This is a genomic window from Nonomuraea sp. NPDC004702 (assembly GCF_053601695.1).
Genome location: NZ_JBSGCE010000017.1, coordinates 110,177 through 167,099, shown reverse-complemented (window position 1 = coordinate 167,099; position 56,923 = coordinate 110,177). Strand labels below are relative to the sequence as shown.

Below are 56,923 nucleotides of genomic sequence, written 5' to 3'. Positions count from 1 at the left end.
GCTCGCGCGGCTCCCATCCGGGCTGCGCGCGGCGCACGTCCTCGTGGTGGACGAAGAACTCCAGCGTGTTGACCGCCTTGTCCAGGAAGGGCAGCAGCCCGTAGACGCCGCCCGGCCGGCGCGCGATGCCCACCAGCTCGGGGTAGGGGTGCCTGGCCTTCAGGCCGTTCTGGACCGAGGCGGTGTAGCCCGCCAGCGCGCTGATCCCGATGCCGCCCATGGCGTCCGGCCGGCGCTCGCGCAGCACGAGGTGGGCGGCCAGGTCGTAGGTGGTCCACCCCTCGCACAACGTGGGCGCGTCGGGGCCGAGCCGGTCGAACAGGTCGCAGAGCGCGGTGCGTTCGCCACGAGCGTGAGTCACCTGATCAAGCCTACCTGTGGGAATAAGGAGACGACCGGCCGTGATAGGGACATAGATAGAAATATCGACGTTTGAAGGGAAAAATACCGAGTGGCGAGCAAGGTCACCTCGGCCGTCATGCGTCAAGGACTGCGGGTCCTTGGGGTGGCCATTCGCACGGAGAGAGCCGTGTTCGCGATGGCCGCGCTGGCCAGCGCGGTCTACGGCGGCATGACCGTCGCCTCGGCCTGGGCACTGGGCTGGGCGACGCAGAACGTGGTGCTGCCCGCCTTCGACCAGGGCCGGACCTCCGCCGGCGCCATGTGGACCGGCGCGCTGCTGATCATCGGCACCGCGCTGCTCAAGGCGATCGGCGTGGCGGGGCGGCGCATCCTGGCCGGCGTCGTGCAGTACCGCATGCAGGCCAGGTCACGCAGGGACGTGACCAAGCAGTACCTGCGGCTGCCGCTGTCCTGGCACCACCGGCACCCGACCGGGCAACTGCTGTCCAACGCCAGCGCCGACGCCGAGGCCGCCTGGGCGCCGCTCGCGCCGCTGCCGATGGCCGTCGGCGTGCTGGTCATGCTGTTCACCGCGGCCGTCGCCATGCTGTTCACCGACCTCGTGCTCGCGCTGGTGGGCTTCCTGATCTTCCCGGCCATCGCCGTGCTGAACCTGGTCTACCAGCGCCGGCTCAGCCCCCTGGCCACCCGCGCCCAGCAGCTGCGCGCCGAGGTGAGCGAGATCGCGCACGAGAGCTTCGACGGCGCGCTGGTCATCAAGACCCTCGGCCGCGAGGAGCTGGAGACCGACCGGTTCCGCCGCCGCGCCCACGAGCTGCGCGACGCCAACATCGCCGTCGGCCGGGTGCGCGGGCTGTTCGACCCCATGCTGGAGGCGCTGCCCACGATCGGCGTGCTCGCCGTGCTGGGGGTCGGCGCGCTGCGTCTGTCCACCGGCTCGATCGACTCCGGCGACCTGGTGCAGGTCGCCTACCTGTTCACGCTGCTGGCCTTCCCGATCAGGGCGCTGGGCTGGGTGCTGGCCGAGCTGCCGCGCAGCGTCGTCGGCTGGCAGCGGGTGCAGGCCGTGCTCGACGCCGAGGGCTCCATGGACTACGGCGACACGCCCGTGGCCTCGTCCGGGCCCGCCGAGCTGAAGGTGGCCGGCGTGTCCTACGCCTACGACCAGGCCGAGGTGCTGCACGACGTCACCTTCGACGTGCCGCCCGGCCGTACCGTGGCCCTGGTGGGGCCGACCGGGTCGGGCAAGTCGACCCTGGTCCAGCTGCTGGTCCGGCTCGTCGACCCCGGCTCCGGGCAGGTGATGCTCGACGGCGTCGACGTGCGCGACCTGCCCTACGGCGCCATCGCCGGCTCGGCCGCGCTGGTGCCGCAGCAGACGTTCCTGTTCGACGACACCGTACGCGGCAACGTCGCGCTCGGCCTGGACGCCGGCGACGAGGACGTGTGGGCCGCGCTGCGCCTGGCCCAGGCCGACGGCTTCGTCGGCCGCCTGGGCGACGGGCTCGACACCCGCGTCGGCGAGCGCGGCGCGTCGCTGTCCGGCGGCCAGCGCCAGCGCATCGCGCTGGCCCGCGCGGTGGTCCGCCGCCCGCGCCTGCTCATCCTCGACGACGCCACCTCCAGCGTGGACCCCCAGGTCGAGGCCAAGATCCTGCACGGGCTGCGGGACACCGCGGAGGCCACGACCGTCGTGGTCGTCGCCTACCGGATGGCCACCATCGCCCTGGCCGACGAGGTGGTCTACCTCGACCACGGCCGGGTCGAGGACCGCGGGACCCACGAGGAGCTGCTCGTGCGCTGCCCCGGATACCGCAACCTGGTGACCGCCTACGAACGCGAGGAGGCCGAACGGGCCGCCATCGACCTGTCGCCGGCCCCGGACGCCGAAGAGGAAGAGGAAGAGGTCAGCGCATGAGCGAGGCGCTCCAGGGCAACGTCGAGCGGTCGGCGCTGGCCACCATCTGGCACGGCCTGTCGCTCACCCCCGAGTTCCGCAAGGGGCTGGCCGGCACGCTCGGGCTGGCCGTCGTGGCGACCATCGGCAAGATCATCGTACCGATCGCGGTGCAGCAGACGATCGACACCGGCATCAAGAGCGGCACGCCGGACCTGCCGTACATCACCCGGGCCGTCCTGGTGTGCGCCGCGGCCGTGCTGCTGACCGCGCTGGCCGGCTACATCATGAACGTGCGCCTGTACAAGGCCACCGAGTCCTCGCTGGCCAGCCTGCGCGTGCGCGGCTTCCGGCACGTGCACGACCTGTCGGTGCTCACCCAGAACAGCGAGCGGCGCGGCGCGCTGGTCTCGCGGGTCACCAACGACATCGACCAGATCAGCACGTTCATGCAGTGGGGCGGGCTGATGATCATCGTGGCGTTCGGCCAGCTCTTCGTGGCCAGCGTGCTCATGCTGGTCTACTCCTGGCAGCTCACGCTGCTGGTGTGGGTGTGCTTCGTGCCGCTGATGATCGCGCTGCCGCGGTTCCAGCGGCTGTTGTCGCGGGCGTACACGACCGTGCGCGAGCGGACCGGCGACATGCTCGCCGCGGTCAGCGAGTCCGTCGTCGGCGCCGCCGTCATCAGGGCCTACGCCTCCGAGCGGCGTACCGCGGACCGCATCGACAAGGCCGTGGACGCCAACAGGGCCGCGCAGATCAAGGCGCAGACCATCGTCGGCTTCGTCTTCCCGCTGACCGAGATCGTCGCCGCGCTGGCCATCGCCGGGATCGTGCTGCTCGGCGTCCGGCTCGGCGTGTCCGGCGACATCACCGCGGGCAAGCTGGTGGCCTTCCTCTTCCTGGTCACGCTGTTCGTCTCGCCGCTGCAGACCGCCACCGAGGTGCTGAACGAGGCCCAGAACGCGGTGGCCGGGTACCGCCGCATCCTGGGCGTCCTGGACACCCCGCCGGACGTCGCCGACCCCGGCGAGAAGGGCGTGCGGCTGCCCAGGGGCCCGATCTCGGTGGCCTTCGAGAACGTGCACTTCTCCTACCCGGGCGGCCCTCCCGTGCTGCGCGAGGTCTCGCTGGAGATCCCGCCGCGCTCGCGCGTCGCCGTCGTCGGCGAGACCGGGTCGGGCAAGACCACGTTCGCCAAGCTGCTGACCCGGCTCATGGACCCGGTCGGCGGCCGTGTCACGGTGGACGGCCACGACCTGCGCGACGTGCGCTTCTCCTCCCTGCGCGAACGCATCGTCATGGTCCCCCAGGACGGCTTCCTGTTCGACGGCACCCTGGAGGACAACGTCCGGTACGGCAGGCCGCCGGCCACCCGCGAGGAGATCCAGCTCGCGATGACCGAGCTGGGCCTGGCCGACTGGGTCGAGGGCCTGCCGGCGGGCCTGGACACGCCCGTCGGCCAGCGCGGGGAGTCGCTGTCGGCGGGCGAGCGCCAGCTCGTCGCCCTGGCCCGCGCCTACCTCGCCGACCCCGACCTGCTGCTGCTGGACGAGGCCACCTCGGCCGTCGACCCGGCCACCGAGGTGCGTCTGGCCCGCGCGCTGGAGGGCGTCACCAGGGGCCGCACGGCCGTCTCGATCGCCCACCGGCTCTCGACGGCGGAGAACGCCGACGAGGTGCTGGTGTTCGACGCCGGCCGCCTGGTGCAGCGCGGCCCGCACGCCGAGCTGGTCACCCAGCCCGGCGTCTACGCCGATCTGCACGCCTCCTGGGTCTCGGCGGCGCACTCCTGAGCGCGCGTCCCTAGTCGAGGGCGGCGGCGAACGTCACGCTCGTGCCCGCGGGGCCGGACACGATCGTGATGTGGTCGCACAACATCCGGGTCAGCCACAGCCCCCGCCCGCGGAACTCCAGCCCCGCGGGCGGGCGCGCCTCGCTCATCCAGCCGGGCGGCAGCCCCGGGCCCTGGTCGGTGACCTCGCACCACAGCCGTCCCTCGCCCGACCACAACCGCAGTCGCCCCTGGCCGCCGCCGTGCAGGACCGCGTTGGTGGTGATCTCGTTGACCGCCAGCACGAAGTCCTCCAGCCGCCGGCCGCTCAGCCCCTCGTAGGCGGCCTGCTCGGCCACGGCCCTGCGCAGGAACGTGATGCGCCCGCGGGCGAAGGTCGCGCGCAGCACCTGCCTACCCATCGCCCACCCGGCGGACGACGACGTGCGTGTCGGCCCTGACCAGCCGGAGCACCCGGGCCACCCGCTCGGCGCAGACGACCACGGTCGAGCCGTACGGCCTGGCCGCGGCCGTGACGGTCAGCAGCCGGGCCGATCCGGCGTCGATGAAGTCGAGGTGGGAGGCGTCGATCACGACCTGCCCCGGCTCCTTCTGCAGCGGCGACAACACCGAGCCGAACGCCGGCCTGTTGGTCAGGTCGACGTCGCCCCATACCCGCAGACCCGGCGGCGAGGAGGTGCTGGCGAAGCGCAGCAGGGCCTGCTCGGGCGCGATGGGGTGCACCGCGGTGGCCCGCTCGATGGCGTCGAGGGGGAACAGCTCGCGGTCGTACTGGCACACCGCGGCCAGCCAGCGCTCGCCGAACAGCTCGTTGGCGGTGGCCTCGAACGCCGCCTGGGCCTGCGCGTCGCGCGCTCCCCAGGAGGCGTCGATCAGCGCGTAGACGCCGTGCTGGCCGTGCCTGCGCGCCCGGTGGTGGGCGTCGGCCAGGGAGTGCAGCAGGCGGTCGGGGTCGAGGCGGCCGTCGGTGAAGTGCGTGTCGGCGCAGGAGAGGATCTCCACCTGCCCGGCCGCCTCGGCGTCGTCGAACCCCGGGACGAGCGGCGCCAGCCAGCCCCGGGTGCGCTCAGGGGTCTCCGCATGGGTGATGATCACCACCTTGGTCCGGCGGCGCAGCCCGTTGAGTGTGAACTGCCTGGTCGTCGTCATGCGCTCCCGCTCGCCCTCGAACGGCAGGCAGACGTGGTCCCCCAGATCCGGGTCGAGGACCGAACCCGCGACGTGCACCACGATGTGTCCTCCCTAGCACGCGTCGCCTAGAAATTACCGTGATGCCCGCGATCACGTAGCGCGTTCTCGGCAAAACACACCGTCACCCGTTCCCGCCGGTGTACGTTTTCGGCGGGGCCGCCCAGGAAGGGTCATGAAAGGCATGGGCGTGGACGTACTGGAGACGACGCACAGCAGGCACGGGGACATCGTGGTGGTCGCCCTCGCGGGCGAGGTCGACGTGGACAACGTCGCCCGGGTCAGGAGGTGCCTCGACGAGGCGATGGCGGCCGACGGCACGCGGCTGGTGGTCGACCTGACCGGGCTGACCTTCATCGACACCACCGGGCTCGGGGTCCTGGTGCGCCAGCTCGCCGCGTTGCGCGACAGGGACGGCACCATGGCGCTGGTGGCCTCCGACGGCCAGGTGCTGCGGCGGCTGCGCAGGACGAACCTGGCTTCCCTGTTCCCCATCCATGACACCTTGTCGCAGGCGCTGGCCCAGCCGGAGGCGGGAGCACGGGGGAGGGCTGGTTGAATGGCACCATGTCCCTCGACCCCGAGATCGCCGCACGGCTGAAGCGCAACGCGGACGGTCTCGTGCCCGCCATCGCCCAGCAGCACGACACCGGCGAAGTGCTCATGATGGCCTGGATGAACGACGAGGCGCTGCACCTCACGCTCACCACCGGCCGGGCCACCTACTGGTCGCGCAGCCGCGACCGGCTGTGGGTCAAGGGCGACACCTCCGGGCACGTCCAGCACGTCAAGAGCGTGGCCCTCGACTGCGACGGCGACACCATCCTGCTCAAGGTCGACCAGGTCGGCGCCGCGTGCCACACCGGCGACCGCACCTGCTTCGACGCCGGTCTGCTCGGTTAGCGGCTCCCGGCATGACGTCTGGTGAGGTTTCCGGCAAGGGCTCCGGGAACGGGCGGCGCGAGTTGTGGGCGTGGCTGGCGCTGACCGTCCTGGGGAGCTGCCTGGTGCTGCTGGCGGCCGGTCAGGTCTGGGTGCGGGTGCTCGGCGCGCAGGCCGCCGACGCGGTCGCGCCGACCGGCGGCGACCTGAGCCCCGTGCTCTCGCCGCTGGCGCTGGCGGGGCTGGCGGGCGTGGTGGCCGTGCTGGCGACCAAGGGCGCCGGGCGCCGGGTCGTCGGCGCGCTGGTCGCGCTCTGCGGCGCGGGCGCGGCGGCGGGCACGTGGGCGGGGCTGGCCTCGGCCACCGTGACCGGCTGGCTGCGCGAGCACAACGCGGTCCGCGCGGTGGCCGGCCTGCCCTGGGAGCCGGTGCCGGGCTGGCCGGTCGTGGCCGGGCTCGGCGCGTTGCTGCTCCTGGCCGGCGGCGTGCTGGCCGCGGTGCGCGGCGGCAGGTGGGCGGGCATGTCGTCGCGCTACGACAGGGCCGCTGACGCGACGGACGAGCGGGCGGGCGACAGGCCGGGCGCGGTCGCGGCCACGGCCCGCAGGGGTCATGAGGACCGCGAGTTGTGGGACGCCCTCGACCGCGGCGACGACCCCACGGAGTCCCCGGAACCCCGCTGAGGTCGGTAGTTACGAAATCTCCACGGTTCTGAACCTCTGTCTGCTTGGCAAACGTTTTCTCAATAAGCTGCCGTTGCAACTCGCCAAAAGACAAGAGGAGCCAGCTCATGAGCTACGGGGACCAGGGCGGCAGCGGGGGTCACGGCGCGCAGCCCCCCGGCGGAGGTTACGGCCAGCAGCCGCCCACCGGCGGCGGCTACGGCCAGGGCCCGGCCTACGGCCAGCAGCCCCAGAGCGGCGGCTACGGCCAGCAGCCCCAGCACGGCGGGGGTTACGGCCAGCAGCCGCAGAGCGGTGGCGGTTACGGCCAGCAGCCGCAGAGTGGCGGCGGCTACAACCAGCAGCCGCCCAGCGGCGGCGGTTACGGCTACAACCAGCAGCCGCCGAGCTACCCCCAGGAGCCTTTGGGTTACGGCCAGCAGCCGCAGCCCCCGAGCGGCGGCTACGCCCAGCCGGGCTACGGCCAGCAGAATTACGGGCAGCAGGGCTACGGCCAGCCCGGCTACGGCCAGTACGGCGCCCCGCAGCAGCCCCGCTCCACCAACGGCATGGCGGTGGCCTCGCTCATCCTGGGCATCGTCGGCCTGGTCACCTGCGGCGCGACCAGCATCGTCGGCGTCGTCCTCGGCCACATCGCGCTCAACCGCATCAAGCGCACGGGGGAGGAGGGCCAGGGCATGGCGATGGGCGGCCTGGTGACCTCCTACATCATGGTCGTGCTGTTCGTGCTGTTCTGGATCTTCTTCGGCGGGTTCTGGCTGACCCTGATCGGCATCGGCTCGGCGGCCTCCGTCAGCGACTACTCGTGAACGGGCGGGGCGCAGCGTGACGCCCCGCTTGCGGTGTGATTACGAATTGTCCGCAACGTGGGCGTTAGTCCACGTAGGGAATGCTTTATCGCTAGGCTGCCGCGCGCAACTCGCTTCACGCTGACGACATGAGGAGTCACGAGCATGAGTTACGGAAACCAGGGCGACGGCGGTTACGGCGCCCAGCCGCCCGGCGGCGGTTACGGGCAGCAGCCGCCGAGCGGTGGTGGCGGCTACGGCCAGCAGCCGCCCAGCGGCGGCGGTTACGGCGGCGGCTACGGCCAGCAGCCCCCGAGTGGCGGCGGCTATGGTGAGCAGCCCCCCGGTGGCGGCTACGGCCAGCAGCCCCCGAGCGGTGGCGGCTACGGCCAGCCCCCTGGCGGCGGTTACGGGCAGCCGCCCGGTGGCTACCCCGGTGGCGGTTACGGCCCCGGCGGCGGCGGCACCCCGCCGGACAACCAGCTGGTCCCGGCGATCCTCACCACCCTGTTCTGCTGCCTGCCCCTCGGCATCGTGGCGATCGTGAAGTCGTCGCAGGTCAACTCCAAGTGGCAGGTCGGCGACATCCAGGGCGCCATGCAGGCGGCCGAGGAGGCCAAGACCTGGTGGAAGCGCAGCCTGATCTTCGGCGCCATCGCCATCGTCCTGCTCATCATCTTCTACGTGGTGGTGTTCGTGCTGCTCGCCGCCTCGACGAGCAGCTACGGCTCGTACTGACGGACTGGGATACTGACGGCATGGACATCGCAACAACCGGGCGGCGGGGGACGGGGCGGCTGAAGGGCCTGCTCGCGCCGCTCGGTGTTGCGGCCGCGGCGGGGGCCGTGTTCGGCGTGGTCGGCGTGGTCGACCCCAACCAGCCCGGCCACTACCCGACCTGCCCGTTCCTGTGGGTCACCGGCCTCTACTGCCCGGGCTGCGGCACGCTGCGCACGATCCACGCGCTGGCCCACCTCGACCCGCTGGCCGCCCTGGGGCTCAATCCGCTGGCCGTCGCCATGATCCCGTTCCTGCTGTTCTGGTGGGGCCGGTGGGTCGTACGGGCGTGGCAGGGCAGGCCGCGGCGCACCACTTTGGCCCATCCGGCGTGGCTGTGGGCCTTCCTCGGGGTCGTGATGGTCTACTGGGTCGTCCGAAACCTCCCCTTCGGGGCGTTCCTCGCGCCGTAGTACGGGCCCTGTGGCGAGGTGACCCCGGTGGGGCCGATACCATCGCAGGACAAGGCCGAGAGCGGACGCGAGGCGAACTCTCTGCCACCCCCACTGTCAACCGGAGGGACCCCAAGCGCGTGAGTGAGCGGACGGAAGGACCGAGTGTCCTCGACGACATCCTCGAAGGGGTGCGCGCCGATCTCGCCGCACGTCAGCAGGCCGTGTCGATCGACGAGCTCAAGCGGCGAGCCGAGCGGGCCCAGGGGCCCAGAGACGCGATGGCCGCCCTCGGGGGTGACAGGATCTCGGTGATCGCCGAGGTCAAGCGGTCGAGCCCGTCCAAGGGCGCGCTCGCCGCCATCGCCGACCCCGCCGCGCTCGCGGCCGACTACGAGGCCGGCGGCGCCCACGTGATCAGCGTGCTGACCGAGCGGCGCAAGTTCGGCGGCAGCCTGGAGGACCTGGCGGCCGTCCGCGCCCGCGTCGACATCCCCATCCTGCGTAAAGATTTCATCCTCACCTCCTACCAGCTCTGGGAGGCCCGGGCCCACGGCGCCGACCTGGCGCTGCTGATGGTCGTCTGCCTGGAGCAGGAGGCGCTGGTGTCGCTGATCGAGCGGGCCGAGTCCATCGGGCTCACCCCGCTGGTCGAGGTGCACACCGAGGAGGAGCTGGAGCGGGCGGTCGCCGCCGGGGCGCGGGTCATCGGGGTCAACGCGCGTAATTTGAAGACTCTTGAGGTCGACCGCGACGTCTTCGCGAAGCTGGCGCCGAAGATCCCGGATAATGTGATCAAGATCGCCGAGTCGGGCGTGCGCGGCCCGCACGACCTGCTCGCCTACGCCAGGGGTGGCGCCGACGCCGTCCTGGTGGGGGAGAGCCTGGTCACCGGCAAGGATCCGCGCAAGGCCGTGGAGGCGCTGGTGACCGCCGGCGCTCACCCGTCGACGCGCCCCGACCACTCAGCAGAGGGATAGCAGTGGCTAACGAAGGCTCCATCCTCAGCGCCGCCGACCTGGCCGGCGGCGCGGCGTACGGCAACGACCCCGACCTGCACGGCAAGTTCGGCATCTTCGGCGGCCGCTACGTGCCCGAGGCGCTGATCCCCGCGCTCGACGAGGTGGCCGCCGTCTACGACAAGGCCAAGACCGACCCCGAGTTCCTGCGCGAGTTCGACCACCTGCTGCGCACCTACGCCGGCCGGCCGACCACGCTGACCGACGTCGCGCGCTTCAGCCAGGAGGCCGGCGGCGCGCGCATCGTGCTCAAGCGGGAAGACCTCACCCACACCGGCGCCCACAAGATCAACAACGTGCTCGGCCAGGCGCTGCTGACCAGGCGCCTGGGCAAGAAGCGGGTGATCGCCGAGACCGGCGCAGGCCAGCACGGCGTGGCCACGGCCACCGCGGCCGCCCTGCTCGGCCTGGAGTGCGTCATCTACATGGGCGCGGTCGACTGCGAGCGCCAGGCGCTCAACGTGGCCCGGATGAAGCTGCTCGGCGCCACCGTGGTGCCCGTCCACAACGGCTCCAAGACGCTGAAGGACGCCATCAACGAGGCGTTCCGCGACTGGGTGACCAACGTCGACACCACCCACTACCTGTTCGGCACCGTCGCCGGGCCCCACCCGTTCCCCGAGATCGTGCGCGACTTCGCCCGCATCATCGGCGTCGAGGCCCGTCGCCAGATGCTGGAGCTGACCGACGGGCTGCCCGACGCGGTGTGCGCGGCGGTCGGCGGCGGCAGCAACGCCATCGGCATCTTCCACGCCTTCATCGGCGACGAGGGCGTGGCCCTGCACGGCTACGAGGCGGCCGGCCACGGCCTGGAGAGCGGCGAGCACGCGCTCACCCTCACCGCCGGCTCGGTGGGCGTGCTCCACGGCTCGCGCACGTACGTGCTCCAGGACGACGAGGGCCAGACGATCGAGTCCCACTCGATCTCGGCCGGCCTCGACTACCCGGGCGTCGGCCCCGAGCACGCCTGGCTGAAGGACTCCGGCCGCGCCACCTACCACGGCGTCACCGACGACGAGGCCATGGCGGCGTTCTCGCTGCTGGCCAGGACCGAGGGCATCATCCCGGCCATCGAGTCCTCCCACGCGCTGGCGGGCGCGCTGAAGCTGGGCCGCGAGCTCGGCCCCGACTCGACGATCCTGGTCAACCTGTCCGGGCGCGGCGACAAGGACATGGGCACCGCCATGAAGTACTTCAACCTCTGACGCCCCCGGCAGCGCGGCGCGGGTGACCGGACGACGGCCTGCGGCAGGGCATCATGGTGGGACTCGACCTTCGAAACGGACAGACATGACGACTCTTCAGACGGTTTTCGCCAAGGCGAAGGCGGACAACCGGGCCGCGCTCGTCGGCTACCTGCCTGCCGGCTTCCCGTCCAAGGACGGCGCGATCGCCGCCGCCGCGGCCCTGGTCGAGGCGGGCTGCGACGTCATCGAGATCGGCCTGCCCTACTCCGACCCGCTCATGGACGGGCCGACGATCCAGGACGCGGTGCACCGCTCGCTGCTCAACGGCACCCGCATCGCCGACGTGATGCGCACCGTCGAGGGGGTCGCCGCCACGGGGGCCGCCACGCTCGTCATGACGTACTGGAACCCGATCGACCGCTACGGCGCCGACCGGTTCGCCCGTGACCTGGCCAACGCGGGCGGCGTGGGCACGATCACGCCCGACCTGACGCCGGAGGAGTCCGAGCCGTGGCGCACCGCCTCGGCCGACGCGGGCATCGACACGGTGTTCCTGGTGGCGCCCAGCTCCACGGAGGAGCGCATCAAGGCCGTGGTCGACTGCTGCACCGGCTTCGTCTACGCCGCCTCGCTGATGGGCGTCACAGGCGCCAGGGAGAGCGTGAACTCGGCGGCCGAGGGCCTGGTCAAGCGCACCCGCGCGCACACCGACCTGCCCGTCTGCGTGGGCCTGGGCGTCGGCACGGGCGCGCAGGCGGCCGAGGTGGCCCGCTACGCCGACGGCGTGATCGTGGGGTCGGCGTTCATCCGCCGCATCCTCGACGCGCCCGACGAGGCCGCCGGGCGCGAGTCGATCATGGCGCTGGCCGGCGACATGGCCCGCGGCGTGCGCCGCTGAGCCCTCTGCGGGCTGTCCCGATCATCACGAAGGCGCGTCCCCCGAGCGGGGGCGCGCCTTTCGTCATGTCGTGCCGCGGGGGTCAGCCCAGGTCGGGCTCCGCGCGCAGTTCCAGGGCCGGGCCCACCTGGTCCAGCTCCAGGACGACGATCTCGTTCGTCCCGGCGCTCAGCAGCGGGGCCGGGACGTAGAGGGTGCGCTGCGGGCCGCGGTCCCAGTAGCGGCCCAGGCAGAAGCCGTTCACCCAGACATACCCCTTGCCCCAGCCGGGCAGCGCGAGGAACGTGTCGGCGGGCTCGTCCACCTCCAGGATGAACCGGAAGAACGACCTGGGCCCGGCCTGCGAGCCGTCGGCGAACGGCACCGCGGAGACGTCCTGCAGCGGGATCGGCCGCGCGCTCCACCCGTTCAGGTACTGCTGGTGGTGCAGGACGCCGCCGGTCAGGCCCTTGCTCTCGCCGGTCAGCGGCCCGTAGTTCGTCCGTCCCATCGACTCCACCAGCAGCTCCACCGTGGCGGGGCCGGACACCGTCACCTCCGGCTCCTCGGCGTCGCGCTCGAACACCCCGGCGAGCCGGCCGTCCACGAACACGTGCGCCCGGTCGCGCAGCCCGGGCAGCCGCAGCCGGTACGCGCCGCGCGGCCCCGGCACCTCCGTCCGGTACAGCACCAGCCCGTGCTCCAGCCCCAGCTCCTCGAACGACGGCGGCACCGGCGCGCTCGTCCCCGGCCCCGCCACCGCCTCCAGCGCGTCGCCCAGCGACACCGACTGGACCGGCCGCAACGTCGCCGGCGGCAGCACGGCCGGGACCGGCGGCACCGCAGGCGGCTCGCCCGCGTACCGCGACAACACCTCGCGGAAGCGCCAGAACTTCTCGGTGGGCGCCCCGCGCTCGTCGATCGGCGCGTCGTAGTCGTAGGAGGTGACGGTCGGCCGCCAGTCGCCCATCGCCCGCTCGCCGGCCTGGTTGGCGCCCGCCCAGGTGCCGAAGTTGGTGCCGCCGTGCGCCATGTACAGGTTCACCGACGCGCCAAGCTCAAGGATGCGCTCCAGGACGGCGGCCGCGTCACCGGCGTCCCTGGTCATGTGCTTGTGGCCCCAGTGGTCGAACCAGCCGCACCAGAACTCCATGCAGAACGGCGGGTCGTCCGGCCGGTGCTCGCGCAGCGCGGCGAACGCCCGGTCGGGGTCGGAGCCGAAGTTCACCGTGGCCAGCACGCCCGGCAGGGTGCCGCCGGTCAGGTACCAGTCGGCCGGGCCGTCGGAGGTGAACAGGGGCACCTCGACGCCCCTGGCCGTCAGGCCGTCGGCCAGGTGGCGCAGGTAGGCCAGGTCGCTGCCGTAGGAGCCGTACTCGTTCTCCACCTGGACCATGATCACGTTGCCGCCGCGGGTCACCTGCCGCTCGACGACCTGCGGGAGCAGCCGGTCGAAGTAGCGGTCCACGTGGCCCAGGTACTCGGGGTCGCAGGTCCTGATCCGGCCGGTGAGCCAGGCGGGCAGGCCGCCGTTGTCCCATTCGGCGCAGATGTAGGGGCCCGGCCGGACGATCGCCAGCAGCCCCTCCTCGGCCGCCGCGTCCAGGAACGCGCCCAGCTCCTCCATCCGGCGGAACTCGCCCATGCGCGGTTCGTGCAGGTTCCACGGCACGTACGTCTCGACGGTGTTCAGCCCCATCGCCCGCAGCATCGCCAGCCGGTGCCGCCACTGCCCGGGATGCACCCGGAAGTAGTGCATGGCGCCCGACAACACCCTGAACTCGGCACCGTCGAGCCGGAACACTCCGTTCTCGACCGAGAAAATACCCATAACTGTTCCTCCGATAGGATTTCGCGCCCCGCAACCCTGCCAAGACCGCAGGTCAACGGCCATGGACAAACCCAGACAACCTGTTGGACTCACCCGCGGAGACCGGATGACCCCGCCCTACGACAAGTGGATGCAGTACCTGACCCCCGGGCCCGCCCATCGCGGGCTCGGTCTGGTGTGCCTCGGCGTCGGGCGGCAGGAGGGGCGGCTGCCCACGGTCGGGCCGCGCACCCTGCAGCACCACGTGGCCGTCCTGGTGACCGCGGGCCGCGGCTGGTTCTCCCAGGGGGAGGGGCCCGTCGTCGACGTCGTCGCGCCCGCCGTCATCTGGCTCCTGCCCGGCGTACGCCACCACTACGCGCCCGACGAGGCCGGCTGGGACGAGTGGTTCGTCGACTTCACCGGCCCCGCCGCCACCGCCTACCAGGACCTCGGCTTCGTGGACGCCGGCAACCCGGTCACCCCGCTCACCACGGCGGAACCGGCCGCCCACGCCATCGGCCGCATCGCCCAGGCGTGCCGCAGGGGCGGCCCGTACCTGGAGGTGGAGACCTCGGCCATCGTGCACGAGGTCCTGGTCGCCCTCAGGCGCAGCCGCGCCGACGAGGACCCCTACGGCGACCCGGTGCTGGCCGGGCTGGCCAGGGACGCGTGCCTGCCGGTGCCGGTCGCCGAGCACGCCAGGCGCCTCGGCATGCCGCTGACCGAGCTGCGCCGCGCGGTGCGCCGGCTGGCCGGGTGCAGCCCCAAGGACTACGTGCTGTCCATCAGGCTCAACCGGGCCAAGGACCTGCTGGCCACGACGGACCTGCCGGTCGCCGCCGTGGCCCGGCGCGTCGGCTACGACGACCCGGCCTATTTCACCAGGTTGTTCACCCGCCGCGCCGGTCTGCCGCCGAGCGAATTCCGGGCGCAGCAGTATCGTGGACTTCCTACCATTTCATGAACGGGACTCTGCCTTAGCCGACGCTTATCCCGAGCGTGATCAGATGATGTCCCGGTACTGTGCGCATTCCCGGCGCAGAGAAAGAGGAGATCACCCGTGGCCGCGTCACAACCGTCACACAACGGCAGATCGGCGATACCCTGGGTGACGACCGTCGCCCGGCTGATCCTGGGGGGCGTGCTGATCGCGGCGGGGGCGCTGAAGATCGGCAATCCGTCCGACTCCGTGGTCGCGGTCAAGGCGTACCAGCTGCTGCCCGAGTCGATCGCCGAGATGGTGGGCTATGTCCTGCCGATCCTGGAGATCGTCGTCGGCGTGCTGCTGGTCGTCGGTCTGCTGACCAGGGTGGCAGCGGTGATCGCCGCGCTGCTCATGTTCGCCTTCGTGTTCGGCATCGCCTGGGCCTGGGCGCACGGCCTGCGGATCGACTGCGGCTGCTTCGGCGGTGGCGGCCAGCTGGAGACAGGACAGGAGCCGGCCTACCTGCTCGACATCCTGCGCGACTTCGGCCTGGTGCTGCTCGGCGCATGGACGGCCCGCTTCCCGCCGGGACGGTTCGCCCTCGACGGGGCGCTCGGACTGGCGGGTGCCGTGGAGGACACAGGTGACGAAGAGGAGATCGAGGATGAGCAAAGCGCAGCGCACCAAGTCTGACGGGAACATGTCGGCGCGCGAGAAGATCCGGGAGCAGCAGGCGGCGGCCCGCGCCCAGGAGAAGCGCAAGAAGCTGGTGACCTACACCACGGCGGCCGTGGTCGCGGTGGCCGCGGTCGGCCTCGGCGCGTGGTGGTCGATCAGCTCCTCCAAGTCGGAGCAGGCCGGGGCCGACCTCGCGCCGATCACCCTGCAGCCCGACGGCAGCGCCGTGATGGCCAAGGCGGGCGTGACGCAGCCGGTGGTCGACATCTACGAGGACTTCCAGTGCCCGGTCTGCAAGGAGCTGGAGCGGGTCAGCGGTTCGACCTTCAAGAACCTGGCCGCCGAGGGCAAGGCCAAGGTCGTCTTCCACCCGATCACGATCTTCTCCAGGGAGCCGACGAAGGGCAACTCCGTACGCGCGGCGGCGGCCGCCCGCTGCGTCGCCGACGGCAAGCAGTGGATGGCCTTCCACGACCTGATCTACAAGAACCAGCCGGCCGAGACCGTCGAGGGGTTCAAGACCGACCAGCTCGTCGAGTGGGGCAAGGAGGCCGGGGTCACCTCGCCCGATTTCGAGAGTTGCGTCACGTCCCAGAAGCACGCTCCCGCCGTGCTGACCGACAGTTCGAAGATCATGTCGGCGCAGTCGATCGAGGGCACGCCCACCGTGAAGCTCAACGGCACCAGCATCGGCGAGGCGGCGTTCTCGCCGCAGCAACTTCGCGATGCGGTCACGAAGGCCGCCAAGTAGCCGCAGGCTGCGCTACCCTCACCTGACATGCCCCTAGCCTCGATTCCCAGCCCTTCCCAGGGGGTCTGGTATCTCGGAATCATCCCGATCCGGGCCTATGCCCTGTGCATCGTGCTCGGCGTCGTCGTCGCCGTCTGGCTGAGCGAGCGGCGCTGGGTCGCCCGCGGCGGCCAGAAGGGGACGATCATCGACATCGCCGTCCCCGCGGTGATCTTCGGTCTGATCGGCGGCCGGCTCTACCACGTCATCACCGACTGGCAGACCTACTTCGGCAGCCGTGCGATCAAGGAGCCGTACCAGGCCCTGTTCATCTGGGAGGGCGGGCTCGGCATCTGGGGCGCGATCGCGCTCGGCGGCGTCGGCGTGTGGTGGGCCGTGCGCAAGCGCGGCATCTCCATGAGCGCCGTCGCCGACACGGTCGCGCCGGGCATCGCCTTCGCACAGGCCATCGGCCGCTGGGGCAACTGGTTCAACCAGGAGCTCTACGGCGGCCCGACCACGCTGCCGTGGGGCCTGGAGATCGACGTCGACCACGGCGGCGAGCCGGGCGTGCTGTACCACCCGACCTTCCTGTACGAGTCACTGTGGGACGTCGCGCTCGGCTTCCTGCTCATCCTGGCGGGCAAGCGGTTCGCGCTGCGGCACGGGCGGCTGTTCGCCCTCTACGTCGCCGGGTACACGCTGGGCCGCTTCTGGATCGAGGGCCTGCGCATCGACCCGGTCGGCGGGGTCGACCACGCGGTGACCTTCCTCAGCCTGCGGCTCAACCAGTGGACGTCCATCGTGCTGTTCGTCGGCGCGCTGGTCTACCTCTGGCTGACCAGGAACAAGGACACCGAGGAGCGGGTCGTGCCGCTCGACCTGGCGGTCGATCCGGCGCACGAGAGCGGCCAGGCCGATCCCGGCTCGTCCGACGCGCCGGCCGCCGTGGCCGCCGAGCCCGTCGAGCCCGGCGAACCGGCTGAGCCCGCCGAACCCTCCGACACCGACGCGGACGACGATGCCGCGACGAAGGAGAAGAACCCGCGATGACCGGCGGCGCGGAGATCCACCATCGCCATCGCGACGTCAGCGGGGGCTGGTTGCGGCCCTCGGTGTTCGGCGCGATGGACGGCCTGGTGTCGAACTTCGCGCTCATCGCCGGTGTCGCGGGCGGCACCGCCACCACCAAGGTCGTCGCCCTCAGCGGCGTGGCCGGGCTGGCCGCCGGGGCCCTGTCCATGGCGGGCGGCGAGTACGTCTCCGTGGCCAGCCAGCGCGAACTGGCCCAGGCCGAGATCGCCGTGGAGCAGCGGGAGCTCGCCGGCAACCCGGAGGCGGAGCTGGCCGAGCTGGCTCAGTCGTTCGTGGACAAGGGGGTGGAGCCCGACCTCGCCGCGGCGGTGGCCGGGCAGATCTCCCGCAATCCCGAGCGGGCCCTTGAGATCCACACCCAGAACGAGCTGGGTGTCGTACCCGGCGCGCTGCCCTCGCCGAAGGTGGCGGCGGTGTCGTCGTTCCTGTCGTTCAGTGTGGGGGCGGTGCTGCCGCTCCTGCCGTACCTGTTCGGAGTCGAGGGGCTTACCTTGTCGGCCGTGGTGTCGTGCGCGGCGTTGTTCGGGGCGGGCGCGCTGGTGTCCGCCGTGACGGCGCGCAGCTGGTGGTACTCGGGGTTGCGTCAGCTCGTGGTGGGCGCGGTGGCCGCGGGGATCACGTACGGGCTGGGCAACCTGATCGGGGCGTCAGGACTGTGAGATCGGGACGACGCTCCGGCGACTCCGCCGACCCCTCCGGCACCGGCCCCAACACTCCGGGCACCGACGGCGCTTCCGGCGGGTATGGCGGTTCTCCTGGCACCTATGACGCTTCCGGCCGTTCCGGTGGTGGTCCTGGGGCTTATGACGGTTCCGGTCGTTCCGGTGGTGGTCCTGGGGCCTATGACGCTTCCGGTCGTTCCGGCGGTGCTCCTGGCGCGCCCGGCGCTGCTGGCGGGGCCGGGGGCGGCGGGCGAGCCGGTGGTTCGCGTGGCGGGCGTGGCGCGGGGTCCGGGAGGGCTCGTCGCCGTTCCGCTGCTCGCGCCGCTGAGGCCGCGGCCCCCGAGCAGCCGGCGACCGGTGGCGACGGCGGACAGGACCTCTGGGCGGCCCGCCGCGCCGCCCGCCCCCCACAGCCCGCCGACGCGGGCTGGGCCGCCCGCCCACCCGTCCCCCAGGGGCCCGACGCTTCCTGGCCCTCTCAACCCGCCCCTCAGAACTCCGACGCACAGTGGGCGGCTCGTTCCGGGTCACCGGGCTCGAACGCGCAGTGGCCCGCTGGTCACGCCGCCTCTCAGGGCTCGAACGCGCAGTGGCCTGCTGGTTCCGGCTCCCAGGGGTCCGACGCGCAGTGGCCTGCTGGTTCCGCCGCCTCACAGGGCTCGAACGCCCAGTGGCCTGCTGGTTCCGGCTCGCAGGGCACGGACGCGCAGTGGCCCGCCGGCTCCGGCGCGCAGGGGTCGGACGCGCAGTGGGCGGCTCGTGGTGATGTGCAGGGGTCCGACGCTCAGTGGGCGGCTCGTGGTGAGCGGAGTGACGGTCATCGGCCCGCGTCCCCGGCTTCCGATGCCGGATGGGCCGCGCAGCCCGCCGCGCCGGAGGCGTCCACGCCCGCCGACGACGCCGACGCACCGCGCGGCAGACGTTCCCAGCGGGGCAGACGTTCCCAGGCAGCCGCGGAGTCCGGCCGGGGCAGGCGTGCCCAGGAGGGCGGAGAGGCGTCCCGGGGGAGACGCGCCCACGACGGTGGGGAGACGGCTCGCGGGAGGAGGCGGGCGCCGGACAACGACGACTCCGTCTGGGCCGCGAGCATGGACGACCTGGCGGAGGCCGCCCGTACGGGCCGTCGCAGCACGGCCACCGACGGCGGCGAGCAGTCCCGTCCGGGACGCCGGAGCGCCCCCGCGGACGGTGGCGGGCCCGACGACGCAGCCGAGGGCTTCGCCGCGTTCGGGGCGTCGGGATCGTCCGCGGAGTCCGGAAGGACCGGGGAGTCCGCCGAGTTCCCGACCGGCTCCGGGTCACGCAAACGGCGCCGCACACCGCGCTCCGACTGGCAGTTCCCGGTGCTCACCGAATGGGGCCTGCGTCCGGAGCAGCAGCGGCTGATCGTCATCATCGCCACGGTCATCGGCGTCGTCGCGGGCGCGACGGGGCTGGTGGCGGTCGTCGGCTCGCTCGGCGACTACGCCCCCGAGCGGGAGGCCAGCGCCGCCGTCCTCGGCCCGGACGCCGCCATGCCCATGTCCTACCAGGGCTGGAGCTCGCCCAAGCTGTTCGCGGCCCTGGCCGACCGGGCCAAGGACAGCCGGGAGCTCACCGACAAGGAGGTGTTCGGGCAGAGCGAGCTCGCGGTCTCCAAGAAGCTCACGCTCAAGCTCGCCGCCAAGCGCATCGACGCCGACTGCTCGGCCGCCCTGTGGGGCACGGCCCTGCTGGAGAAGGTGGCCGACGCCGACTGCCTCCAGGCGGCCCGCGGCCTGTACGTCAGCTCCGACGGTCGCTACGTCGGCCAGTACACGTTGCTCAACCTCAAGGACGGCCAGTCGGCCGGCGACCTGGTCGAATCCCTCAAGACGCTCTACCGGGGCGGCTGGGCACGGCCGTTGACCTCGTCGAAGGCGGCCTTCCCGGCGGGCGGCTACTCCGAGGGCGGCGGCTACGCGCTCGGCCACTACGTCGGCCTCGTCTGGCTCGGCAAGACCGACGGCCTCGACCCCACCGCCCGGGACGACTTCGTCTCCGTCACCCTGGCCCTGCGCGGCGCCGAGAAGTCCGTCTACCGCCGCGTCGTCGCGATCACAGGCCCGGCCTCGTGACGTCGCCTCGGGCGGCCGCGATCAAGGGAGCGGCCCTGATGACCCACGTCGGAGGTGCGGTCGTGCTGTCCCGCGTCGGGGGTGCCGCTCTGCTGTCCCGCGTCGGGGTGGGGTTCGCGGAGGCGGGTGCGTGATGTCCCGTCGTGTGGTCGTGGTGGCGGGGGTGGCCGTGGGGGTGCTGGCGGTCGCCGTGGCCGGGTGGTTGTGGCTGCGTTCGGGGGAGCCGCGGCCGGCCGCCTTCCGGGGCGAGCCCACCTCGGCCTTCTACGCGGCCGTCGACTCCCGTCAGGCCGACGCCGCGCCGCTGACCGCGCAGGAGGTCTTCACCGCTGAGACGCAGACGCTCGGCGCGCTGCGGCGGGTCTCCACGCAGGAGCACGACGACTGCGACGAGGTGTTGTGGGGAGCGTCGGCGTCCGGGTGCACGCAGGTGCTGGCGGCGGCGTACGAGGGCGACGGGCTGGCCGGGCAGTTCGCCATCTTCAACCTGCCCGACGGGCGCGCGGCCGACGCCCTGGTGGCGGCCCTGGGCAAGGACGGCTTCGTCCGGCAGGACGCCGCGTTCGACGCCGCCCGCAGCCGTGCGCAGGCGCGGGCCATGGGCCACTACGTGACGGTCAGCTGGGCGGGTGGCACGGTCTCCGCCGACGGCCTGGTCACGGCCCTGGTCGCCCTCGACGGCCTCGGCCGCGTGGTCCAGAACCGCATCCTCGCCGCCACCTGACCACCCACCTCCCACCCGGCCACCTGCCCGCTCGAAGGGGGCCGCGGTCGCCTGCCCGCTCGAAGGGGGGTGCGGTCGCTCGCTGCTCCGACAGTTGCCGCGGGTTCCCGGCTGGTCGCTTGCTGCTCGGAGGGTTGCGGTCGTCTGGCGGTTCGGCCGTCCTGCCGCCGCCTACTCACAACGCCGCTCCCGTCAGACGCCTTGCGCGGAGTCAGGGGTTGTGGTGGTGAGGGCGGTGACGGTGGTGGCGACGGCGGCGGGGAGATCGGCCAGGCGGTGGAGGGGGGCTTCCAGCGGGGTCAGCTCGTCGGACCAGGGAGCCGTCTGGCGGATGAGGGTGCGGGCCTCGTTCTTGGTGAGCGCCGTGCCCTGGTCGCGGGCCACCGCGATGAGGGCCTCCCGCCAGGTGTTGGCGAGTTTGGCGTGGCCGTTGTCGAGGATCCTGCGCAGCACCGCGTCGGCCGATCCGGCGGGTTGCGGGCGGCGTACGGCGTCGAGCGCCCCGCCCGTCCGGCGGAACTCGTAGACGCCGGACAGCGCCTCGGGCAGCGACGGCAGGTCGGCCCCCCACACGCGCACGTGCCCGGCGCGGGTGGCGAGCAGCACGCGGGGAAGCGCCGCCGCCAGCCCCGGCGGCAGCGCGACGGCCACCCGCTCGACGGCCGCCGCGTACGGCTTGGCCAGCCAGGTCGCCAGCCGCACCCGGGGCTGGGGCAGCTCCTTGGGCCACTCGCCCACCAGCAGGTCAGCCTCGAACCCGGCCAGATCGGACGCCGGGGCCGCCGCCGGGACCGACTCGACCGACTGGGGGCCCTGGGTGTAGATGGCCGTGGCCTGGCGGCCCAGCCGGGCGTTGACCGCCGGGCGGGTCTTGGTCGTGGGACGCAGCAGGTAGAGGTCGGCCGCCGAGCCGATCGCCTCCGCCCCGAAATAGCGATTGAAATCCGGATAGATCGCCTCGTAGGCGAGGTTGAGCTCCGACAACGCCTGCTGGACCTTGAAGGCCAGCATCGGCGTACGCTCGCTGGCCCCGTACGCCACCAGCACCCGCCCGTCGTCCTTCAGCCCCTCCACGGCGCGCGCCGCGAACAGCCCGATCCCCTCCGGCGTGTACGGCGGGTCGGTGAACGCCAGGTCGTGCTCCCGCGCCGAGGCCGGCAGCCCGAGCCGCAGGTCGGCCCAGCGCGTGCGGACCCCGAGCCCCTGCTCGTCGATGTAGGCCAGGATGCGCTCGTCGACGTCGACCACCGTGACGTCGGTCTCGGGATGGACCAGCTTGACGGCCAGCGAGGTCAGGTCGTGGTCGCCGACGCACAGCAGCCGCGCCCCGGGCAGCCAGAACCGCGCCCCGAGCAGCAGCGCGCGCCGCAGGGCCGTCTCGGGGGTCGCCGAGACGTGGTCGAGCACGTGACGGGCCCGCGGCGCGCCCGCGACCAGCGCGGTCAGGCGTTCGAGCACGCCGGGGTAGTGGGGGAGCAGGTGGGCCACCGGGTCTTCGGGCGGCGGCGCCATGGCCAGCAGGTCCTGGTAGGCGGGCGTGTCGCCGGGCGGCACCCGGAACGTCTCGCCCGAGCGCTCCAGGCGCACCTCGCGCAGCAGGGCCTCGACGGTCCGCCTGGAGGTGGCGGTCTCCCTCACCAGGCCGGCCAGGGACCACCACTGGCCGTCGCACAGGAGGGTGAGGGCGTGCCGCAGCCGCCTGCCGTCGACGCCCGCCTCGGCGAGCAGGCGCTCCACGCCGTCACGATCCATGCGCCAACCCTATCGAGGGGCGGGCCCGGCTCCGGCCGCCCGCCGGGGAGGGCCGGGCTCGTCCGCAAGGAGCTTTCCGGGGCTCGTGAGGGCCATGGGACAACAGGGGCGTGACCTGGGAATTCTGATGGCCGGGTCCGGGGTTTGGGATGGGGAGTTCGGATGCTGGAACCGTGCGCAATGTTCGCAATGCGGACGTGGCGGGCACCATTCCGGCATCGTGCGGTAATCTCTACCCACGATATGCAGCAGGGCCAACGTCGTCCCCGCCTGTAGAGCAGTTCTTGACAGACGAAGACGACGGGAGGGATTCAATGCCTGCTGCCCACCTCGGATTCCCCGAGCCTCAGGGCCTCTACCACCCCGCCAACGAGCATGATGCCTGCGGTGTCGCCATGGTCGCCGACGTCGCCGGACGCCGTGGGCACTCGATCGTGGTCAAGGCGTTGACGGCGCTGTGCAATCTCGACCACAGGGGAGCCAAGGGTAGCGAGCCGGACACCGGCGACGGAGCCGGGATCCTGACGCAGATCCCCGATGGGTTCTACCGCGCGAGCGTGCCGTTCGCGCTGCCCGAGGCCGGCGCGTACGCGACCGGCATCGCCTTCCTGCCGGCCGACGAGCAGGCCAGGGCCGTCGCCGTCGGCCTGATCGAGGAGATCGCGGCCGAGGAGGGCCTCACGGTGCTGGGCTGGCGGGACGTCCCCGTCGACCGCGCCCTGCCGGGCCCGAGCGCCCGCGCCGTCATGCCGCACTTCGCCCAGCTCTTCGTGTCGAGCCCCGGCGGCGAGCAGGGCCTCGACCTCGACCGGCTGGCCTTCTGCCTGCGCAAGCGGTCCGAGCACGAGGCGGACGTCTACTTCCCCTCGCTGTCGGCCCGCACGGTGGTCTACAAGGGGATGCTCACGCCCGACCAGGTGGAGCCGTTCTTCCCCGACCTGAGCGACGAGCGTTACGAGAGCGCGATCGCGCTGGTGCACTCGCGCTTCTCCACCAACACCTTCCCGAGCTGGCCGCTGGCCCACCCCTACCGGTACGTGGCGCACAACGGCGAGATCAACACGGTCAAGGGCAACCGCAACTGGATGCGGGCCCGCGAGGCGATGCTGGCATCGGCCCACATCCCGGGCGACATCTCGCGGCTCTTCCCGATCTGCGACCCCGACGGCAGCGACACCGCCAGCTTCGACGAGGCCCTGGAGCTGCTGCACATCGGCGGCCGGAGCCTGCCGCACGCGGTGCTGATGATGATCCCCGAGGCGTGGGAGAACCACACCGAGATGGATCCGGCGCGCCGCGCCTTCTACGAGTTCCACTCCTCCCTGATGGAGGCGTGGGACGGCCCGGCCTCGATCACGTTCACCGACGGCACCCTGGCCGGGGCCGTGCTGGACCGCAACGGGCTGCGTCCCGGGCGGTTCTGGGTGACCGCCGACGGGCTGGTCGTGCTGGCCTCGGAGGCCGGCGTGCTGGACTTCAAGCCCGAGGACGTCGTCCGCAAGGGCCGCCTGCAGCCGGGCCGCATGTTCCTCATCGACACCGCCCGCGGCAAGATCATCGAGGACGACGAGATCAAGGCCGAGCTGGCCGCCGCGCACCCGTACGAGGAGTGGCTGCACGCCGGGCTGGTCAGGTTCGAGGAGCTGCCCGCGCGGCAGCGGGAGATCCCCACGCACGAGGCGCTGGTCAAGCGGCAGCAGACCTTCGGCTACACCGAGGAAGAACTGCGCATCATCCTGTCGCCGATGGCCAGGTCCGGTGCCGAGCCGATCGGCTCGATGGGCACCGACACGCCGGTCGCGGTGCTGAGCGAGAAGCCGCGGCTGCTGTTCGACTACTTCACGCAGCTGTTCGCCCAGGTCACCAACCCGCCCCTGGACGCCATCCGGGAGGAGCTGGTCACCTCGCTGGCCAGCGTGCTCGGCCCCGAGGGCAACCTGCTCGACCCGGGCCCCACCTCCTGCCGCCAGCTCGTGCTGCCGTACCCGGTGATCGACAACGACGAGCTCGCCAAGATCATCCACATCAACGACGAGCACGACCTGCCGGGCTTCCACCCGCACGTCATCAGCGGCCTGTACGAGGTCGCCGGCGGCGGCCAGGCGCTGCTCGGCCGCCTTGAGGAGATCAGGGCCGAGGCGTCCAGGGCCATCGCCAACGGCGCGCGCATCATCGTGCTGTCCGACCGCGGCTCCTCCGACACGCTCGCCCCGATCCCGTCGTTGCTGCTCACCGGCGCGGTGCACCACCACCTGATCCAGGAGAAGACCCGGACCAAGATCGGTCTCGTCATCGAGACCGGCGAGGCCCGCGAGTGCCACCACATGGCGCTGCTCATCGGCTACGGCGCCGGCGCGGTCAACCCGTACCTGGCGATCGAGACCGTCGAGGACCTGGTCGACACCGGTGTGCTGCAGATCGGCAAGCACAAGGCGGTGCGCAACCTGATCAAGGCGTACGGCAAGGGCGTCATCAAGGTCATGTCCAAGATGGGCGTGTCCACGGTGGCCTCCTACACCGGCGCGCAGATCTTCGAGGCGCTCGGCCTGAGCCAGGAGGTCATCGACGCCTGCTTCACCGGCACGACGTCCCGCCTGGGCGGCGTCGGCTTCGACGTGCTGGCCGAGGAGACCGCCCAGCGCCACCGCCACGCCTACCCGCGGGCGGAGAACGCCCACCGCAGGCTCCAGGTCGGCGGCGAGTACCAGTGGCGGCGCGAGGGCGAGCCGCACCTGTTCAACCCCGAGACCGTCTTCAAGCTGCAGCACGCCACCCGCACCCGCCGCTACGAGATCTTCAAGGAGTACACGAGCCTCGTGGACTCCCAGGCCGAGCGGCTGATGACCCTGCGCGGCCTGTTCAAGCTGCGCAAGGGCCAGTCGATCCCGATCGACGAGGTCGAGCCGGTCGAGAGCATCGTCAAGCGCTTCTCGACGGGCGCGATGTCGTACGGCTCGATCTCGATGGAGGCGCACGAGACGCTCGCCATCGCGATGAACCGGCTCGGCGGCAAGTCCAACACCGGCGAGGGCGGCGAGGACCCCGAGCGCCTGTACGACGCCACCCGCAGGTCGGCGATCAAGCAGGTCGCCTCCGGCCGGTTCGGCGTCACCAGCGAATACCTGGTCAACGCGGCCGATCTGCAGATCAAGATGGCTCAGGGGGCCAAGCCCGGCGAGGGCGGCCAGCTGCCCGGCCACAAGGTCTACCCGTGGATCGCCAAGACCCGCCACTCCACGCCCGGCGTCGGCCTCATCTCGCCGCCGCCGCACCACGACATCTACTCGATCGAGGACCTGGCCCAGCTCATCCACGACCTGAAGAACTCCAACCCGGAGGCCAGGGTCCACGTGAAGCTGGTCGCCGAGGTCGGCGTCGGCACGGTCGCGGCGGGGGTGTCCAAGGCGCACGCCGACGTGGTGCTCATCTCCGGCCACGACGGCGGCACCGGCGCCTCGCCGCTGACCTCGCTCAAGCACGCGGGCGCGCCCTGGGAGCTCGGCCTGGCCGAGACCCAGCAGACGCTGCTGCTGAACGACCTGCGCGACCGCATCGTCGTGCAGGTGGACGGCCAGCTCAAGACCGGCCGCGACGTCGTCATCGCCGCCCTGCTGGGCGCCGAGGAGTACGGCTTCGCCACCGCCCCGCTGGTCGTCTCCGGCTGCGTGATGATGCGGGTCTGCCACCTCGACACCTGCCCGGTGGGCGTGGCCACGCAGAACCCCGAGCTGCGCAAGCGCTTCAGCGGCAAGCCCGAGTTCGTGGTCAACTTCTTCGAGTTCATCGCCGAGGAGATCCGCGAGTACCTGGCCGAGCTGGGCTTCCGCTCGCTCGACGAGGCGATCGGGCACGTCGAGATGCTCGACACCACGGCCGCCGAGAACCACTGGAAGGCCGGCGGGCTCGACCTGTCGCCGATCCTGCACCAGCCCGACCTGCCCGCGGGCACGCCCAAGCGGCGCACCGTCGAGCAGGACCACGGCCTGGAGCACGCCCTCGACAACACCCTGATCCAGCTCGCCGAGGGCGCGCTCGACGACGGCACCCCGGTCACGATGGAACTGCCCATCCGCAACGTCAACCGCACGGTCGGCACGATGCTCGGCTACCAGGTGACCAAGCGGTACGGCGGCCAGGGCCTGCCCGAGAACACCATCGACATCGCCTTCACCGGCTCGGCGGGCAACTCCTTCGGCGCGTTCGTGCCCCGCGGGATCACGCTGCGGCTGACCGGCGACGCCAACGACTACCTCGGCAAGGGCCTGTCGGGCGGGCGGATCACCGTCCGGCCGCACGAGGAGGCGCCGCTCGACGGGCACATCATCGCCGGCAACGTCACCCTGTACGGCGCCACGTCCGGCGAGGTGTTCGTCCGCGGGGTGGTCGGCGAGCGGTTCTGCGTCCGCAACTCCGGGGCGACGGCGGTCGTCGAGGGCGTGGGCGACCACGGGTGCGAGTACATGACCGGCGGCCGGGTGGTCGTGCTCGGCGCGACCGGGCGCAACTTCGCGGCCGGCATGTCCGGCGGCGTGGCGTACCTGCTCGACCTGCGGCCCGAGCGGGTCAACCGGGAGATGGTCGCCATCGAGACGCTGACCGAGCAGGACGCGGAGTTCCTGAAGGAGACGGTCGAGAAGCACTTCGCCGAGACCGCGTCCCCGGTGGCCAAGCAGCTGCTGGCCGACTGGGACGCCGCGCTCGCCCGGTTCGGCAAGATCATGCCGACCGACTACAAGAGGGTGCTGGCGGCCGCCGAGGCCGCCCGCGCCGAAGGCAGGGACATCGACGAGGCCGTCATGGCGGCTGCGGTTCAGGGCTAGGGAGGCGTACTCGATGGCTGACCCCAAGGGTTTTCTCACGCACGAGCGGGAGCTGCCGGCGCGCCGCCCGGTCGACGTCCGCATCAGCGACTGGCGGGAGGTCTACCAGGACTTCCCGCAGGAGAAGCTGACCAGGCAGGCGGCCCGCTGCATGGACTGCGGCATCCCGTTCTGCCACAACGGCTGCCCGCTCGGGAACCTCATCCCCGAGTGGAACGACCTCGTGTACCGCACCGACTGGCGCGAGGCGATCGAGCGGCTGCACGCCACGAACAACTTCCCGGAGTTCACCGGCAGGCTCTGCCCGGCTCCGTGCGAGGCGGCGTGCGTGCTCGGCATCAACTCCGACCCGGTGGCGATCAAGCGGGTCGAGGTCGAGATCATCGACCGCGCGTTCGCCGAGGGCTGGGTGACCCCGCAGCCGCCGCGGGTGCGCACCGGCAAGAAGGTGGCCGTCGTCGGCTCGGGCCCCGCGGGCCTGGCCGCCGCCCAGCAGCTCACCAGGGCCGGGCACGACGTGGTGGTGTTCGAACGCGCCGACCGCCTCGGCGGCCTGCTGCGGTACGGCATCCCCGAGTTCAAGATGGAGAAGCGCCACATCGAGCGGCGCCTGGAGCAGATGCGGGCCGAGGGCACCAGGTTCCGCACCGGCGTCGACGTCGGCGTCGACGTCACCGCGGCCGAGCTGCGCGAGCAGTTCGACGCGGTGGTGCTGTCGGGCGGCGCCACCCAGTGGCGTGACCTGCCGGTCGCCGGGCGCGAGCTCAAGGGCGTCTACCAGGCGATGGAGTACCTGCCGCTGGCCAACAAGGTCCAGGAGGGCGACTACGCGGTCGCGCCGGTCTCGGCCGAGGGCAAGCACGTCGTGGTGATCGGCGGCGGCGACACCGGGGCCGACTGCATCGGCACCGCGATCCGGCAGGGCGCCGCGTCGGTGACCCAGCTGGAGATCATGCCGCAGCCGCCCGCGTCCCGGCCCGGCAGCCAGCCGTGGCCGACGTTCCCCATCCTGTTCAAGATGGAGAGCGCGCACGAGGAGCTGGCCGACGGCGGCGGGGAGCGCGTTTACGCGGTCTCCACCACCGAGTTCGTCGGCGACGAGGAGGGCAACGTCAGGGCGCTGCGCCTGGTCGAGGTCGAGGGGCCGCAGAACGGCTTCAAGCCGATCCCCGGCACCGAGCGGGAGATCCCGGCCGAGCTGATCACCCTGTCCATGGGCTTCCTCGGGCCGGAGAAGGGCGCCCTGCTGGAGGACCTGGCCGAGGTCGCGGGTGAAGGCTTCTACGACGCCCGCGGCAACGTCGCCCGGGACAAGACGTACATGTCGAAGGTGGACGGCGTGTTCGTGGCCGGTGACATGGGCCGCGGGCAGTCGCTCATCGTGTGGGCCATCGCCGAGGGCCGTTCGGCCGCCTCGGGCGTCGACCGGTACCTGAGCGGGGAGACGGCGCTGCCGTACCCGATCCTGCCGACGGCGCGTCCGCTGGTCTGACCTGCGCGAAGGGCCCCGGAGCCGGACGGCTCCGGGGCCCTTCATCATTTGCACACTCTGCAAGTCTTGCAGGATGTGCAAGTTCTGCGTAGAGTGCAACGCATGGAGAGTCCGGAACAGCGCCGTGAGCGCCGCAGGGCCGAGAAGCGGCAGGCCATCCGGCTGGCCGCGGTGCGGCTGGCGCTCGACGAGGGCCTCGACGCCGTGACCGTCGAGGCCGTCAGCGCGGCGGCCGACATCTCGCCCCGCACGTTCTTCAACTACTTCGCCTCCAAGGAGGAGGCGCTCGTCATGGAGCCGATCTGGCGGCCGGACGACATCGTCGCCCTGCTCGCCGACCGGCCGGCCGACGAGCCCGCCTTCCTGTCGCTCAAGACGGTGGCCCGGGAGCTCGCCGTGCGCGTGCGCCCGGTCTGGGACACCATGCAGCCGTTCATGGAGCTCAACAACCGTTACCCCGAACTGGCCGCCAGGGCGCGCGCCGCCGACCAGACCCAGATCATGGAGACGGTCCTCGGCGCCGTGCGGGCCAGGCCCGGAGTGACCGGCGGCATCCACGCCCGGATGCTGCTCATCACGACGTTCGGCGCGATGATCTCGGCCATCCAGGAGTCGGCGGCCACGGACGAGCCGGTCGAAGAACTGCTCGACGAGGCGTTCGCGCTGCTCGAACGCGGACTCTGACACCTCCGGAAAGAAAGCGGCGATCGGGGTGGCACCCCCGACCGCCGCGGATTCCTCCTGCCCTCGCGAAAGAAGCAAGGAGACAACTGAATGGTATCGACAATCGCCCAGGAGGCCCCACCGCGGCGCGGCCTCCTGCTCAGCATGGGCTCGCTCCTGCTGTGCCTGTTCCTGGCCGCCGTCGACCAGACGGTGGTGGCCACGGCCACCCCCACCATCGTGGGCGAGCTGAACGGCCTGGAGAACGTGTCGTGGCTGGTCACGGCCTTCTCCCTGACCTCCGGCATCGTCGCGCCCCTCTACGGCAAGCTCAGCGACATGTACGGCCGCCGCCGCCTGTACCTGTCGGCCATCGCCCTGTTCCTCGCCGGCTCGGCCCTGTGCGGGCTCGCCCAGACGATGGCCCAGCTCATCGCCTTCCGCGCCTTCCAGGGCATCGGCGCCGGCGGCCTGATGGTGCTGACCCTGGCGATCTCGGCCGACATCGCCACCCCACGCGAGCGCGCCAAGTTCCAGGGCCTGTTCGGGGCGGTGATCGGCGTGGCCGCCGTCCTCGGGCCGGTCATCGGCGGCTACCTCACCGAGCACGTCTCCTGGCGCTGGATCTTCTACATCAACCTGCCGCTCGGGGCGGTCGCGCTGGCGGTCGCGTTCGCCGTGCTCCGGCTGCCGCGGCGCACCTCGCCGCACCGGATCGACTGGCCGGGGGCCGCGCTGATCTCCGGGGTGCTGACCTGCCTGACGCTGTTCGCCTCGTGGGGCGGGACGACGTACGCGTGGACCTCGCCGGTCGTGGTCGGGCTGGGCGTGGGGGCGGTCGTGCTGGCGGGGCTGTTCGTGCTGGTGGAGCGGAGGGCGAAGGAGCCGGTGCTGCCGCTCGGGCTGTTCGGCGACCGCACGCTCACGATCGCCACGGCGACCATCGTGCTGATGGCCACCGGGATGGTGGGGGCGGCCACCTTCCTGCCGCTCTACCTGCAACTGGCCGCCGGGGCCAGCGCGTCGAACTCGGGGCTGCTGCTGCTTCCCCTGATGGCGGGCATGATCGCCGCCTCGGCCGTCGCGGGGCGGCTGGTGACCCGGCTGGGGACGTACAAGTGGGTCGTGGTGACCGGGGCGGCGCTGGCGACGGTGGCCGCGTTCCTGTTCTCGACCATGGGGCTGGGGACCGGGGCGGTCACGTCCGGGCTGTACATGGTGCTGTTCGGGGTCGGGCTCGGCATGGTGCTGCAGAACCTGATGCTGGCCGTCCAGGTCAGCGCGCCCGCCGCCGACCGGGGCGCGGCCACGTCGGTGGTGTCCTTCGCCAGGAACGTGGGTGGCGCCGTGGGGGTGGCCGTGCTCGGGGGCGTCTTCAGCGGCAGGCTGGGGCAGGCGGCCCTGGCCTCGGGGGTCGCGGGTGCGGTGCCCGAGTCCGTACGGCCGGCGTTCGCCGAGGCGGTCACCGGGGTCTTCGCGTGGATCACGCCGGTCATGCTGGTCGGCGTCGTGCTGCTGGCCTGCCTGCCGAACGTGCGCCTGCACCGCGACGCCTGACCCCGTACGACGCGGGCTCCACACGAAACCACCCCAGAGCCCGCGTCACCCCCCATCTGCCGAAATTTCACACCTAAGTTGCATCAGCCGTTGAGTGTCGGGAAGATGCAGATTCTGCGACAGTCGGTGGATGGGGGAGCAATGCGGCGAGTCGCCTCTGGCCTGACGGCGCTGGCCGTCGCCGCCGCGCTGACCGCGTGCTCGGCCGCCGCGGGCGACCGGGCCACCCCCGAGGAGCCCGCGCAGGACGGCCCCACCAGCTCCGCGCAGCCCACGCAGTCCGGCGCGACGTCCCGCACCGGCCAGAACCAGAACCTGGTCTTCTACGCCGACGGCAAGCAGGGCCAGGCCCTGGCGGCCGTCAAGCGCGCCGGCGGCACGGTCGTCGAGGAGGACGGCAAGCTCGGCTACGTGCTCACCCAGGGCGGCGGCGACGGTTTCGCCGAGAGCGTCGGCGCCGACCCGGCCGTCGTCGGCGTCTCGCCCGACCGCCGCGTCATCGGCTCCACCTCCTCCCGCGCCGCCCGCCCCGCGGGCAGGGGCTTCCCCGACGCCGGATCCATGGCCGGGACGGGCCTGGCCCAGGAGCCCCTGGCCCACCTGCAGTGGGACATGAAGATGATCGGCGCCGACCGGGCCAACGCCAAGGCCCCCGGCGACAAGAAGGTGCTGGTCGGCGTCATCGACACCGGCGTCGACGGCAGGCACCCCGACATCGCGCCCAACTTCGACCGCGAGCTGAGCCGCAACTTCGTCACCGACAAGCCCAAAGACGAGCGCGGCGAGACCCTGGACGGCCCCTGCGAGGTCCCCTCCTGCAAGGACCCCGTGGACGAGGACGACGACGGCCACGGCACCCACGTCGCCAGCACCATCGCCTCCCCGATCAACGGCATCGGCATCGCCGGCGTCGCCCCGGACGTGCGGATCGTCAGCATCAGGGCCGGCCAGGACTCCGGCTTCTTCTTCCTCAAGCCCAGCCTGGACGCCCTCACCTACGCCGCCGACATCGGCGTGGACGTCGTCAACATGAGCTACTACGTCGACCCCTGGCTGTTCAACTGCGCCGCCAACCCGGCCGACACCAAGAAGGAGCAGCTCGAACAGCGGGCCGTCGTCGTCGGCATGCAGCGCGCCCTCGACTACGCCCGCGGCAGGGGCGTCACGCTCGTCTCGGCCCTCGGCAACGGCTCCACCGACCTCGGGCACCCCACGGCCGACAAGCAGAGCCCGGGCTACCCGCGCGGCGACGAGAAGACCCGCAAAATAGACAACTCGTGCGTCAACGTGCCGGCCGAGTCCAAGGGCGTGATCTCGATCTCCGCCGTCGGGCCGTCCGGACGCAAGGCCGTCTACAGCGACTACGGCCTGGAGCAGACCGACCTGGCCGCCCCCGGCGGCGACGCGCTGGACGGCAAGGGCGCGCAGGCCAGCCGGTCGATCCTGGCCGCCGCCCCCGAGCACGTGCTCAAGGCCGGCGGCCGGATCGACGCCTCCGGCAAGCCCAAGGGCGCCGACGTCGTGCGCGACTGCCACAAGGGCGCCTGCTCCTACTACCAGTACCTCGACGGCACCTCCATGGCCGCCCCGCACGCCACCGGCGTCGCGGCCATCCTGATCAGCCGGTTCGGCAAGCCCGGCCCCGGCGGCCTGTCCATGGACCCCGCCACCGTCGAGGACCTGCTCTACCGGACCGCGACGCCCGTGGCCTGCCCGACCCCGCGCGCCTACGTCTACAAGGTGTACGGCGAGAACGAGACCCACCAGTGCGAGGGCGACCAGGCCAAGAACGGCTTCTACGGGCACGGCGTGGTGAACGCCTGGAAGGCGGCCACCATAGAGCCATGATGTACCGCCTGCTCGCGGACGCGGTGATGGTGACGCACTTCGCCTTCCTCGCCTACGTGGCCATGGGCGGGTTCCTGGCCTGGCGGTGGCGGTGGACGATCTACCTTCACCTCGCGGCCGTCGGCTGGGCCGTGGTGACTCTCGTCACTCACGTGGACTGCCCGCTGACCGTCGCCGAGGACTGGGCGCGGCGCAGGGGAGGGCTGCCGGGCCTGCCGCCGAGCGGCTTCGTCGACCATTACCTCGAAGGTGTCGTCTACCCTGAACAGTACGCGAACTTGGTACGGCTCGGACTCGCCGTTCTCGTGTTGTTCTCCTACGCCGGGTACGTTCTCCGTCGTCAGTGACTGCCAAGTGGTCTGTACCAATTAAGGTAGGACTCGTGACTCGTCGCGCGAAAATCGTCTGCACCCTAGGCCCAGCCACTTCGTCCAAAGAACGCCTCCACGAGCTGATCTCCGCGGGCATGGACGTGGCACGGTTCAACCTCAGCCATGGCAACCATGACATGCACAGAGAGGTCTACGACCGGGTCCGGGAGGTGGCGGCCGACCTCGGCCGCGGCGTAGGCGTGCTCGCCGACCTGCAGGGCCCCAAGATCCGCGTCGGCACCTTCGAGGAAGGGCCGGTGCGCCTCGGCTTCGGCGACGTCTTCACCATCACCACCGAAGACGTGCCCGGAGACCGCGAGCAGGTCTCGACCACCTACAAGGGCCTGCCCGGCGACGTGCGTCCCGGTGACAAGATCCTGGTCGACGACGGCCGCCTGGTCCTGGAGGCCACCCGCGTCGACGGCGACCGCGTCATCACCCGCGTCGTCATCGGCGGCATGATCTCCAACAACAAGGGCCTCAACCTGCCGGGCGTCAACGTCAGCGCGCCCGCGCTCACCGACAAGGACGAGGCCGACCTGCGCTGGGCGCTGCGCACCGGCTTCGACATGATCGCGCTGTCCTTCGTCCGCCGTCCCTCCGACGCCGACGTCGTGCGCAACATCATGGAGCAGGAGGCCGTCCGCCTGCCGCTGCTCGCCAAGATCGAGAAGCCGCAGGCCGTCGACCGCCTGCCGGAGATCGTCGAGGCCTTCGACGGCATCATGGTCGCCCGCGGCGACCTCGGCGTGGAGCTGCCGCTGGAGCAGGTGCCGATCGTGCAGCGGCGCATCATCGGGCTGTGCCGCGAGAAGGCCCGCCCGGTCATCGTCGCCACCCAGATGCTCGACTCCATGATGAGCGCCCCGCGCCCCACCCGCGCCGAGGCCAGCGACGTCGCCTACGCCGTCATGGACGGCGCCGACGCCGTCATGCTGTCGGGCGAGACGTCGGTCGGCAGCTACCCGATCGAGTCGGTAGCGACGATGGACCGCATCGCCTGCGCCGCCGAGAAGTCGTCCCTGCACGCCACCCACAGCCTGGAGCGCCTGCCGGAGACCACCGGCGGGGCCATCGCCAGGGCCGCGGCCGAGGTCGGCGCGATCGTCGGCGCCAAGGCCCTGATCGCGTTCACCATGTCCGGCGAGACCGCCCGCCGCCTGGCCCGCTACCGCTCGCCGATCCCGCTGCTGGCCTTCACCTCGGCCCCGCACGTGCGCGGGCAGCTGTCGCTGACGTGGGGCGTGGAGACGTTCCACGTGCCGTTCGTGCACCACACCGACGACATGGTGCGGCAGGTGGAGGCGTCGCTGCTGTCGCTCGGGCGGCTGGAGAAGGGCGACAAGGTGGTCATCGTGGCCGGCTCGCCTCCCGGCACGCCGGGCAGCACCAACGCGCTGCGGGTGCACACCATCGGCTCCGCGGTCTCGCACGCGAACTGACCGCCCACGCTCCGCGCAGGCTCGCCCGGACGGGTGAGCCTGCGCCGGGACGTCCTGTGGGGCCCCCTCCGTGGCGCCGGCCGGCGGAGAGGGCCCTGACGGTCAGTGGGCGTGCAGGGCGGCGTTCAGGGTGATGCCCGAACCCGTGCGGGGCAGGGCCTCCACCGCGCCCGACTGCGAGTTGCGGCGCAGCAGGATCCCGTTGGAGCCCGACAGCTCCGCCGCCTTGACCACCGTGCCGTCGGGCAGCGTCACCCGCGTGCCCGCGGTCACGTACAGGCCCGCCTCCACCACGCAGTCGTCGCCCAGCGAGATGCCGATGCCCGCGTTGGCGCCCAGCAGGCAGCGCTCGCCGATCGAGATGACCTGCTTGCCGCCGCCCGACAGCGTCCCCATGATCGAGGCGCCGCCGCCGACGTCGGAGCCGTCGCCGACCACCACGCCCGCCGAGATGCGCCCCTCGACCATCGAGGTGCCCACCGTGCCGGCGTTGAAGTTCACGAAGCCCTCGTGCATGACGACCGTGCCCGACGCCAGGTGGGCGCCCAGCCGCACCCGGTCGGCGTCGGCGATCCGCACGCCCTCCGGCAGCACGTAGTCGACCATCCGCGGGAACTTGTCCACCCCGTACACCGTCACCACGCCCTTGGCGCGCAGGCGCAGCCGGGTGCGCTCGAAGCCGGGCACCGGGCAGGGCCCGAAGTTGGTCCACACCACGTTGGCCAGCAGGCCGAACTGGCCGTCCAGGTTCACGCCGTGCGGCCGGACCAGCCGGTGGGAGAGCAGGTGGAGGCGCAGGTAGACGTCGTGCGCGTCGACCGGGGGCTCGGAGAGCTTGGCGACGCCCGTGCGCACCGCCACCACCTCGACGCCCCGCGCCGCGTCGCGGCCGGTCAGCGCGGCCAGCTCGCCGGCCTCCTCGGCGGAGATCCGCTCGGTGCCCGTCGCGGGCGGCTCGCCCAGCTCGGGAGCCGGGAACCAGGTGTCGAGAACGGTGCCGTCGTCGGCGATGGTGGCGAGGCCGACGCCGAACGCGCCGGTCGAGGTGGGATCGATTGCAGTCACGAGCCAAAAATACCGGGCGCCCGCTCAGCCCAAGGAGCCCAGGTCCGCCGACAGCCACCGCTCGGGTCGCATCCGGAACGTCACCAGGACGTGCAGGTCCGAGCCGTGCACGTAGCCCGACACCGCCTCCTGCGGCAGGTAGCGGGCGGCGATGCGGGTCAGCTCCTCGATCGTCGTGGGGTCGGAGCGCACCACCGGGCCCTCGACCGACACGTACCGGTAGGTCGGGCTGACCCGCTGGACCAGCATCGTGAACCGGCCCGCCTTCGCCACCAGCCGCGCCTTGCGCGACTCGCTGTCGGTCAGGAACCTGATCTCACCGCCGGGGCTGTAGTCGTACCAGACGGGCACGGCCAGTGGCGACCGCCCCGCGCCCGTCTCCACCGCCAGGCTCGCGATGTGCGGCTCGGCCAGGAACGTCTCCCGCTCGGTCACGCTCAACGGCATCCCCCGCCACCCCCGTCTCGTCCGTCGCAACTCGTCACAGAGGACTCTTCCCGGCGAACCGCCCGCGAAATCCCGCCCGGCCGCCGCTCCGGCTCCTTGATCGCTCCGGCGCCCGCACGGGTGAAAACCACTCGCACCGCCGCGAGGGTGCCGCCATCATCGACAGGTTGGCCACCCGCGGGCCTGCCGGGCCGGCCGGGTGGGTTCTTCGACGATGACGGGACATCGCCTTGGCAGACATCATCGAGCTCAACCGGCGGTCGGTGCGGGCCACCGTCGACCTGGTGAACACGATCAAGCCCGCCGACCTCGACCGGCCGACGCCCTGCGCCGGATGGGCCGTCCGCGACCTGCTGGCACACCAGATCGTGCAGAACCACGGCTTCGCCCTGGCGGCCTCGGGCGCGCGGTCGGAACTGGCGAGCTGGCAGCCGCGCCCCCCGGGCGAGGACCACGTGGCCGAGTACGCCGCCTCCGCCCAGGCCGTCGTCGCCGCCTTCGCCGCGGACGGCGTGCTCGACCGGGCCTTCTTCCTGCCAGAGATCCGCGACGGCGGCCCGTTCCCGGCGGCCATGGCGATCGGCTTCCACTTCATCGACTGCGTCGTGCACGCCTGGGACTTCGCCAGGGCGCTCGGCGTGCCGCCCGGCATCGACGACGACCTCGCCGCGGCCGCACTCCCGCTGGCCGCGCAGGTGCCCGACACGCCGGAGTCGCGCGGTTCGGGGAAGGCGTTCCTGCCCGGCGTCGAGCCCGGCGGCGCCGCCACGGCCCTCGACCGCGTGGTCGCCCTCCTCGGCCGCTCGCCCTCCTGGACGCCCTGACCCGGTCAACCTTTTCGGGCCTGCCCGTCGATCCGGCAGTCAGCGGGTGGAGAACGAAAAACCGCCCGGCCTATGAGGGAGCCGGGCGGTCAGGCCGGTGCCCCGGGTGGGATTCGAACCCACACTGTATGGATTTTGAGGCCATCGACTCTGCCGTTGGTCTACCGGGGCGACTTCGTCCGGTTTGTGATCTCGCAGCGTAATGCCCGAGGCCGCACCGGCGTGGATCTAATCTACCGGACGTCTGTACTCTTCTGCTCGTGAGTACGCAGCGGCGAGTAGTGATCGCGGAAGACGAGGCCCTGATCCGCCTCGACCTCAAGGAGATGCTCCAGGAGGACGGTTACGTCGTCGTGGGCGAGGCCGGTGACGGGGAGCAGGCGATCCAGCTCGCCGCCGACCTGCGGCCCGACCTCGTCATCCTCGACGTGAAGATGCCCGTGCTCGACGGCATCTCGGCGGCCGAGCGCATCGTGGCCGACCGGATCGCGCCGTGCCTCATCCTCACCGCCTTCTCCCAGCGTGACCTGGTGGAGCGGGCCCGCGACGCGGGGGCGATGGCCTACCTGGTCAAGCCGTTCACCAAGGCCGATCTGGTGCCGGCGATCGAGATGGCGGTCAGCAGGCACGAGGAGATGGTGGCGCTCAGCGCGGAGGTGTCCAGCCTTTCCGAGCGGCTGGAGACCCGCAAGCTGGTCGAGCGGGCCAAGGGCCAGTTGATGGCCCAGCACGGCTGGACCGAGCCGCAGGCGTTCCGGTGGATCCAGAAGGCGTCGATGGACCGGCGGCTGAGCATGCGGGAGGTTGCTCAGATCGTTATAGACGACGCGGCCGAGCGGGCATGAAAAGCACCTATATCAGGTGATTTAGCCCCGCGGGTTGTGGCCCGGTCACGACTGGGCATCCAACCGGCTTCGGCTTCTTTCTGCGCAGGCGTCCCGGCGCATGCTGATGGGCGGACGGAAGGTCCGCTCATCTCGAACGGAGACGCTTTCGATGATCCGCATTTCCCGCGCCCTGGCCGTCGCCACAGCGGCGAGCCTGGCACTGGCGGCGTGTTCGACCGGCGGCACGACCGCCGGGACGGGCGCCACCGGCGCCGCGTCCGTGAAACCCTCCTCGGCCGCCGCGGTCAAGGGGGACGGCACGCTGACGATCGGCACCGTGCTGCCCCAGACGGGCAATCTCGCGTATCTGGGACCACCCGAGTTCGCCGGGGTCGACCTGGCGCTCAAGGAGATCAACGACGCCGGGGGAGTGCTCGGCAAGCCGGTGGCGAAGATCGACACCGACTCGGGCGACACCACGACCAACATCGCCTCGCAGTCGGTGGACAAACTGCTCGGCCAGAAGGCCGACGCGATCATCGGCGCGGCGTCCTCGTCGGTGTCGGAGTCGATCGTGGACAAGATCACGCGGGCGGGCGTGGTGCAGTTCTCGCCGGCCAACACCTCCGACAAGTTCACCACGATCAACGACCAGGGCCTGTACTTCCGCACGGCGCCGCCGGACAAGCTGCAGGGCCGCGTGCTGGGTGACCTGGTGGCCGCCGACGGCAACGACACGGTCGCCGTCCTGGCGATGCAGGACTCCTACGGCTCCGGCCTGGCCGACCAGGTGACCAAGACGGCCGAGGAGGCCGGCGCGAGCGTGGTCGAGCGGGTCGACTACGACCCCAAGGCGGCCGAGTTCTCCGCGGACGTGGCCAAGGTCAAGGCCAAGAACCCGAAGGCGATCGTGCTGATCGGCTTCGAGGAGACGGCGAAGGTCGTGCAGGAGCTGGTCAAGCAGGGCCTGACGGCCGACAAGGTCAAGTGGTACATGGTGGACGGCAACATGTCGAACTCCAACTACCTCAAGATGCCCAAGGGCACGCTGAAGGGCGTGAAGGGCACGATCCCGGGCGCCGCGGCCCCGGAGGCGTTCCAGAAGCGGCTGCTGACGGTGAACCCGAAGCTGACGAACTACACCTACGCGGCGGAGTCGTACGACGCGACGACCCTGATCGCGCTGGCGGCCGAGGCGGCCAAGGACGACTCGGGCACCGCGCTGGCCCCCAAACTGATCGAGGTCAGCAAGGGCGGCGAGAAGTGCCAGGACTTCAAGTCGTGCGCCGACCTGCTCAAGGCGGGCAAGGACATCGACTACGACGGCGTGAGCGGCCCGGTGGACTTCAACGACGCCGGTGACCCGTCGGTCGCGACGATCGGCGTCTACCAGTACGACAAGGACAACAAGTACGACGCGGCCAAGGCGCTCGAATATCGCAAGGGCAACATCGCCGGCTAGGCGCTGGCGGCACCCCAAGCCGGACAACCCGCCATACAACCACCCCAGTCCCGAAATTTCGGGCTGGGGTGGTTGATATGGAGTCATGGCCGTAACGCTGATGAAACATGCAATTACAGAGGGTGATTGCGACATTACAAATTAGCATAAAAGTACCCGAAATCCCCACATCTCCCCGTCAAAGAGGCATGCTGAGCTCGGAAAACGCAGCGAGGGAGATCGTTCCCCCGCTGGGAATAAGGGGAGTCTCTTTTATGATCCGCATTGCTCCAGCAGGGCGCTTCCTGGCCGTCGCGGCAGCGGCGAGCCTGGCCCTGACGGCCTGTGGCGGCGGTGGCGACACGGCCGCGCAGCAGACCACGTCCGCGGCGCCGTCCTCGTCGGCCCCGGCCACCCAGACGGAGGCGGCCAAGGGCGACGGCACGCTCACGATCGGCACCGTGCTGCCCCAGACCGGCTCGCTGGCGTTCCTCGGCCCGCCCGAGTTCGCCGGCGTCGACCAGGCCGTCAAGGAGATCAACGACGCGGGCGGCGTGCTCGGCAAGCCGGTCACCAAGATCCACACGGACTCGGGTGACACCACCACGAACGTGGCCTCGCAGTCGGCGGACAAGCTGATCGCGCAGAAGGCCGACGCCATCATCGGCGCCGCCTCCTCGTCGGTGTCGGAGTCGATCATCGACAAGGTCACCGGTGCCGGCGTGGTGCAGTTCTCGCCCGCCAACACCTCTGACAAGTTCACCACCATCAGTGACCAGGGCCTGTACTTCCGTACCGCGCCCCCGGACAAGCTGCAGGGCCGCGTGCTCGGCGACCTGATCGCCGCCGACGGCAACGACACCATCGGCATCCTGGCCATGCAGGACTCCTACGGCTCCGGCCTGGCCGACCAGGTGACCAAGACCGCCGAGGCGGCCGGCGCCAGCGTCGTGGAGCGCGTGGACTACGACCCCAAGGCGGCCGAGTTCTCCGCGGACGTCGCCAAGATCAAGGCCAAGAACCCGAAGGCGATCGTGCTGATCGGCTTCGAGGAGGGCGCCAAGGTCATCCAGGAGCTGGTCAAGCAGGGCCTGACGGTCGACAAGGTCAAGTGGTACATGGTGGACGGCAACATGTCGAACACCAACTACCTCAAGATGCCCAAGGGCACGCTCAAGGGCGTCAAGGGCACGATCCCCGGCGCCGAGGCTCCGGAGGACTTCCGCAAGAAGCTCCTGGAGATCGACCCCAAGCTTGAGGACTACACCTACGCCGCCGAGTCCTACGACGCCGCGATCCTCATCGCCCTGGCGGCCGAGGCCGCCAAGGACGACAGCGGCAAGTCCATCGCCGCCAAGCTGCCCGAGGTCAGCAAGGGCGGCGAGAAGTGCAAGACCTTCAAGGAGTGCGCCGACCTGCTGAAGGCCGGCAAGGACATCGACTACGACGGCATCAGCGGCCCGATCGAGTTCAACGACGCCGGTGACCCCGCCGTGGCCACGATCGGCGTCTACCAGTACGGCGAGGACAACAAGTACGCGCCCAAGGCGCTGGAGTACCGCACGGGCAACATCGAGGGCTGACCCTCACCCGCCGCCCAGGCCGCACACGCGCAACGAGTACTGGATCAGCCGGTCCTGCAGCGGCTTGGGCGGCACCACGATCACCACCCGCTCGGGCCCGCCGTCCACGGTGGCCCGTACCGGGAACAGGAACGCCTTCTTGGCCTCGGCGAAGGCGTGCGGGTCGCAGCGGCCGGGGGTGAGCGTCACCGGCACCTCCGTCCGCTGCCGCCCGGCCTCCAGCACGGCCACGGGCCGCCCGCCGGCGTCCGGCGTGATGATGTAGTGCGTGGTGCCGTCGAGCTCGGTCAGCGTCACCTTGCCGGCGCCGCGCCGGGTGACCACCAGCTTGCCCCGCATCTCCTTGCCCACCTGCTTCCAGTCGGGCCCGAACTCGATGCCGGCGGCCTCCTTGATGAGGAATTCCGAGCATTCGTCCCGAAGCAGGCGGGTCAGCAGCGGGCTGGGGTGCGGCACCTTGAAGACCACCCGGCGCGGCTGCTCGGCGCCGGCGCGGATGTTGGCCACCACGGTGGCGGGCCGGAGCTGCGGCAGGCCCGCGGGCAGGCAGTTGGCCGCGCCGTAGGTGATGCGCAGGTCGGTGCGCTCGGTCCGCTTGATCGTGGCGTCCGTCTTTTCCGGCGGCAGTGTTTTGAACGACGGCGTCACGAGCTGGACGTCGGCGAAATACACGGGTATGCCGCTGGTATTACGGACCGCCACCTCCAGCGCGTGCACGGGCTCGTCGGAACGCCATTGCTCCAGCGTGACCGATACGCCGGCGGGAGGATCCGAGGAAGGCGGCGGGGGCGGCGGCGACGAGGCGCACCCGGCAAGAAGGACCGCCGTGACTAGGACAGGCGTAAAACGCTTCACCCGTCGCACATTAAGCCTGCTAGCGCAGGTCCGTAAGTTGAGGACTGATTACGACTCCGCATCCAAGTGCCGACAGTTCACCCCGCCATCTGGTTCGAGTACACGGCGATTTTGTACGTTTCCGTCATTCGATCGGGAGCGCTCGGCGGTGCTGACGATCCCGGCCTGGAAATGAAGGAGACACTTCATGATCCGCATTGCTCCCGTGGGACGGGCGCTGGCCGTCGCGGCCGCCACCAGCTTGGCCCTGACGGCCTGCGGCGGTGGCGGCAGCAACACCGCCACGCAGTCCTCGCAGCCGGCCGCGCCATCCTCGTCGGCTCCCGCGGCGAAGGGCGACGGCACCCTCACGATCGGTACGCTGCTGCCCCAGACCGGTTCGCTCGCCTTCCTCGGCCCGCCCGAGTTCGCCGGCGTCGACCTGGCCATCAAGGAGATCAACGAGGCCGGGGGCGTGCTGGGCAAGCCCGTCACCAAGTACGACACCGACTCGGGCGACACCACCACGAACATCGCCTCGCAGTCGGTGGACAAGCTGCTGGCCCAGAAGGCCGACGCCATCATCGGCGCGGCGTCCTCCTCGGTGTCGGAGTCGGTGATCGACAAGATCACGGGCGCGGGCGTCATCCACTTCTCGCCCGCCAACACCTCCGACAAGTTCACCACGATCGAGGACAAGGGCCTGTACTTCCGCACCTCGCCGCCCGACAAGCTGCAGGGCCGCGTGCTCGGCGACCTGGTGGTGTCCGACGGCAACGACACCGTCGGCATCCTGGCGATGCAGGACTCCTACGGCACCGGCCTGGCCGACCAGGTGCAGAAGACGGTCACCGACGGCGGCGGCGAGGTCGTCGAGCGCGTCGACTACGACCCCAAGGCCGCCGACTTCTCCGCCGACGTGGCGAAGATCAAGGCCAAGAACCCCAAGGGCATCGTCCTGATCGGGTTCGAGGAGACCGCCAAGGTCATCCAGGAGCTGGTCAAGCAGGGCCTGCCGGCCGACAAGCACAAGTGGTACATGGTCGACGGCAACACCTCCAACACCAACTACGTCAAGATGCCCAAGGGCACGCTTGAGGGCGTCAAGGGCACCATCCCGGGCGCGGCCGCTCCGGAGGAGTTCCAGAAGAAGCTCCTCGGCATCAACCCCAAGCTGGAGGACTACAGCTACGCCCCCGAGTCCTACGACGCGATGAACCTGCTCGCCCTGGCCGCCGAGGCCGCCAAGAGCGACGCGGGCACCGACATCGCCGCCAAGCTGGCCGAGGTCAGCAAGGGCGGCGAGAAGTGCAAGGACTTCAAGAGCTGCGTCGACCTGCTGAAGGCCGGCAAGGACATCGACTACGACGGCGTGAGCGGCCCGGTCGAGTTCAACGACGCCGGTGACCCCGCCGTGGCCACCATCGGCATCTACCAGTACGGCAAGGACAACAAGTACGCCACCAAGGCGCTGGAGTACCGCACCGGCAACATCGCCGGCTGATCAGCCTCCCGCAGCACCCCGAGGAAGGGCCCGGTCCGCGCGGACCGGGCCCTTCCGTCATGCGCAGCCGGCCACGATCTGCTCGGCGGCGGCCCGGTACTGCCGCAGCAGCGCGACCTGCCGCGCGTGCGGCACGTCGTTCCTGGACAGGCCCGCGGTGGCCGTCTCGACGCTCTGGACGGCGGCGTGCAGCGAGGCCGGCAGCCGGTCGCCGAACTGGAGCGTGATGCCGCGCAGCTCGGCCAGCCGGCCGATGACGGCGTCCTCGAAGTACTGCTGCTCCTCCTGGCCCTTCGGTCTCAGCATCAGGTCGGCGTAGCCGATGGCCGAGACCACGCGCGCGCACGGGCTGTCGGTCGGGTCGCCGCCGGTGCTGTACCGCTGCGCCGAGGAGGCGTCCTCCTGGCAGCCGACGAGCAGGACGGGCAGGACGAGCGCCACTGTCAGCATTCGTTTCACAGCGTTCATTAAAAAACGGAGAAGGGGCCCCGGGGGAGCCCCTTCTCCGTTCGATCCGGTTACGCCTTGGCCAGCGTGCCCAGGTACAGCTCGATGACCTTGGGGTCGTTGGCGAGCTGCCTGCCGGTGCCGGTGTAGGCGTTGCGGCCCTGGTCGAGCACGTAGCCGCGGTGGCAGATCTGCAGGCAGCGGCGGGCGTTCTGCTCCACCATGATCACCGTCACGCCCGCCTTGTTGATCTGCTGGGCCTGGATGAAGACCAGGTCCTGGAGCTTGGGCGACAGGCCCGCCGACGGCTCGTCCAGCAGCAGCACCGACGGCTCGGTCATGAGCGCCCTGGCCATGGCCACCATCTGCCGCTCACCGCCGGACAGGGAGCCCGCGCGCTGCTTGCGGCGCTCCTTGAGCGCCGGGAAGAGCTCGGCGACGAACTCGAAGCGCTCCTTGAACTTGCCGGGCACCTGGAAGGCGCCCATCTCCAGGTTCTCCTCGATGGTGAGGCTGGGGAAGACGTTGTTGGTCTGCGGCACGTAGCCGACGCCGCGGGAGACCAGCGAGTGCGCCTTCATGTTCGTGATGTTCTCACCCTTGAGCAGCACCGTGCCGCTGCGGATGTTGACCAGCCCGAACATGGCCTTCAGCAGCGTCGACTTGCCGGCGCCGTTGGGGCCGATGATGCCGATCAGCTCGCCCTCTTTGACGTAGAGGTCGGAGCCGTTGAGGATGTTGACGCCCGGCAGGTAGCCGGCGATCAGCTCGTCGCACCGCAGCACGGCGTCTTCGGCGCCTTCCAGGTGCGCGGTGCGGTCGGTGACGGCCGCCTGCGACTCGGGGGCGGCCTCGGGGGCGTCGCTCACTTCTGCGTCTCCTCTTCGATCTCGGCCTCCAGGGCCGCCTCGGCCTCGTGGAGCTGCGACTCCAGCTCGGTGTCCGAGAGCGGGGCGTCGTGGTGGGCGCCGAGGTAGGCGTCGATCACGCGCTCGTCCGACATGATCGTGTCGGGCGGGCCCTCGGCGATCACGGCGCCCTGCGCCATGACGATCACCCAGTCGCTGATGTCGCGGACCATGTCCATGTCGTGCTCGACGAACAGCACCGTCATGCCCTGCTCGCGCAGGTCCTTGACGTGGCCGAGCAGCGACTGGGTCAGGGCCGGGTTCACGCCCGCCATGGGCTCGTCCAGCATGACCAGCTCCGGCTGGACCATGAGCGCGCGGGCCATCTCCAGCAGCTTGCGCTGGCCGCCGGACAACGAGCCGGCGAAGTCGTCCCGCTTGGCGCCCAGCTTGAAGCGTTCGAGGAGCTCCTCGGCGCGGACGGTGATCTCGTCCTCCTGGCCGCGCCACATCGACGGGATGAGCGCCCGCCAGAACGTCTCGCCCTTCTGCCGCTGGGCGCCCAGGCGCATGTTCTCCATGACGGTCAGGCGGGACAGCGCCTTGGTGAGCTGGAAGGTGCGCACCATGCCGGCGCGGGCGACCTTGTGGGCCGGCACCCCGCTCATGCTGCGCCCGTTGAACGTCCACGAGCCGGAGTCGGCGGTGTCGAAGCCGGTGAGCTGGTTGAAGAAGGTCGTCTTGCCGGCGCCGTTGGGGCCGATCAGCGCGGTGATGGAACCCCGCTGGATCTCGACGTGGGCGACCTCGACCGCGGTCAGGCCGCCGAAGCGGCGCACGACGTTGTCGACGGTGAGGATCGGGTCCGGCTTCGGCACGCCCGGGTCGCGGGCCAGGTCCTTGAAGGCGGCCAGCGCCGCGGCCTTGCGCTCGGTGGCCGTGGTTTCAGCGTGCATTGATTGCTATCTCCCTCTTGTCGCCGAAGATGCCCTGTGGCCGGAAGATGAGCAACAGGACGAGACCCAGGCCGACCAGGATCCAGCGGACGGCGCCCACCTGGTTCGTGTCCATGAAGGTGATGATCCCGGCGCCGACGGCCTCGGACAGCACGCCGTAGATCAGGACGAGCAGCACCCAGAAGATCGACGCGCCCACGACGGGGCCGAGCACGCGGGCGGCGCCGCCGAGGATGACCATCGTGTACGCGTAGAACGTCGTCTCGGTGCCGAAGATGTCGGGCTGGACGGAGGCGTAGGCCAGGCCGTAGATGAAGCCGCCCAGGCAGCCCACGACGCCGCCCAGGATGAGCGACTGCATCTTGTAGGAGAAGACGTTCTTGCCGAGGCTGCGCACGGCGTCCTCGTCCTCGCGGATGGCCTTGAGCACGCGGCCCCAGGGGCTCTTCATCAGCAGGTAGACCAGCCCGCAGCACAGGGCGATGAGCACCCAGCCGACGGTCAGCACCCACAGCACCCGGTGGTTGAAGAACAGCGGGATGGAGCCGAGGTTGAAGCCGTACTGGCCCTCGGGGTAGGGGTTGAGCGCGTAGAAGCCGTCGGAGAAGCCGCGCTGGCCGTCCGAGCCGCCGAAGACGCTCTTGAAGGCCACCGAGCGGAACACCAGCCGGACGATCTCGGCCGCCGCGATGGTCACGATGGCCAGGTAGTCGGCGCGCAGCTGGAGGGTCGGGATGCCGAGCAGGATCGCCAGGAGCACCGCGGCGAGCAGGCCGACGATGATGCCGACCCAGAACGGCAGGCCCATGACGGTGACGGTGACGGCCAGGCCGTAGCCGGCCACGCCCATGAACGCCGCCTGGCCGAAGTTGAGCAGGCCGGTGTAGCCGAATTGGATGTTGATGCCGATCGCGGCGAGCGCGTACAGCACGGTCTCGACGCCGACCGCGGACTTCAGCGTCGTGCTGATGATCGTGATCCAGTCCATTCTGATCCTCCCCCGATCAGCCGATTCGCTCGCGGCGGCCCAGGATGCCCTGGGGCCGGACGAGGAGCACGATGATGAGCACGACCAGCGCGCCGACGCTCTTGAGCTCCGGCGGCACCCACAGGGTGGAGACCTGGATGAACAGGCCGACCACCAGCGAGCCGACCAGCGCGCCGAAGGCGGTGCCGAGCCCGCCGAGCGTGACGCCGGCGAAGATGAGCAGCAGGATGTCCTGGCCCATCGTGTACTTCAGGTTCTGGGAGAGCCCGAGCATGATGCCGGCCAGCGCCGCGATGGCGCCGCCCAGGGTCCAGATGATCCGGATGACCCGGTCGACGTTGATGCCGGACGAGGCCGCGAGCGCGGGGTTGTCCGACACGGCCCTGGCCGCCTTGCCGGTCCGGGTGCGCAGCAGCGCGAAGCCGACCAGGAGCAGCACGGCCAGCTCGATGCCCATCGCCACGAAGTTCTTGGGCGCCGCGGAGATCGGCCCGACCTCGATGCCCGGCTGGGCCGTGTACTGGGCGTAGGCCTCGTTCTGGCCGCCGAAGAAGATCAGCATGACGTAGCGCATGACCAGCGCGACGCCGATGGAGACGATCATCATGGCGACGATGCCGGTGCCGCGCCTGCGCAGCTGGCCCCAGAAGAGGCGGTCCTGGGCGTAGCCGAACGCGCCGCCCAGCGCCACGGCGAGCACCGCGGCGGGTATGAGATGGAGGCCGAAGCCGACGTTGAACATGTAGGCCAGCACCGCGCCGAGCGTGACCAGCTCGCCGTGGGCGAAGTTGGTCAGGCCGGTCGTGCCGTAGATCAGCGACAGGCCGAGCGCGGCCAGGGCGATGATGAGACCGAGGTTGAGCCCCTCGAAGGCGAGCTGCGCCGCGGTGTCCCAGACGCTGCTCTCCCCGCTGTCGTCGTCTCCCTGCGGCTGCCCGGCGACACCCTTGGCCTGCAACGCGAACAGCACGGTCGAGCAGTTGCCCTCGAAGACGGTCGGCGTGCGCACGTTGCTGCCGCCGCGCACCTCGGCGTTCTTCGGAAGGGAGTTCGGGTCAAGGGTGACCTTGAACTTGCCCTTGTCGGTAGGAACTTCCCACGTGCCCTGTGCGTTTGTTGTGACCTCCTTGACGGGTTGTCCGCCCTCGGTGGTCACGGCGATTTTGACGCCGTTCACTGGCTGGCCTTGGAGTTTGAGCGTCCCCTTCAAACCCTGGCATCCGGCCGGCCCCGCCTGCGCGGGACTGGCCAGCAGGAAGATGAGTCCACCCAGGAAGGCCGTGAACGCGATCACGGCTCTGCGCAATGGTGCTCCCTCAAATAGGTCAAGGCGGGGTTGTACCCCTCCATCTCGACACGCGCGCATCGCAGGCACAACTGGGATGCAATGGCGGGAGCTTATTCCGCAGACGCCCGTTTCAGTATGGTTCGTCACCAATTAGTGACATGCGTGTGCCACACATGTGAGCAAACAACGCGGCAGGTCAGGGGCTAAATGAGGGAAGACGCCTGGCCCACGCCGAAAACGAAACGGTAACGATGGGGAGAAAACGTGGACGAGCCCGCGGAGCGGCCTTTGGGGCCATGTAGGGCTTCCCCGGCCGCACACGTTATCTACCGGGCCTCCCCGCGGGCTCTGTTCGGACAACCGTAGCGATCGATGGGGCCGCTGCGCAAAGGTTCGGTCAAAGTGACGTCAGGGGCGCTGGTCGCGCAGCATGCACGTCAGTCTGGAGGTGCACACCCGCCGTCCCCCCTCGTCGGTGATCTCGATGTCGTACGTCGCCAAAGTGCGTCCGCCGTGCAACCGTGTCGCGACCCCGGTCACGTAGCCGGAGGTCGCTGAGCGGTGGTGGGTGGCGTTGATCTCGATGCCGACGGCGATGCGGCCGGGGCCGGCGTGGATCGCCGCGGCCACCGAGCCCAGCGTCTCGGCCAGCACCGCCGACGCGCCGCCGTGCAGCAGGCCGTAGGGCTGGGTGTTGCCCTCGACCGGCATCCTGCCGACGACGCGCTCGGGCCCGGCCTCGATGAACTCGATGCCCATGCGGTGGGCCAGCGTGCCCTCGTGCACCGCGCCGTACGCGGAGAAGTCCAGCGGATCGGTCTGCGTCAAGGGGATGTCTCCACTCTTCCGAGCTCGGGTTTTCTGTCGTTGACGCAGACTAGGCTGCGTACGTGCCGAAGAGTGAAGTGACCCCCAGCCGCCCGTGCCTGTTGCTGCTTGACGGGCATTCCCTGGCCTACCGCGCCTTCTACGCGCTCAAAGACGCCAACCTCATGACCACCGACGGTCAGCACACCGAGGCGGTCTACGGGTTCACCTCGATGCTGACGAACATTTTGCGCGACGAGCAGCCGACCCATGTGGCGGTGGCCTTCGACCGGTCGGAGCCGACCTTCCGCCACGAGGAGTACTCCGACTACAAGGCCAACCGGAGCGAGACGCCCGAAGACTTCCGCGGCCAGATGCAGCTCATCTACGAGCTGCTCGACACGCTGCGCATCCCGCATCTGTCCAAGGCGGGCTTCGAGGCCGACGACCTCATCGCCACCCTGGCCACCCGCGCGGCCGGCGACGGGATGAACGTCCTGATCGTCACCGGCGACCGCGACGCCCTGCAGCTCGTCGACGAGCACGTCACCGTGCTGATGACGCGCCGCGGCATCAGCGACATGACCCGGTTCACCCCCGAGGCGGTCGAGGAGAAGTACGGCCTGACCCCGGCCCAGTACCCCGACTTCGCCGCCCTGCGCGGCGACCCCAGCGACAACCTGCTGTCCATCCCCAGCGTCGGCGAGAAGACCGCGGCCAAGTGGGTGCGCGAGTTCGGCTCCCTCACCGCGCTGGTCGACCGCGTCGACGAGGTCAAGGGCAAGGTCGGCGACAAGCTGCGCGAGCACGTCGCCCAGGTGCTGATGAACCGCCGCCTGACCGAGCTGCTGCGCGACGTGCCGCTCGACGTCGAGCTCGGCGACCTCACCCAGGGCGCGTGGGAGCGCGAGGAGATCAACAAGCTGTTCGACACCCTGCAGATCCGCGGCGAGCTGCGCGAGCGCGTCTTCAAGGTGCTCGGCACCGGCGAGGCGGAGCCCGAGCAGGGCTTCGAGGTCGAAACCGTCATCCTCGGCCCCGACCGGGTGGCCGGCTGGCTGGCGGCGCTCCCGCAGGGCCGCGCCGGGCTGGCCTTCAAGGGCTCCTACGGCAGCGGCTCGGGCCGCATCGACGGCATCGCCGTCGCCTCGCCCGACGGCACCGCCGCCCACATCGACCCCGTCAAGCTCACCGAGGCCGACGAGGCGGCGCTGCGGGCCTGGCTGGGCGACGAGAGCAGGCCCAAGGCCGTCCACGACGCCAAGGGCCCGATCCTGGCGCTGTGGGCCCAGGGCATGGAGCTGCGCGGTCTGAGCTGCGACACCGCGCTGGCCGCCTACCTCGCCATGCCGGGCCAGCGCACGTTCGCGCTGGAGGACCTGGCCAGGCGCTACCTCCACCGCGACCTGCGGGCCGAGGAGGAGTCCGGCGGCCAGGCCGCCCTGTTCGGCGACGACGAGGACGCGCCGGCCAAAGACCTCGCGCTGCGCGCCCACGCCGTGCGCGAGCTGGCCGACTCCCTTGAGGGCTTCCTGGCCGGCCGCGGCGGCACCCAGCTCCTGGCCGACGTCGAGCTGCCGCTGCTGTCGGTGCTGGCCGAGATGGAGCGGGCCGGCATCGCCGTCGACAGCCAGTACTTCGCGGGCCTGGAGGCCGAGTTCGGCGCCGCGGTCAAGCACGCCGTGGAGGAGGCCCACCGCTCCGTCGGCGAGCAGTTCAACCTGGGCTCGCCCAAGCAGCTCCAGGAGATCCTGTTCACCCGGCTCAACCTGCCGAAGACCAAGAAGATCAAGACCGGCTACAGCACCGACGCCGACCAGCTCGCCTGGCTCGCCACCCAGACCGAGCACGAGCTGCCGACGATCATGCTGCGCCACCGCGACCAGCAGAAGCTGCGCACCACGGTCGAGGGCCTGATCAAGGAGGTCGGCGACGACGGGCGCATCCACACCACGTTCAACCAGATCATCGCCGCCACCGGCCGCCTGTCGTCGGAGAAGCCCAACCTGCAGAACATCCCGATCCGCACCGCCGAGGGCCGCCGCATCCGGCAGGGCTTCGTGGTCGGCGAGGGCTACGAGCGGCTGCTGACGGCCGACTACAGCCAGATCGAACTGCGCATCATGGCCCACCTGTCGGGCGACGAGTCGCTGATCGAGGCCTTCGAGTCCGGCCACGACTTCCACCAGGCCACCGCGGCCCGGGTGTTCGACCTGCCGCCCGAGCAGATCGACAGCGAGCTGCGGGCGCGCATCAAGGCGATGAACTACGGCCTGGCCTACGGCCTGTCCGACTTCGGCCTGTCCGGGCAGCTCAACATCCCGGTCTCGGAGGCGCGGGCGCTGAAGGAGGAGTACTTCACCGAGTTCGGCGGCGTGCGCGACTTCCTGCAGGCCATCGTGGCCCAGGCGCGCACCGACGGCTACACCGAGACGATCATGGGCCGCCGCCGCTACCTGCCCGACCTGACCAGCGACAACCGCCAGCGCAGGGAGATGGCCGAGCGCATGGCGCTCAACGCCCCCATCCAGGGCTCGGCGGCCGACATCATCAAGGTCGCCATGCTCCACGTCCACCAGGCCATCGCCGAGGAGGGGCTGGCCTCGCGGATGTTGCTGCAGGTCCACGACGAGCTGGTGTTCGAGGTCGCGCCGGGCGAGCTGGAGACGCTGCGGCAGCTCGTGTGCGACCAGATGAACGCCGCCTACCACCTGCGCGTTCCGCTGGAGGTCTCGGTGGGCGTCGGGCGTACGTGGCAGGACGCCGGCCACTGATGATGTTTATCCCGACACGGCGGGGCAGTCCGACATATCGCGAACGGCGTGGCCCCGCCGTCTCCGGGGCTTCTCGTCTACGCTGATGACAGTTTGGCCGAGATGTCGGGAGATTTGTGCGGGTACCAGCGTCCTTCACGCGGATCATCGCAATCGCGAACGTGGCCGTGGTGACCGTGGCCGTCGTCGGGCTGAGCCTCTTACCTGACGGTGAGACTCCTACTACCCAGGCGTCGGCCCGGGTCGGCGTGATCGCCCCCGTCTCACCCCCGCAGGGGCAGCCGCAGGACACCTCCCAGCCGCCCGGCGTGGTCGCCACCCCCGAGTTCGCCCGGCAGGTGCGCGCCAACGAGGCGGGCCTGGTGCCGGTCATCATGTACCACCGGATCCTGCGCAAGCGCGTGGCCTCCATCGACCGCACCCCCGCCCAGCTCAGGCAGGAGCTGGAGAAACTGGCCAAGCAGGGCTACGTGCCCATCACGGCCAGGGAGTTCGCCACCGGCGACATCCGGGTGCCGGCCGGGCGGTTCCCGGTCGTGCTGACGTTCGACGACGGTCACCCGAGCCACTTCGCGCTCGACGACGCGGGCAACCCCGAGCCCGACACCGCCGTCGGCGTGATCCTCGACGTGGCCGCCCGTTACCCCTCGTTCCGGCCGGCCGCGACGTTCTGGATCAACCGTGAGCCGTTCGGGCTGCGCGACCAGGAGCGGCAGGCGGCCGCGGTGCGGTGGCTGGTCGATCACGGCTTCGAGGTCGCCAACCACACCTGGTCCCACCCGGACCTGCGGCGGCTGGGCAAGAAGAAGGTGCGCGAGCAGATCGTCCGGCTGGAGCGCCTGCTGAAGAAGCTGGGGGCGCCGCCGGACAAGACCCTGGCCCTGCCGTACGGGTCGCTGCCGCGGCCCAAGAAGCTCGCCCGTACCGGCTCCTGGGACGGGACCCGCTATGATTTCGCGGGCGTGTTCCTCGCCGGGGCCCAGCCGTCGCTTTCGCCCTTCGCGAAAAACTTCGACCGTGGGGCGATCCAGCGGATCCAGAGCAACGGCAAGCGGGGAGAGTGCCGCAAGTGGTGCTCGCAGTACTGGCTGGAGTGGCTGAACAAGCACCCTGGCGAGCGCTACGTCTCGGACGGCGATCCCACGCGGATCTCCGTCCCGCGCAGACTACGGGGTAATATCAACCCCAAGCGGGAGTCCCAGATCATCGGGTACTGATGTGCCTCCGGATTGACCCCGTGGCCAAGGTCTCATATGCTGATCGCTGCGCTGTGGGCTCGCGCGCGCCTCAGACGGAGCGGGCTCGCGCTCGGTCACGTCGATGTCGTAATTCCTCGGCTTGATGCGGAAGAGGGCCTGCCGCGCATCCGCCACATCGACATCCTGTCCGCGTTCGGAGCAATTCCACACATGACGTCCAGCACTGAGGCCACCTCGAGCACCCCGCAGGTAGCGGTCAACGACATCGGGTCCGAGGAAGCCTTCCTCGCAGCGATCGACGAGACCATCAAATACTTCAACGACGGCGACATCGTCGAGGGCACCGTCGTCAAGGTCGATCGAGACGAGGTCCTTCTCGATATCGGCTACAAGACCGAGGGTGTCATCCCCTCGCGCGAGCTTTCGATCAAGCACGATGTCGACCCTGCTGACGTCGTGGAGGTCGGGGAGCACGTCGAAGCCCTGGTTCTCCAGAAGGAGGACAAAGAGGGCCGCCTGATCCTGTCCAAGAAGCGCGCCCAGTACGAGCGCGCCTGGGGCACGATCGAGAAGATCAAGGACGAGGACGGCATCGTCACCGGTACCGTCATCGAGGTCGTCAAGGGTGGTCTCATCCTCGACATCGGCCTGCGCGGCTTCCTCCCCGCCTCCCTGGTCGAGATGCGACGGGTCCGCGACCTGCAGCCGTACGTCGGCCGCGAGCTCGAGGCGAAGATCATCGAACTCGACAAGAACCGCAACAACGTGGTTCTCTCCCGCCGCGCCTGGCTGGAGCAGACGCAGTCCGAGGTTCGCCAGACGTTCCTCAACACCCTGCAGAAGGGCCAGGTCCGCAAGGGCGTCGTCTCTTCGATCGTCAACTTCGGCGCCTTCGTCGATCTCGGCGGGGTCGACGGTCTGGTCCACGTGTCCGAGCTGTCCTGGAAGCACATCGACCACCCGTCCGAGGTCGTCGAGGTGGGCCAGGAGGTCACGGTCGAGGTCCTCGACGTCGACATGGAGCGCGAGCGCGTCTCCCTGTCGCTCAAGGCCACGCAGGAAGACCCGTGGCAGCAGTTCGCCCGTACCCACCAGATCGGCCAGGTCGTGCCGGGCCGCGTCACCAAGCTGGTGCCGTTCGGTGCGTTCGTCCGGGTCGAGGAGGGCATCGAGGGCCTGGTCCACATCTCCGAGCTGGCCGAGCGCCACGTGGAGATCCCGGAGCAGGTCGTCCAGGTCGGCGACGAGATCTTCGTGAAGATCATCGACATCGACCTCGACCGTCGTCGCATCAGCCTCTCGCTGAAGCAGGCCAACGAGGGTGTCGGCACCGAGGTCGAGTTCGACCCGACCCTCTACGGCATGGCGGCCACGTACGACGACCAGGGCAACTACATCTACCCCGAGGGCTTCGACCCGGAGACCGGGGAGTGGCTCGAGGGCTTCGACAAGCAGCGTGAGGAGTGGGAGCGGCAGTACGCCGAGGCCCAGACTCGCTTCGAGGCTCACCGCAAGCAGATCGAGGAGGCCCGCAAGGCCGAGGCGGAGGCCGGCGAGGCCGCTCCCTCGTCCTACAGCGGCGAGACCGCTCCTCCGTCGGGCAGCTCGTCGTCGGCTCCGGCCAGCGGCGCGCTCGCCTCTGACGAGGCGCTCGCAGCCCTCCGCGAGAAGCTCGCGGGCGGCCAGAGCTAAGGCTCAGCCTTGAAAGGCCCCGCACGGGTTTCCGTGCGGGGCTTTTTCATGCCCTTCTCCGGGACGGGCCTCGCGCGGGGCTTGCCGTAGGGAGATCGCCGGGGTGGTCATGAGCTGGGCCGCCGTGACGGCGACGGCCTGGTGGTGCTCGTGCCGCACGGCGCTACTCCGACATCGACACACCGTGCCGTGCCGTGAGTAGGTGGTCGTCCTCCGAGACCACTCGCACCGGACGCCGGTCTGCGAGCAGGGGTGTGGCCGCGCCCGAGCGGAGGTCGTGGCCGCCTCAGGCAAGATCAGCGATACGACGACACGTTCGCTGATCCGCGCAGCCAAGACCGTCGGCAGGCCGCTGACATGGAGGTCAGTAGGCGAGTTCCCCGATGCCGCCATCGACGCGCAGGACGGTGCCGGCGGTGTAGGCGGACTCGTCGGAGGCCAGGTAGACGGCCGCCTTCGCCACCTCGGTGGTGGTGCCGATGCGATGCAGGGGCACGGTCCGCCGGAGTTCGTCGTAGATGGCGGCCTGTCGCTCGGGGCCCAGCGACTTGAACGCGTCCGTGAGGGTCGGCCCCGGGCTCAGCCCGTTGACCCGGATGCCCCGGTCCTTCAGCTCATAGGTCAGCCCGCGGGAAAGGGACAGCAGGCCCGCCTTGGCGGCACCGTAGACTGCCGCGTTCTCGTGCCCGACGTAGGCGGAGACCGAGCCGACGAGAATGACCGAGGCCTGCTGTGACAAGAGCGGAAGCAAAGCTCTGACCAGGAAGAACGGCCCCTTGAGATTGGTGGCGACGAGCGTGTCGAACGCCTCCTCGCTCCATTGCTCGATCGGGAGATGGGTGACGTCGGCGGCGTTGCTCATCACGATGTCGAGCTTCGGCCATTCCTGCTGCAACCGCGCCGCGAGCGCCGCCTGGCCGGGGACGTCGCCGGCGTCGCTGACGATGGGCAGCAGCGGGCCGTCCAGCTGCCGGGCGGTCTCGGCCAGCCGTTCCCGTGAGCGGCCGGTGATCGCGACAATCGCTCCCTCGGCGAGGAACTGACGGGCTGTCTCCAGCCCGATGCCGCTCGTCCCGCCGGTGATCAGTGCATGCTTTCCTGCAAGACGCCCCATGAAGTCATCCTCCTGACTGGCGCATAACGCATGGTGGTGGTGATGATGACGGGCCGTCCCGCCATCGCGAGGCACCCGCCAGGGGCCGGCCCCGTACTGCGGACGTGGCTCTGGCCGGTGCGTTCGGGGTCAGATGGCGGTGCGTCCGCCGTCGGCGGCCACGACGGCGCCGGTCACATAGCTGGCCTGGTCGCCATCGATGAAGGCGATGACGCGAGCGACCTCGGCCGGGGCGGCGGCGCGCTTGAGCGCGGTCGTCAGGCCCATGCCGCCGACGTCCGGTCCCATGACCGCCACCACCTTGGAGGTGGTCATGGGGCCGGGCGCCACGGCGTTGACGCGTACGCCGGAGGCGGCGAACTCGGCGGCCCAGGTGCGGGTCAGGGACTCCAGCGCTGCCTTGGTGGCGCCGTAGACCGCCATCGGCGGCATGCCCAGACCGGCGGCGGTGGAGGTGACGTTGACGATGCTGCCGCCCCCGCCGGCGGCCATCTTCGGTGCGAGCTGGGCGACCAGGATGAACGGCGCGCGCACGTTGACCGAGAAGGCCGCGTCGTAGGCGGCGAGGTCCTGGTCGGCGGTCGCGCTGAACGGGACGACACCGGCGTTGTTGACGAGGATGTCCACCGCCCCGGCCTCCTCGGCCAGCCGCCGCACCGCCTGCGGGTCGGCCAGGTCGGCGCCGATGAAGCGTACGGAGCCGGCCGCGCCGGTCCGCACGTCGTCCACGACCTGGGCGCCGCGGCCCGGGTCGGTGCCGGTGATGATCACGTTCGCCCCGCCGGCGGCGAGAACCTTCGCCGTGGCGTGCCCGAGCCCGCCGATGGCGCCCGATCCGGTGATCAGCGCCGTCTTGCTGTGAAAGCCCATGGGGTTCTGCCTCTCCGCCGGTGCGAGCGCCGACGACTTCTATGTGACCGTTCAATAAGTCGCTCGGCCTTCAACGTACAGACTTTTGTGCAAGCGGTCAAAAAGTCGTAACCTGGGCACATGGCACGGACAGGACGCCCTCGCGCATTCGACAAGGACCAGGCGCTGCAGCGCGCGCTGCTGCTGTTCTGGTCGCGGGGTTACGGAGAGACCTCCATCCAGGATCTTGTCGAAGCGCTGGATCTGGAGCGGGGCAGCCTGTACGGCGCCTTCGGCGACAAACGGCAGTTCTACCTGACGGCGGTCCAGCTGTACTGGGACACCTATGAGCGTGAGCTGATCGCGGCGCTGGCGTCCGGGCCGGTGCTGCCGGCGCTGCGCGAGGTGCTCGCCAACCCGGCCCGGACACAGGAGTACGCCTCCGAGGCCGGCGTTCCGCAAGGGTGCATGATCGGCAACACCACCGCCGAACTGGTTCCGCAGGATGCCGAGGCCCGCGAGATCGTCGCCCGCTCGCACGACCGCTTCACCCGGATCGTCGCCGACGCCCTGCGCCGCGCGCAGGCTGACGGCGAGGTCGCCCGGGCCGCCACCCCCGAGGCCCAGGCGCAGCTCCTGCTGTTCACCGTCCAGGGCCTGTCCCTGGTCTCCCGCGCAGGACTCGACACCTCCGTCGCGCTCGCCGCCGTGGACGCCCTGATCGACGCCCTCCGCGCTTGAGCTGCGCCCTCCGCGCTTGGTCTGCGGCCTCCGCGCTTGGTCTGCGGCCTCCGCGCTTGAGCTGCGGCCTCCGCGCTTGAGCTGCGGCCGCTTGGTCTGCGGCCTCCGGCCCACCCGACCCCAGGTGTGGTCACTCACCGTGGCTCGCCCTGCTGTCCGGGATGGCGCGGGTACATCCG

General features: G+C 70.8%; 50 protein-coding genes and 1 tRNA gene (1 of these 51 only partly in view). 34 read left to right on the top strand and 17 right to left on the bottom strand.

Annotated elements, in window-relative coordinates; translation table 11 throughout:
• Window positions 1–361 carry the 5' portion of a TIGR03085 family metal-binding protein gene (locus ACWEJ6_RS22770; RefSeq protein ID WP_452425965.1) on the bottom strand. Its footprint begins 305 nt before the window's first position, so 361 of the gene's 666 nt are visible here — the first part of the coding sequence; it begins with the start codon at window positions 359–361; its stop codon lies beyond the left edge, outside the window.
• Between the two features lie 117 nt (window positions 362–478).
• Between ACWEJ6_RS22770 and ACWEJ6_RS22765 the strand changes: the two genes are divergently transcribed.
• The gene (locus ACWEJ6_RS22765; RefSeq protein ID WP_452425978.1) at window positions 479–2,281 is read left to right on the top strand and encodes an ABC transporter ATP-binding protein; all 1,803 of its coding nucleotides are present in this window, start codon (window positions 479–481) and stop codon (window positions 2,279–2,281) included.
• A complete protein-coding gene (locus tag ACWEJ6_RS22760; RefSeq protein ID WP_387666518.1) occupies window positions 2,278–4,056 on the top strand; it encodes an ABC transporter ATP-binding protein in 1,779 nt (592 codons plus the stop codon). Before ACWEJ6_RS22765 ends, ACWEJ6_RS22760 begins: the two co-directional genes overlap by 4 nt.
• Window positions 4,057–4,066: 10 nt before the next feature.
• On the opposite strand, the gene ACWEJ6_RS22755 is transcribed toward ACWEJ6_RS22760, so the two are convergent.
• Window positions 4,067–4,456, bottom strand: a complete 390-nt coding sequence (locus tag ACWEJ6_RS22755) for an ATP-binding protein (protein WP_452425963.1) — start codon at window positions 4,454–4,456, stop codon at window positions 4,067–4,069.
• Complete coding sequence (locus ACWEJ6_RS22750) at window positions 4,449–5,285, bottom strand: MEDS domain-containing protein (protein WP_452425961.1); 837 nt, start codon at window positions 5,283–5,285, stop codon at window positions 4,449–4,451. The genes ACWEJ6_RS22755 and ACWEJ6_RS22750 overlap by 8 nt, the downstream gene beginning before the upstream one ends.
• 133 nt (window positions 5,286–5,418) lie before the next feature.
• Here ACWEJ6_RS22750 and ACWEJ6_RS22745 point away from each other — a divergent pair, with 133 nt between their 5' ends.
• The 9 genes from ACWEJ6_RS22745 to trpA all read left to right on the top strand — a co-directional run bounded on the left by ACWEJ6_RS22745 (window position 5,419) and on the right by trpA (window position 11,869).
• A complete protein-coding gene (locus tag ACWEJ6_RS22745) occupies window positions 5,419–5,802 on the top strand; it encodes an STAS domain-containing protein (RefSeq protein ID WP_387666526.1) in 384 nt (127 codons plus the stop codon).
• A gap of 8 nt (window positions 5,803–5,810) precedes the next feature.
• Window positions 5,811–6,146 (top strand): phosphoribosyl-AMP cyclohydrolase, encoded by a 336-nt coding sequence (gene hisI, locus ACWEJ6_RS22740; RefSeq protein WP_358293877.1) that lies wholly within the window; start codon window positions 5,811–5,813, stop codon window positions 6,144–6,146.
• A gap of 11 nt (window positions 6,147–6,157) precedes the next feature.
• Window positions 6,158–6,808, top strand: coding sequence for a TIGR02234 family membrane protein (locus tag ACWEJ6_RS22735; RefSeq protein ID WP_358293875.1), 651 nt, complete (start codon window positions 6,158–6,160; stop codon window positions 6,806–6,808).
• 107 nt (window positions 6,809–6,915) lie between these two features.
• A complete protein-coding gene (locus ACWEJ6_RS22730; protein WP_364331303.1) occupies window positions 6,916–7,617 on the top strand; it encodes a DUF4190 domain-containing protein in 702 nt (233 codons plus the stop codon).
• A gap of 144 nt (window positions 7,618–7,761) precedes the next feature.
• On the top strand, window positions 7,762–8,334 hold the full coding sequence (locus tag ACWEJ6_RS22725) for a CD225/dispanin family protein (RefSeq protein WP_357968152.1): 573 nt from the start codon (window positions 7,762–7,764) through the stop codon (window positions 8,332–8,334).
• Window positions 8,335–8,354: 20 nt separating this feature from the next.
• Window positions 8,355–8,786, top strand: a complete 432-nt coding sequence (locus ACWEJ6_RS22720; protein ID WP_387666536.1) for a DUF2752 domain-containing protein — start codon at window positions 8,355–8,357, stop codon at window positions 8,784–8,786.
• A gap of 119 nt (window positions 8,787–8,905) precedes the next feature.
• A complete protein-coding gene (gene trpC / locus ACWEJ6_RS22715; RefSeq protein ID WP_125630391.1) occupies window positions 8,906–9,745 on the top strand; it encodes an indole-3-glycerol phosphate synthase TrpC in 840 nt (279 codons plus the stop codon).
• Window positions 9,746–9,765: 20 nt separating this feature from the next.
• A complete protein-coding gene (gene trpB / locus ACWEJ6_RS22710) occupies window positions 9,766–10,989 on the top strand; it encodes a tryptophan synthase subunit beta (protein WP_452425976.1) in 1,224 nt (407 codons plus the stop codon).
• Window positions 10,990–11,074: 85 nt separating this feature from the next.
• Window positions 11,075–11,869 carry a tryptophan synthase subunit alpha gene (gene trpA, locus ACWEJ6_RS22705; RefSeq protein ID WP_452425956.1) on the top strand — a complete coding sequence of 265 codons (795 nt, stop codon included), beginning with the start codon at window positions 11,075–11,077 and terminating at the stop codon, window positions 11,867–11,869.
• 82 nt (window positions 11,870–11,951) lie between these two features.
• On the opposite strand, the gene ACWEJ6_RS22700 is transcribed toward trpA, so the two are convergent.
• Window positions 11,952–13,679, bottom strand: a complete 1,728-nt coding sequence (locus ACWEJ6_RS22700; RefSeq protein WP_452425954.1) for a glycoside hydrolase family 35 protein — start codon at window positions 13,677–13,679, stop codon at window positions 11,952–11,954.
• A gap of 106 nt (window positions 13,680–13,785) precedes the next feature.
• On the opposite strand from ACWEJ6_RS22700, the gene ACWEJ6_RS22695 reads away from it, so the two are divergent.
• The 7 genes from ACWEJ6_RS22695 to ACWEJ6_RS22665 all read left to right on the top strand — a co-directional run bounded on the left by ACWEJ6_RS22695 (window position 13,786) and on the right by ACWEJ6_RS22665 (window position 20,571).
• Complete coding sequence (locus ACWEJ6_RS22695; RefSeq protein ID WP_387666542.1) at window positions 13,786–14,625, top strand: helix-turn-helix transcriptional regulator; 840 nt, start codon at window positions 13,786–13,788, stop codon at window positions 14,623–14,625.
• 144 nt (window positions 14,626–14,769) lie between these two features.
• Complete coding sequence (locus ACWEJ6_RS22690; protein ID WP_358293865.1) at window positions 14,770–15,279, top strand: MauE/DoxX family redox-associated membrane protein; 510 nt, start codon at window positions 14,770–14,772, stop codon at window positions 15,277–15,279.
• Window positions 15,251–16,015 carry a DsbA family protein gene (locus ACWEJ6_RS22685; RefSeq protein ID WP_387666545.1) on the top strand — a complete coding sequence of 255 codons (765 nt, stop codon included), beginning with the start codon at window positions 15,251–15,253 and terminating at the stop codon, window positions 16,013–16,015. The genes ACWEJ6_RS22690 and ACWEJ6_RS22685 overlap by 29 nt, the downstream gene beginning before the upstream one ends.
• A gap of 27 nt (window positions 16,016–16,042) precedes the next feature.
• Entirely contained in the window at window positions 16,043–17,047 is a 1,005-nt protein-coding gene (gene lgt, locus ACWEJ6_RS22680; protein ID WP_452425951.1) for a prolipoprotein diacylglyceryl transferase, read from the top strand.
• Window positions 17,044–17,748: a VIT1/CCC1 transporter family protein gene (locus tag ACWEJ6_RS22675; RefSeq protein ID WP_387666550.1), complete on the top strand. Its 705-nt coding sequence runs from the start codon at window positions 17,044–17,046 to the stop codon at window positions 17,746–17,748. Before lgt ends, ACWEJ6_RS22675 begins: the two co-directional genes overlap by 4 nt.
• Window positions 17,749–18,839: 1,091 nt before the next feature.
• The gene (locus ACWEJ6_RS22670; protein ID WP_387666552.1) at window positions 18,840–19,847 is read left to right on the top strand and encodes a hypothetical protein; all 1,008 of its coding nucleotides are present in this window, start codon (window positions 18,840–18,842) and stop codon (window positions 19,845–19,847) included.
• 133 nt (window positions 19,848–19,980) lie between these two features.
• Window positions 19,981–20,571, top strand: a complete 591-nt coding sequence (locus ACWEJ6_RS22665; protein WP_452425948.1) for a hypothetical protein — start codon at window positions 19,981–19,983, stop codon at window positions 20,569–20,571.
• A gap of 192 nt (window positions 20,572–20,763) precedes the next feature.
• Here ACWEJ6_RS22665 and ACWEJ6_RS22660 read toward each other — a convergent pair whose 3' ends face one another.
• Window positions 20,764–22,323 (bottom strand): bis-aminopropyl spermidine synthase family protein, encoded by a 1,560-nt coding sequence (locus ACWEJ6_RS22660; protein WP_452425946.1) that lies wholly within the window; start codon window positions 22,321–22,323, stop codon window positions 20,764–20,766.
• 314 nt (window positions 22,324–22,637) lie between these two features.
• On the opposite strand from ACWEJ6_RS22660, the gene gltB reads away from it, so the two are divergent.
• From gltB to pyk, 7 genes are all read left to right on the top strand, one after another.
• A complete protein-coding gene (gene gltB, locus ACWEJ6_RS22655) occupies window positions 22,638–27,143 on the top strand; it encodes a glutamate synthase large subunit (protein WP_452425944.1) in 4,506 nt (1,501 codons plus the stop codon).
• Between the two features lie 13 nt (window positions 27,144–27,156).
• A complete protein-coding gene (locus tag ACWEJ6_RS22650) occupies window positions 27,157–28,635 on the top strand; it encodes a glutamate synthase subunit beta (protein ID WP_452425942.1) in 1,479 nt (492 codons plus the stop codon).
• Window positions 28,636–28,737: 102 nt separating this feature from the next.
• A complete protein-coding gene (locus tag ACWEJ6_RS22645) occupies window positions 28,738–29,319 on the top strand; it encodes a TetR/AcrR family transcriptional regulator (protein ID WP_387666563.1) in 582 nt (193 codons plus the stop codon).
• A gap of 90 nt (window positions 29,320–29,409) precedes the next feature.
• Entirely contained in the window at window positions 29,410–30,855 is a 1,446-nt protein-coding gene (locus ACWEJ6_RS22640; protein ID WP_452425939.1) for an MDR family MFS transporter, read from the top strand.
• A 141-nt stretch (window positions 30,856–30,996) separates the two neighbouring features.
• Window positions 30,997–32,703, top strand: a complete 1,707-nt coding sequence (locus ACWEJ6_RS22635) for a S8 family peptidase (protein ID WP_452425937.1) — start codon at window positions 30,997–30,999, stop codon at window positions 32,701–32,703.
• A complete protein-coding gene (locus tag ACWEJ6_RS22630) occupies window positions 32,700–33,050 on the top strand; it encodes a DUF2784 domain-containing protein (RefSeq protein ID WP_452425935.1) in 351 nt (116 codons plus the stop codon). The genes ACWEJ6_RS22635 and ACWEJ6_RS22630 overlap by 4 nt, the downstream gene beginning before the upstream one ends.
• 35 nt (window positions 33,051–33,085) lie before the next feature.
• Window positions 33,086–34,516: a pyruvate kinase gene (pyk, locus tag ACWEJ6_RS22625; RefSeq protein ID WP_352327603.1), complete on the top strand. Its 1,431-nt coding sequence runs from the start codon at window positions 33,086–33,088 to the stop codon at window positions 34,514–34,516.
• A gap of 102 nt (window positions 34,517–34,618) precedes the next feature.
• Here pyk and dapD read toward each other — a convergent pair whose 3' ends face one another.
• Window positions 34,619–35,581, bottom strand: a complete 963-nt coding sequence (gene dapD, locus ACWEJ6_RS22620; protein ID WP_358293842.1) for a 2,3,4,5-tetrahydropyridine-2,6-dicarboxylate N-succinyltransferase — start codon at window positions 35,579–35,581, stop codon at window positions 34,619–34,621.
• A gap of 24 nt (window positions 35,582–35,605) precedes the next feature.
• Complete coding sequence (locus ACWEJ6_RS22615; RefSeq protein WP_357968201.1) at window positions 35,606–36,028, bottom strand: pyridoxamine 5'-phosphate oxidase family protein; 423 nt, start codon at window positions 36,026–36,028, stop codon at window positions 35,606–35,608.
• A 230-nt stretch (window positions 36,029–36,258) separates the two neighbouring features.
• Between ACWEJ6_RS22615 and ACWEJ6_RS22610 the strand changes: the two genes are divergently transcribed.
• Entirely contained in the window at window positions 36,259–36,852 is a 594-nt protein-coding gene (locus ACWEJ6_RS22610; RefSeq protein ID WP_352358311.1) for a TIGR03086 family metal-binding protein, read from the top strand.
• A 98-nt stretch (window positions 36,853–36,950) separates the two neighbouring features.
• Here the strand turns inward: ACWEJ6_RS22610 and ACWEJ6_RS22605 are convergent.
• Window positions 36,951–37,023 (bottom strand) — tRNA-Leu (locus ACWEJ6_RS22605).
• 89 nt (window positions 37,024–37,112) lie between these two features.
• On the opposite strand from ACWEJ6_RS22605, the gene ACWEJ6_RS22600 reads away from it, so the two are divergent.
• From ACWEJ6_RS22600 to ACWEJ6_RS22590, 3 genes are all read left to right on the top strand, one after another.
• A complete protein-coding gene (locus tag ACWEJ6_RS22600; protein ID WP_352327599.1) occupies window positions 37,113–37,697 on the top strand; it encodes an ANTAR domain-containing response regulator in 585 nt (194 codons plus the stop codon).
• 151 nt (window positions 37,698–37,848) lie between these two features.
• Window positions 37,849–39,141, top strand: coding sequence for an ABC transporter substrate-binding protein (locus ACWEJ6_RS22595; RefSeq protein WP_358293837.1), 1,293 nt, complete (start codon window positions 37,849–37,851; stop codon window positions 39,139–39,141).
• A gap of 254 nt (window positions 39,142–39,395) precedes the next feature.
• Window positions 39,396–40,703 carry an ABC transporter substrate-binding protein gene (locus ACWEJ6_RS22590; RefSeq protein ID WP_387666576.1) on the top strand — a complete coding sequence of 436 codons (1,308 nt, stop codon included), beginning with the start codon at window positions 39,396–39,398 and terminating at the stop codon, window positions 40,701–40,703.
• Window positions 40,704–40,706: 3 nt separating this feature from the next.
• Here the strand turns inward: ACWEJ6_RS22590 and ACWEJ6_RS22585 are convergent, their stop codons facing one another.
• Complete coding sequence (locus tag ACWEJ6_RS22585) at window positions 40,707–41,375, bottom strand: hypothetical protein (protein WP_452425930.1); 669 nt, start codon at window positions 41,373–41,375, stop codon at window positions 40,707–40,709.
• Window positions 41,376–41,745: 370 nt separating this feature from the next.
• On the opposite strand from ACWEJ6_RS22585, the gene ACWEJ6_RS22580 reads away from it, so the two are divergent.
• Complete coding sequence (locus ACWEJ6_RS22580) at window positions 41,746–43,041, top strand: ABC transporter substrate-binding protein (RefSeq protein ID WP_387666581.1); 1,296 nt, start codon at window positions 41,746–41,748, stop codon at window positions 43,039–43,041.
• 57 nt (window positions 43,042–43,098) lie between these two features.
• Here ACWEJ6_RS22580 and ACWEJ6_RS22575 read toward each other — a convergent pair whose 3' ends face one another.
• The 6 genes from ACWEJ6_RS22575 to ACWEJ6_RS22550 all read right to left on the bottom strand — a co-directional run bounded on the left by ACWEJ6_RS22575 (window position 43,099) and on the right by ACWEJ6_RS22550 (window position 48,327).
• Window positions 43,099–43,500: a hypothetical protein gene (locus ACWEJ6_RS22575; protein ID WP_352358300.1), complete on the bottom strand. Its 402-nt coding sequence runs from the start codon at window positions 43,498–43,500 to the stop codon at window positions 43,099–43,101.
• Between the two features lie 59 nt (window positions 43,501–43,559).
• Window positions 43,560–44,357, bottom strand: a complete 798-nt coding sequence (locus ACWEJ6_RS22570; protein WP_352331023.1) for an ABC transporter ATP-binding protein — start codon at window positions 44,355–44,357, stop codon at window positions 43,560–43,562.
• Window positions 44,354–45,292, bottom strand: coding sequence for an ABC transporter ATP-binding protein (locus ACWEJ6_RS22565; RefSeq protein WP_358293827.1), 939 nt, complete (start codon window positions 45,290–45,292; stop codon window positions 44,354–44,356). Before ACWEJ6_RS22565 ends, ACWEJ6_RS22570 begins: the two co-directional genes overlap by 4 nt.
• Entirely contained in the window at window positions 45,282–46,280 is a 999-nt protein-coding gene (locus ACWEJ6_RS22560) for a branched-chain amino acid ABC transporter permease (RefSeq protein WP_364390627.1), read from the bottom strand. Before ACWEJ6_RS22560 ends, ACWEJ6_RS22565 begins: the two co-directional genes overlap by 11 nt.
• A 16-nt stretch (window positions 46,281–46,296) precedes the next feature.
• Window positions 46,297–47,457 carry a branched-chain amino acid ABC transporter permease gene (locus ACWEJ6_RS22555; protein ID WP_452425926.1) on the bottom strand — a complete coding sequence of 387 codons (1,161 nt, stop codon included), beginning with the start codon at window positions 47,455–47,457 and terminating at the stop codon, window positions 46,297–46,299.
• Between the two features lie 519 nt (window positions 47,458–47,976).
• Entirely contained in the window at window positions 47,977–48,327 is a 351-nt protein-coding gene (locus tag ACWEJ6_RS22550; protein WP_452425974.1) for a PaaI family thioesterase, read from the bottom strand.
• Between the two features lie 131 nt (window positions 48,328–48,458).
• On the opposite strand from ACWEJ6_RS22550, the gene polA reads away from it, so the two are divergent.
• The 3 genes from polA (at window position 48,459) to rpsA (ending at window position 54,040) form a co-directional block, all read left to right on the top strand.
• Entirely contained in the window at window positions 48,459–51,149 is a 2,691-nt protein-coding gene (gene polA / locus ACWEJ6_RS22545) for a DNA polymerase I (RefSeq protein WP_387666587.1), read from the top strand.
• A 161-nt stretch (window positions 51,150–51,310) separates the two neighbouring features.
• Window positions 51,311–52,366: a polysaccharide deacetylase family protein gene (locus tag ACWEJ6_RS22540; protein WP_452425923.1), complete on the top strand. Its 1,056-nt coding sequence runs from the start codon at window positions 51,311–51,313 to the stop codon at window positions 52,364–52,366.
• Window positions 52,367–52,558: 192 nt separating this feature from the next.
• Complete coding sequence (rpsA, locus tag ACWEJ6_RS22535; protein ID WP_352358288.1) at window positions 52,559–54,040, top strand: 30S ribosomal protein S1; 1,482 nt, start codon at window positions 52,559–52,561, stop codon at window positions 54,038–54,040.
• Window positions 54,041–54,404: 364 nt separating this feature from the next.
• Here rpsA and ACWEJ6_RS22530 read toward each other — a convergent pair whose 3' ends face one another.
• Both ACWEJ6_RS22530 and ACWEJ6_RS22525 read right to left on the bottom strand, forming a co-directional pair.
• The gene (locus ACWEJ6_RS22530) at window positions 54,405–55,154 is read right to left on the bottom strand and encodes an SDR family oxidoreductase (RefSeq protein ID WP_358293819.1); all 750 of its coding nucleotides are present in this window, start codon (window positions 55,152–55,154) and stop codon (window positions 54,405–54,407) included.
• 129 nt (window positions 55,155–55,283) lie between these two features.
• Window positions 55,284–56,024 carry an SDR family NAD(P)-dependent oxidoreductase gene (locus tag ACWEJ6_RS22525; RefSeq protein WP_452425921.1) on the bottom strand — a complete coding sequence of 247 codons (741 nt, stop codon included), beginning with the start codon at window positions 56,022–56,024 and terminating at the stop codon, window positions 55,284–55,286.
• Window positions 56,025–56,144: 120 nt separating this feature from the next.
• On the opposite strand from ACWEJ6_RS22525, the gene ACWEJ6_RS22520 reads away from it, so the two are divergent.
• Window positions 56,145–56,744, top strand: coding sequence for a TetR/AcrR family transcriptional regulator (locus tag ACWEJ6_RS22520; protein ID WP_452425918.1), 600 nt, complete (start codon window positions 56,145–56,147; stop codon window positions 56,742–56,744).
• Window positions 56,745–56,923: the final 179 nt, after the last annotated feature.

Bases quoted from the DNA above. Each gene is read 5' to 3' on its own strand.
- ACWEJ6_RS22765 (WP_452425978.1), top strand. From the start codon at position 479: ATGCGTCAAGGACTGCGGGTCCTTGGGGTGGCCATTCGCACGGAGAGA.
- ACWEJ6_RS22695 (WP_387666542.1), top strand. From the start codon at position 13,786: ATGACCCCGCCCTACGACAAGTGGATGCAGTACCTGACCCCCGGGCCC.
- ACWEJ6_RS22640 (WP_452425939.1), top strand. From the start codon at position 29,410: ATGGTATCGACAATCGCCCAGGAGGCCCCACCGCGGCGCGGCCTCCTG.
- lgt (WP_452425951.1), top strand. From the start codon at position 16,043: ATGCCCCTAGCCTCGATTCCCAGCCCTTCCCAGGGGGTCTGGTATCTC.
- ACWEJ6_RS22635 (WP_452425937.1), top strand. From the start codon at position 30,997: ATGCGGCGAGTCGCCTCTGGCCTGACGGCGCTGGCCGTCGCCGCCGCG.
- ACWEJ6_RS22650 (WP_452425942.1), top strand. From the start codon at position 27,157: ATGGCTGACCCCAAGGGTTTTCTCACGCACGAGCGGGAGCTGCCGGCG.
- ACWEJ6_RS22615 (WP_357968201.1), bottom strand. From the start codon at position 36,028: ATGCCGTTGAGCGTGACCGAGCGGGAGACGTTCCTGGCCGAGCCGCAC.
- ACWEJ6_RS22565 (WP_358293827.1), bottom strand. From the start codon at position 45,292: ATGCACGCTGAAACCACGGCCACCGAGCGCAAGGCCGCGGCGCTGGCC.
- ACWEJ6_RS22735 (WP_358293875.1), top strand. From the start codon at position 6,158: ATGACGTCTGGTGAGGTTTCCGGCAAGGGCTCCGGGAACGGGCGGCGC.
- ACWEJ6_RS22595 (WP_358293837.1), top strand. From the start codon at position 37,849: ATGATCCGCATTTCCCGCGCCCTGGCCGTCGCCACAGCGGCGAGCCTG.
- ACWEJ6_RS22560 (WP_364390627.1), bottom strand. From the start codon at position 46,280: ATGGACTGGATCACGATCATCAGCACGACGCTGAAGTCCGCGGTCGGC.
- ACWEJ6_RS22590 (WP_387666576.1), top strand. From the start codon at position 39,396: ATGATCCGCATTGCTCCAGCAGGGCGCTTCCTGGCCGTCGCGGCAGCG.
- ACWEJ6_RS22550 (WP_452425974.1), bottom strand. From the start codon at position 48,327: ATGGGCATCGAGTTCATCGAGGCCGGGCCCGAGCGCGTCGTCGGCAGG.
- ACWEJ6_RS22675 (WP_387666550.1), top strand. From the start codon at position 17,044: ATGACCGGCGGCGCGGAGATCCACCATCGCCATCGCGACGTCAGCGGG.
- hisI (WP_358293877.1), top strand. From the start codon at position 5,811: ATGTCCCTCGACCCCGAGATCGCCGCACGGCTGAAGCGCAACGCGGAC.
- rpsA (WP_352358288.1), top strand. From the start codon at position 52,559: ATGACGTCCAGCACTGAGGCCACCTCGAGCACCCCGCAGGTAGCGGTC.
- ACWEJ6_RS22520 (WP_452425918.1), top strand. From the start codon at position 56,145: ATGGCACGGACAGGACGCCCTCGCGCATTCGACAAGGACCAGGCGCTG.
- ACWEJ6_RS22580 (WP_387666581.1), top strand. From the start codon at position 41,746: ATGATCCGCATTGCTCCCGTGGGACGGGCGCTGGCCGTCGCGGCCGCC.
- ACWEJ6_RS22660 (WP_452425946.1), bottom strand. From the start codon at position 22,323: ATGGATCGTGACGGCGTGGAGCGCCTGCTCGCCGAGGCGGGCGTCGAC.
- ACWEJ6_RS22730 (WP_364331303.1), top strand. From the start codon at position 6,916: ATGAGCTACGGGGACCAGGGCGGCAGCGGGGGTCACGGCGCGCAGCCC.
- trpA (WP_452425956.1), top strand. From the start codon at position 11,075: ATGACGACTCTTCAGACGGTTTTCGCCAAGGCGAAGGCGGACAACCGG.
- ACWEJ6_RS22685 (WP_387666545.1), top strand. From the start codon at position 15,251: ATGAGCAAAGCGCAGCGCACCAAGTCTGACGGGAACATGTCGGCGCGC.
- ACWEJ6_RS22630 (WP_452425935.1), top strand. From the start codon at position 32,700: ATGATGTACCGCCTGCTCGCGGACGCGGTGATGGTGACGCACTTCGCC.
- ACWEJ6_RS22725 (WP_357968152.1), top strand. From the start codon at position 7,762: ATGAGTTACGGAAACCAGGGCGACGGCGGTTACGGCGCCCAGCCGCCC.
- ACWEJ6_RS22700 (WP_452425954.1), bottom strand. From the start codon at position 13,679: ATGGGTATTTTCTCGGTCGAGAACGGAGTGTTCCGGCTCGACGGTGCC.
- ACWEJ6_RS22760 (WP_387666518.1), top strand. From the start codon at position 2,278: ATGAGCGAGGCGCTCCAGGGCAACGTCGAGCGGTCGGCGCTGGCCACC.
- ACWEJ6_RS22530 (WP_358293819.1), bottom strand. From the start codon at position 55,154: ATGGGGCGTCTTGCAGGAAAGCATGCACTGATCACCGGCGGGACGAGC.
- ACWEJ6_RS22745 (WP_387666526.1), top strand. From the start codon at position 5,419: ATGAAAGGCATGGGCGTGGACGTACTGGAGACGACGCACAGCAGGCAC.
- ACWEJ6_RS22720 (WP_387666536.1), top strand. From the start codon at position 8,355: ATGGACATCGCAACAACCGGGCGGCGGGGGACGGGGCGGCTGAAGGGC.
- ACWEJ6_RS22755 (WP_452425963.1), bottom strand. From the start codon at position 4,456: ATGGGTAGGCAGGTGCTGCGCGCGACCTTCGCCCGCGGGCGCATCACG.
- ACWEJ6_RS22665 (WP_452425948.1), top strand. From the start codon at position 19,981: ATGTCCCGTCGTGTGGTCGTGGTGGCGGGGGTGGCCGTGGGGGTGCTG.
- ACWEJ6_RS22670 (WP_387666552.1), top strand. From the start codon at position 18,840: ATGGACGACCTGGCGGAGGCCGCCCGTACGGGCCGTCGCAGCACGGCC.
- gltB (WP_452425944.1), top strand. From the start codon at position 22,638: ATGCCTGCTGCCCACCTCGGATTCCCCGAGCCTCAGGGCCTCTACCAC.
- ACWEJ6_RS22525 (WP_452425921.1), bottom strand. From the start codon at position 56,024: ATGGGCTTTCACAGCAAGACGGCGCTGATCACCGGATCGGGCGCCATC.
- ACWEJ6_RS22645 (WP_387666563.1), top strand. From the start codon at position 28,738: ATGGAGAGTCCGGAACAGCGCCGTGAGCGCCGCAGGGCCGAGAAGCGG.